Annotated in this window: 50 protein-coding genes and 1 tRNA gene (1 of these 51 running past the window's edge); 40 read left to right on the top strand and 11 right to left on the bottom strand. The window is 62.9% G+C overall.

From position 1 onward, the window contains the following. Both NCS67_RS12995 and NCS67_RS12990 read left to right on the top strand, forming a co-directional pair. On the top strand, window positions 1-710 hold the 3' portion of the coding sequence (locus NCS67_RS12995; RefSeq protein ID WP_250435357.1) for an NADH:flavin oxidoreductase/NADH oxidase. 403 nt of this gene lie to the left of the window's left edge; 710 of the gene's 1113 nt are visible here — the last part of the coding sequence; its start codon lies off the left edge, out of view; the stop codon is at window positions 708-710. A 128-nt stretch (window positions 711-838) separates the two neighbouring features. After that, window positions 839-1360 (top strand): SET domain-containing protein, encoded by a 522-nt coding sequence (locus NCS67_RS12990; RefSeq protein WP_075583516.1) that lies wholly within the window; start codon window positions 839-841, stop codon window positions 1358-1360. A 50-nt stretch (window positions 1361-1410) separates the two neighbouring features. Here the strand turns inward: NCS67_RS12990 and NCS67_RS12985 are convergent, their stop codons facing one another. Beyond that, complete coding sequence (locus NCS67_RS12985) at window positions 1411-2865, bottom strand: sensor histidine kinase (RefSeq protein WP_175979872.1); 1455 nt, start codon at window positions 2863-2865, stop codon at window positions 1411-1413. Between the two features lie 80 nt (window positions 2866-2945). Next, the gene (locus NCS67_RS12980; protein WP_008352418.1) at window positions 2946-3632 is read right to left on the bottom strand and encodes a response regulator transcription factor; all 687 of its coding nucleotides are present in this window, start codon (window positions 3630-3632) and stop codon (window positions 2946-2948) included. Between the two features lie 178 nt (window positions 3633-3810). Between NCS67_RS12980 and NCS67_RS12975 the strand changes: the two genes are divergently transcribed. Both NCS67_RS12975 and NCS67_RS12970 read left to right on the top strand, forming a co-directional pair. Beyond that, the gene (locus tag NCS67_RS12975; RefSeq protein WP_008352420.1) at window positions 3811-4041 is read left to right on the top strand and encodes a DUF3717 domain-containing protein; all 231 of its coding nucleotides are present in this window, start codon (window positions 3811-3813) and stop codon (window positions 4039-4041) included. A 249-nt stretch (window positions 4042-4290) separates the two neighbouring features. Continuing rightward, window positions 4291-4797, top strand: a complete 507-nt coding sequence (locus NCS67_RS12970) for an Lrp/AsnC family transcriptional regulator (RefSeq protein ID WP_008352422.1) — start codon at window positions 4291-4293, stop codon at window positions 4795-4797. On the opposite strand, the gene NCS67_RS12965 is transcribed toward NCS67_RS12970, so the two are convergent. Together NCS67_RS12965 and NCS67_RS12960 are read right to left on the bottom strand one after the other, a co-directional pair. Continuing rightward, a complete protein-coding gene (locus NCS67_RS12965) occupies window positions 4752-5285 on the bottom strand; it encodes a class IV adenylate cyclase (protein WP_008352423.1) in 534 nt (177 codons plus the stop codon). The two genes, NCS67_RS12970 and NCS67_RS12965, sit on opposite strands and share 46 nt — an antisense overlap. 106 nt (window positions 5286-5391) lie before the next feature. Further along, window positions 5392-6294 (bottom strand): LysR family transcriptional regulator, encoded by a 903-nt coding sequence (locus tag NCS67_RS12960; RefSeq protein ID WP_008352425.1) that lies wholly within the window; start codon window positions 6292-6294, stop codon window positions 5392-5394. Window positions 6295-6425: 131 nt separating this feature from the next. Between NCS67_RS12960 and NCS67_RS12955 the strand changes: the two genes are divergently transcribed. From NCS67_RS12955 to NCS67_RS12825, 27 genes are all read left to right on the top strand, one after another. After that, the gene (locus NCS67_RS12955) at window positions 6426-8102 is read left to right on the top strand and encodes a GMC family oxidoreductase (RefSeq protein WP_250435356.1); all 1677 of its coding nucleotides are present in this window, start codon (window positions 6426-6428) and stop codon (window positions 8100-8102) included. A gap of 348 nt (window positions 8103-8450) precedes the next feature. Next, window positions 8451-9230 (top strand): ABC transporter ATP-binding protein, encoded by a 780-nt coding sequence (locus NCS67_RS12950; RefSeq protein WP_008352429.1) that lies wholly within the window; start codon window positions 8451-8453, stop codon window positions 9228-9230. Then, window positions 9227-9988 (top strand): ABC transporter ATP-binding protein, encoded by a 762-nt coding sequence (locus NCS67_RS12945; protein WP_008352430.1) that lies wholly within the window; start codon window positions 9227-9229, stop codon window positions 9986-9988. Before NCS67_RS12950 ends, NCS67_RS12945 begins: the two co-directional genes overlap by 4 nt. A 78-nt stretch (window positions 9989-10066) precedes the next feature. Continuing rightward, window positions 10067-11287 (top strand): ABC transporter substrate-binding protein, encoded by a 1221-nt coding sequence (locus NCS67_RS12940; RefSeq protein ID WP_008352431.1) that lies wholly within the window; start codon window positions 10067-10069, stop codon window positions 11285-11287. Between the two features lie 96 nt (window positions 11288-11383). Continuing rightward, window positions 11384-12268, top strand: coding sequence for a branched-chain amino acid ABC transporter permease (locus NCS67_RS12935; protein ID WP_008352432.1), 885 nt, complete (start codon window positions 11384-11386; stop codon window positions 12266-12268). Then, window positions 12268-13239: a branched-chain amino acid ABC transporter permease gene (locus NCS67_RS12930; RefSeq protein WP_008352433.1), complete on the top strand. Its 972-nt coding sequence runs from the start codon at window positions 12268-12270 to the stop codon at window positions 13237-13239. The genes NCS67_RS12935 and NCS67_RS12930 overlap by 1 nt, the downstream gene beginning before the upstream one ends. 520 nt (window positions 13240-13759) lie before the next feature. Beyond that, on the top strand, window positions 13760-14926 hold the full coding sequence (locus NCS67_RS12925) for an ABC transporter substrate-binding protein (RefSeq protein ID WP_250435355.1): 1167 nt from the start codon (window positions 13760-13762) through the stop codon (window positions 14924-14926). Window positions 14927-15163: 237 nt separating this feature from the next. Next, entirely contained in the window at window positions 15164-16336 is a 1173-nt protein-coding gene (locus NCS67_RS12920) for an ABC transporter substrate-binding protein (RefSeq protein ID WP_008352435.1), read from the top strand. Window positions 16337-16463: 127 nt separating this feature from the next. Next, window positions 16464-17519, top strand: a complete 1056-nt coding sequence (locus tag NCS67_RS12915) for a branched-chain amino acid ABC transporter permease (protein ID WP_250435354.1) — start codon at window positions 16464-16466, stop codon at window positions 17517-17519. A 4-nt stretch (window positions 17520-17523) separates the two neighbouring features. Then, window positions 17524-19296 (top strand): branched-chain amino acid ABC transporter ATP-binding protein/permease, encoded by a 1773-nt coding sequence (locus NCS67_RS12910; RefSeq protein ID WP_502801855.1) that lies wholly within the window; start codon window positions 17524-17526, stop codon window positions 19294-19296. Further along, window positions 19296-20042: an ABC transporter ATP-binding protein gene (locus NCS67_RS12905; RefSeq protein WP_175979665.1), complete on the top strand. Its 747-nt coding sequence runs from the start codon at window positions 19296-19298 to the stop codon at window positions 20040-20042. The genes NCS67_RS12910 and NCS67_RS12905 overlap by 1 nt, the downstream gene beginning before the upstream one ends. A gap of 157 nt (window positions 20043-20199) precedes the next feature. Next, window positions 20200-22164, top strand: a complete 1965-nt coding sequence (mnmG, locus tag NCS67_RS12900; RefSeq protein ID WP_250435351.1) for a tRNA uridine-5-carboxymethylaminomethyl(34) synthesis enzyme MnmG — start codon at window positions 20200-20202, stop codon at window positions 22162-22164. Beyond that, on the top strand, window positions 22161-22826 hold the full coding sequence (rsmG, locus tag NCS67_RS12895) for a 16S rRNA (guanine(527)-N(7))-methyltransferase RsmG (RefSeq protein WP_250435349.1): 666 nt from the start codon (window positions 22161-22163) through the stop codon (window positions 22824-22826). The genes mnmG and rsmG overlap by 4 nt, the downstream gene beginning before the upstream one ends. Window positions 22827-22902: 76 nt before the next feature. Further along, window positions 22903-23682, top strand: a complete 780-nt coding sequence (locus NCS67_RS12890; protein WP_008352447.1) for a ParA family protein — start codon at window positions 22903-22905, stop codon at window positions 23680-23682. A gap of 44 nt (window positions 23683-23726) precedes the next feature. Further along, window positions 23727-24629 (top strand): ParB/RepB/Spo0J family partition protein, encoded by a 903-nt coding sequence (locus tag NCS67_RS12885; protein ID WP_008352449.1) that lies wholly within the window; start codon window positions 23727-23729, stop codon window positions 24627-24629. Between the two features lie 12 nt (window positions 24630-24641). Beyond that, window positions 24642-25778: an SLC13 family permease gene (locus tag NCS67_RS12880; protein ID WP_250435347.1), complete on the top strand. Its 1137-nt coding sequence runs from the start codon at window positions 24642-24644 to the stop codon at window positions 25776-25778. A gap of 232 nt (window positions 25779-26010) precedes the next feature. Continuing rightward, window positions 26011-26535: an ATP synthase subunit I gene (locus tag NCS67_RS12875; RefSeq protein WP_033536468.1), complete on the top strand. Its 525-nt coding sequence runs from the start codon at window positions 26011-26013 to the stop codon at window positions 26533-26535. Window positions 26536-26712: 177 nt separating this feature from the next. Continuing rightward, window positions 26713-27564 carry a F0F1 ATP synthase subunit A gene (gene atpB, locus NCS67_RS12870; protein WP_008352455.1) on the top strand — a complete coding sequence of 284 codons (852 nt, stop codon included), beginning with the start codon at window positions 26713-26715 and terminating at the stop codon, window positions 27562-27564. Between the two features lie 89 nt (window positions 27565-27653). Then, window positions 27654-27923, top strand: a complete 270-nt coding sequence (gene atpE / locus NCS67_RS12865; protein ID WP_007180033.1) for a F0F1 ATP synthase subunit C — start codon at window positions 27654-27656, stop codon at window positions 27921-27923. Window positions 27924-28056: 133 nt separating this feature from the next. Next, window positions 28057-28527: a F0F1 ATP synthase subunit B gene (locus tag NCS67_RS12860; protein WP_008352476.1), complete on the top strand. Its 471-nt coding sequence runs from the start codon at window positions 28057-28059 to the stop codon at window positions 28525-28527. Between the two features lie 2 nt (window positions 28528-28529). Beyond that, complete coding sequence (locus NCS67_RS12855) at window positions 28530-29072, top strand: F0F1 ATP synthase subunit delta (RefSeq protein WP_034472325.1); 543 nt, start codon at window positions 28530-28532, stop codon at window positions 29070-29072. 70 nt (window positions 29073-29142) lie between these two features. Further along, on the top strand, window positions 29143-30684 hold the full coding sequence (gene atpA, locus NCS67_RS12850; RefSeq protein WP_008352478.1) for a F0F1 ATP synthase subunit alpha: 1542 nt from the start codon (window positions 29143-29145) through the stop codon (window positions 30682-30684). A gap of 64 nt (window positions 30685-30748) precedes the next feature. After that, window positions 30749-31633, top strand: a complete 885-nt coding sequence (atpG, locus tag NCS67_RS12845) for a F0F1 ATP synthase subunit gamma (RefSeq protein WP_175979661.1) — start codon at window positions 30749-30751, stop codon at window positions 31631-31633. Window positions 31634-31671: 38 nt separating this feature from the next. Then, window positions 31672-33066, top strand: coding sequence for a F0F1 ATP synthase subunit beta (gene atpD, locus NCS67_RS12840; protein WP_033536458.1), 1395 nt, complete (start codon window positions 31672-31674; stop codon window positions 33064-33066). Window positions 33067-33143: 77 nt separating this feature from the next. Next, window positions 33144-33569 (top strand): F0F1 ATP synthase subunit epsilon, encoded by a 426-nt coding sequence (locus tag NCS67_RS12835; protein ID WP_008352481.1) that lies wholly within the window; start codon window positions 33144-33146, stop codon window positions 33567-33569. 279 nt (window positions 33570-33848) lie between these two features. Continuing rightward, on the top strand, window positions 33849-35579 hold the full coding sequence (locus NCS67_RS12830) for an AMP-binding protein (protein ID WP_250435345.1): 1731 nt from the start codon (window positions 33849-33851) through the stop codon (window positions 35577-35579). Between the two features lie 616 nt (window positions 35580-36195). Continuing rightward, window positions 36196-37143 (top strand): alpha/beta hydrolase, encoded by a 948-nt coding sequence (locus NCS67_RS12825; RefSeq protein WP_250435343.1) that lies wholly within the window; start codon window positions 36196-36198, stop codon window positions 37141-37143. Between the two features lie 3 nt (window positions 37144-37146). Here the strand turns inward: NCS67_RS12825 and NCS67_RS12820 are convergent, their stop codons facing one another. Next, window positions 37147-37992: a transporter substrate-binding domain-containing protein gene (locus NCS67_RS12820; protein WP_250435342.1), complete on the bottom strand. Its 846-nt coding sequence runs from the start codon at window positions 37990-37992 to the stop codon at window positions 37147-37149. Between the two features lie 182 nt (window positions 37993-38174). On the opposite strand from NCS67_RS12820, the gene hemE reads away from it, so the two are divergent. Together hemE and NCS67_RS12810 are read left to right on the top strand one after the other, a co-directional pair. Continuing rightward, window positions 38175-39272: a uroporphyrinogen decarboxylase gene (hemE, locus tag NCS67_RS12815; RefSeq protein ID WP_175979658.1), complete on the top strand. Its 1098-nt coding sequence runs from the start codon at window positions 38175-38177 to the stop codon at window positions 39270-39272. A 461-nt stretch (window positions 39273-39733) separates the two neighbouring features. After that, window positions 39734-41980 carry a primosomal protein N' gene (locus NCS67_RS12810; protein WP_250435341.1) on the top strand — a complete coding sequence of 749 codons (2247 nt, stop codon included), beginning with the start codon at window positions 39734-39736 and terminating at the stop codon, window positions 41978-41980. A 1-nt stretch (window position 41981) separates the two neighbouring features. On the opposite strand, the gene NCS67_RS12805 is transcribed toward NCS67_RS12810, so the two are convergent. Continuing rightward, window positions 41982-42137: a hypothetical protein gene (locus tag NCS67_RS12805; protein ID WP_160172900.1), complete on the bottom strand. Its 156-nt coding sequence runs from the start codon at window positions 42135-42137 to the stop codon at window positions 41982-41984. 314 nt (window positions 42138-42451) lie between these two features. Between NCS67_RS12805 and putA the strand changes: the two genes are divergently transcribed. Both putA and NCS67_RS12795 read left to right on the top strand, forming a co-directional pair. Continuing rightward, on the top strand, window positions 42452-46378 hold the full coding sequence (putA, locus tag NCS67_RS12800; RefSeq protein ID WP_008352493.1) for a trifunctional transcriptional regulator/proline dehydrogenase/L-glutamate gamma-semialdehyde dehydrogenase: 3927 nt from the start codon (window positions 42452-42454) through the stop codon (window positions 46376-46378). 112 nt (window positions 46379-46490) lie between these two features. Beyond that, window positions 46491-47636: a branched-chain amino acid ABC transporter substrate-binding protein gene (locus NCS67_RS12795; RefSeq protein WP_008352495.1), complete on the top strand. Its 1146-nt coding sequence runs from the start codon at window positions 46491-46493 to the stop codon at window positions 47634-47636. A 42-nt stretch (window positions 47637-47678) separates the two neighbouring features. On the opposite strand, the gene NCS67_RS12790 is transcribed toward NCS67_RS12795, so the two are convergent. From NCS67_RS12790 to NCS67_RS12780, 3 genes are all read right to left on the bottom strand, one after another. Then, a complete protein-coding gene (locus NCS67_RS12790; protein ID WP_008352497.1) occupies window positions 47679-48182 on the bottom strand; it encodes a cytochrome b/b6 domain-containing protein in 504 nt (167 codons plus the stop codon). Window positions 48183-48192: 10 nt separating this feature from the next. Beyond that, on the bottom strand, window positions 48193-48456 hold the full coding sequence (locus NCS67_RS12785) for a PepSY domain-containing protein (RefSeq protein ID WP_008352500.1): 264 nt from the start codon (window positions 48454-48456) through the stop codon (window positions 48193-48195). Between the two features lie 78 nt (window positions 48457-48534). Next, the gene (locus NCS67_RS12780) at window positions 48535-50226 is read right to left on the bottom strand and encodes a thiamine pyrophosphate-binding protein (protein ID WP_250435340.1); all 1692 of its coding nucleotides are present in this window, start codon (window positions 50224-50226) and stop codon (window positions 48535-48537) included. A gap of 296 nt (window positions 50227-50522) precedes the next feature. Here NCS67_RS12780 and flhF point away from each other — a divergent pair, with 296 nt between their 5' ends. From flhF to NCS67_RS12765, 3 genes are read left to right on the top strand one after another with little or no spacing between them, the layout of a single operon-like run. Continuing rightward, the gene (gene flhF / locus NCS67_RS12775; protein ID WP_250435339.1) at window positions 50523-52295 is read left to right on the top strand and encodes a flagellar biosynthesis GTPase FlhF; all 1773 of its coding nucleotides are present in this window, start codon (window positions 50523-50525) and stop codon (window positions 52293-52295) included. Beyond that, window positions 52288-53205, top strand: a complete 918-nt coding sequence (locus NCS67_RS12770; RefSeq protein WP_034472320.1) for a MinD/ParA family ATP-binding protein — start codon at window positions 52288-52290, stop codon at window positions 53203-53205. The genes flhF and NCS67_RS12770 overlap by 8 nt, the downstream gene beginning before the upstream one ends. A gap of 18 nt (window positions 53206-53223) precedes the next feature. Continuing rightward, window positions 53224-53955 carry an RNA polymerase sigma factor FliA gene (locus NCS67_RS12765; protein ID WP_008352509.1) on the top strand — a complete coding sequence of 244 codons (732 nt, stop codon included), beginning with the start codon at window positions 53224-53226 and terminating at the stop codon, window positions 53953-53955. A 6-nt stretch (window positions 53956-53961) separates the two neighbouring features. Here the strand turns inward: NCS67_RS12765 and NCS67_RS12760 are convergent, their stop codons facing one another. Beyond that, on the bottom strand, window positions 53962-55056 hold the full coding sequence (locus NCS67_RS12760; protein WP_008352510.1) for a GGDEF domain-containing protein: 1095 nt from the start codon (window positions 55054-55056) through the stop codon (window positions 53962-53964). A 212-nt stretch (window positions 55057-55268) separates the two neighbouring features. Here NCS67_RS12760 and NCS67_RS12755 point away from each other — a divergent pair, with 212 nt between their 5' ends. Continuing rightward, window positions 55269-56258: a Rieske 2Fe-2S domain-containing protein gene (locus tag NCS67_RS12755; RefSeq protein WP_250435338.1), complete on the top strand. Its 990-nt coding sequence runs from the start codon at window positions 55269-55271 to the stop codon at window positions 56256-56258. A 33-nt stretch (window positions 56259-56291) separates the two neighbouring features. On the opposite strand, the gene NCS67_RS12750 is transcribed toward NCS67_RS12755, so the two are convergent. Further along, window positions 56292-56367, bottom strand: a tRNA-Arg gene (locus NCS67_RS12750). Between the two features lie 311 nt (window positions 56368-56678). On the opposite strand from NCS67_RS12750, the gene NCS67_RS12745 reads away from it, so the two are divergent. Continuing rightward, window positions 56679-57566: a c-type cytochrome gene (locus NCS67_RS12745; RefSeq protein WP_008352512.1), complete on the top strand. Its 888-nt coding sequence runs from the start codon at window positions 56679-56681 to the stop codon at window positions 57564-57566. The last annotated feature ends 105 nt before the right edge of the window (window positions 57567-57671 follow it).

The following is a 57671-nucleotide window of genomic DNA, read 5'->3' as shown; positions in this document are numbered from 1 at the left end:
TTCCGCATAAGCCCGAAGAAACGCCGCCGCTCGCGCTCGACGCCGCCGGTCTCCTCCGCGTGAAGGAAGCGTTCGTCGCGTCGGCGAAGCGGGCTGCGCGCCTCGGCATCGACGGCATCGAAGTGCATTGCGCGCATGGTTATCTGTTGCATCAGTTTCTGTCGCCGATTGCCAATCAGCGCACCGACGAATACGGCGGCTCGCTCGAAAACCGCATGCGCTATCCGCTCGAAATCTTCGATGCCGTGCGCGCCGCGTTCCCGGCCGACAAACCCGTCGGCGTGCGCGTTTCGGCGACCGACTGGGTCGAAGGCGGTTGGAGCATCGAAGACACGATCGCGTTCGCAGCGGAGTTGAAGAAGCGCGGCGTCGACTGGGTCGATGTATCGTCGGGCGGCGTTTCGCCGTTGCAGAAGATTCCGTTGTCGTCGGGCTATCAGGTGCCGTTCGCGCAGGCCGTGAAGGAAGCGACGGGCGTGAACACTGTCGCCGTCGGACTGATTACGGAGGCGAAGGAAGCAGAAGAAATCGTGGCGAGCGGCAAGGCGGACTACGTCGCGATGGCGCGCGCGATGCTCTACGATCCACGCTGGCCGTGGCACGCCGCCGCCGAGCTCGGCGCGACCGTCACGGCGCCGCCGCAGTACTGGCGCTCGCAGCCGCGCGACCAGAAGAACCTCTTTGGCGAGATCACAATCGGCCAGCGCTGAAACGTTGCGCGCATCGCCCGGACGGTTGAGCAGACGCGCGCCGGGAGTGTAGGATACCGGTGTGTTGGACGCGAGCGTTCAACGAGCGAACGCGGCGGCATCGAAGCCACCGCGTTTTTTTTGTCCCGATGTTCATCCCCGATCGCGCGGGAGCGAAGCGTTATTTAAGGATTCGTTCGATGAGTTCACGCAGGGTCACCGTTCGCCGCTCCGGCGTGCACGGTAAAGGCGTGTTTGCCGTGAAGCCGATCGCCGCCGGCGAGAAGGTGATGGAGTACAAGGGCGAGCGCATTTCGTGGAAGGAAGCGCTGCGCCGCCATCCGCACAATCCCGACGAGCCGAATCACACGTTCTACTTCGCACTCGACGATGGCCGCGTGATCGACGGCAAGATCGAAGGCAACAGCGCGAAGTACATCAATCATTCGTGCGCGCCGAATTGCGAGGCCGAGGAAGTCGAAGGGCGCGTGTTCATCCACGCGCTGCGCGACATCGAGGCGGATGAAGAGCTGAATTACGACTACGGTCTCGTCATCGACGGCCGCATCACCAAGAAGCTCAAGAAAGAATACGAATGCCGATGCGGCGCGAAGAAATGCCGCGGCACGATGCTCGCGCTGAAAGAAGAGAAGGCGAAAAAGAAGAAGTAAGCCGCGCTTAAGACCGGACAGAGCCACGGACCGAAACCCGTGGCTCTTTTTTATTCCGCCGCCGGTTTGTCTTCCTTCAGCGGCATGCGCACGATGAAGCGCGCGCCGCCTTCGGGCGCATCTTCGTAATGCACGGTGCCGCCGTGCAGCACCATGATGTCGTGAACGATCGCGAGTCCGAGGCCCGCGCCGCCTTCGACGTTTTGCCCGTCGCCGCGGAAAAAGCGCTTGAAGAGATCGCCTTGCTGATCCGGCGGCACGCCTGGTCCGTTGTCTTCCACGACGACTTCGCCGAAGCGCCGGCCGTTCGCGTCGCTCCATTCCGTGACCGACATCGTGATGCGCGCGCCTTCGATGCGAAACGGCGGAATGTACTTGAGCGCGTTGTCGATCAGATTCGCGAGCACCTCACGCGCGAGCACGACATTGCCGCGCACGATCAGCGGATGTTCGTTCTCGGGATCGTCGAGGCGCTGAAAACCGAGATCGACGTGTGCGGCGAGGGCGCGCGGCACCCATTCCGCGCCGGTTTCGAACGCGAGCGCGGCCAGATCGAAATCGGAAAAGCGCGCCGCCTGTTCGCCCGGCTCGGCGCGCGCGAGCGAAAGCAATTGATTCGACAGCCGCACCGCGCGATCCGCCGATGCGCGCAACTCCTTCACCGCTTCGACGGCCTTCGCGGGATCGCGCGAACTGAGCGCCTGCTCGGCGTGCAGCTTGACCGCCGTCAGCGGCGTGCGCAGTTGATGCGCGGCGTCGGCGATGAACTTGCGTTGCGCATCGAGCGCGCTTTGCAGGCGCACGAGCAGGCCGTTCATCGCGCTCGTGAGCGGGCGGATTTCGCTCGGCACGTAAGTCTCGTCGACAGGTTCGAGCGAGATGTGCGTCTGCTGATTGAGCGCGTCGGCGAGATCGGTGAGCGGGTTCAACTGCTGATTCACGACGCGCCACACGATCACCCATCCGGCGAGCAGCAGCAACAGCAGTGGCATCATGATCGCGATGAGAAATTCGACCGCGATCCGATATCGCGAACCCACGCGTTGCGCCACTTCGACGACGATCGGATTGCCCGTCGGCTGCGGCACGCGCACTTGCGCCGCGCGCACGGAGACGCCCTCGAAGTGCGTCTCGAAGACGTACGCGTAGTGAATGCGCCGCACGTTGGTGCCGGTGAGCGGCAGATCGGGTTCCCCGGCGATTTCCTCATCGCCCGTGCTGATGCGGTAGATGAGTTGCTCGACGGGATCCGAGAACATCGCCTGCGCGAGCGGCGGCACGGTGACGGGCGCATCGACGCCGGCGAGCTGGATCTGCTTGGAGATGGCCGTCGCGAGATCCGCGAGCGAGCGGTCGACGACGTGCTGCGTGTATTGCCACGCGAGCCAGTAGGCCATGAGGCCGGACATCAGCGCGAGCAGGGACAGCGGCGCGGCGAGGCGGCGCAGGAGCGTGCGCCGCAGACTCGGCGGCGCCGGCGTCTCGGCGGCTTTCGACCGCGCCAGATCGAGCCAGTCTTCGCGGGCGAAACGCTGGTCGCCCGCGCGGCGAGTGGGAAATCGCAAGGCGTTTTACGGCAGAAGCGTTACGCCGCTTGCCGGATCTCCTGAAGCAGATAGCCGAAGCCGCGCACCGTCACGATTTCCACGCGCGTGTTCTCGAGTTTCTTGCGCACGCGATGCACATACACTTCGATGGCCGTATCGCCGAGATCGCCGCCGAAGTGCGTCAGATGATCCTGCAACTGCGCCTTGCTCACGACGCGGCCGTGACGCAGCAACAGCATTTCGAGCACGGCGAATTCGCGCGGCGAGAGTTCGAGCGGACGCTCGTCGTTGAAGATGCGGCGATCGACGCCCGATAGGCGCAAGCCGCCGAGCGACACTTCGGGGCGTGGCACGTCGCCGTGCGGGCCGCTGCGTCGCATCACCGCGCGGATACGCGCTTCGAGTTCCTGCGGCTCGAACGGCTTCAGCATGTAGTCGTCGGCGCCGCTGTTCAGGCCTTGCACGCGGTCGTGCAGTTCATCGCGCGCGGTGAGGATGATCACCGGCGTGTGACGATTGCCCTGGCGGAAACGCGAAAGCAGCGTCATGCCGTCGATGCCGGGCAGGCCGAGATCGAGAATGACGAGCTCGTGGCGGTTCTGCGCGAGCGCCTGTTCGGCGAAGATGCCGTCGTGCACCATGTCGACCGTGAAGCCGGATTGTTCGAGGCTGCTTTGAATGCCGCGCGCGATGGGGCGGTCGTCTTCGATCAGAAGGATTCGCATGGAGTCGCTCAAGTACAATGGGTTGAGCTCTAGCGGGCGGGGCGGTCGGCGGCATGGTCACATGCGCGGCGTGCGGCGCGGGCTCGAGCCGGTTCAAAACTCACATCTCATGCGGCGTGCGCGACCTGTTTTTCTGAAGCCGCGAGCGGCCGTACACCGAATGTATTTCTGCCCGGACATGGCTGTCATCCCGATCCACGAACTCGAAGCCGCGATCAACTACTGGCGCGGCCGCTCCCCGTCGAGCGGCGACGAACTCAGCCTCTGCAAGGAAGCGAGCGCGCTGTCCAGGCCCTATGCGCTGCTGATTGTACAGCGTCAATCCGGGCTGCCGCCCGAGCAACTGGACGACGAGGCTCGCGCCGCCTGGGAAGCTTACGAGCGCTTCAGGAATGGTAGTCGAGACTGAAAGGTAACTGACGATCGAGCTTTCTATTTGCTGTTTTAAGGCTTGCGTTTATCCCGAATTAGCGTCTTTCCGTATGAAATCCGGCCTTTCGCGGTGTCATGGTTGGTAACATGGGCGTTACCTTGTTTGCCGCTGCAAGGAATTCGTAAAACGCGCGCGAAACGGCCCCTTTGCGCAAAGGGTTTGTGAGGGCACCCGCTGGCATGCGATAAAGTCGCATTCATCACGGCTACCGCGCATATCCGCCTCATGCTCGAACTCGATCATTTCGACCTCGCCCTGCTCGACGTGCTTCAACGCTTCGGGCGCGCGACGCATCAGCAACTGGGCGAGCAGGTGCCGCTTTCGCCGTCGCAGATCGGGCGGCGCCTGCAGCGCCTCGAAGCGACGGGCGTGATCGAAGGATATCGGGTGGTGTTGCGGCCCGAAAAGCTCGGCCTGGGCGTGACGGCGTTCACGAGTTTGAAGCTGAAGCATCACGGCGATTCGATCATCGAGCAGTTTCAGCAGCAGATCGAAATGCTGCCCGAAGTGCTCGAATGTCACGCGACCGTCGGCGATGCGGATTACCTGCTGCGCATCGTCGCGCCCGATCTGAACGCGCTTTCAGGCTTCGTCATGAAGAAGCTGATGCGCGTGCCGGGCGTCGACAGCGTGCGCTCGAACATCGTGCTGACGACGTTCAAGCGCAACGGTCCGCTGCCGCTTTCTCATCTCGCCGACGACGACGCCTCGGGACTGAGCAAATCGACGTAAGCGAGCGGCACGAGATCGGTCTGCGCCACGCCGAGACGCGCGAACATCGCGTGAGCTTCTTCTTCGCCGCCGGCTTCGTCGTCGTCCTGGCCGAGCACCACTTCCAGCTCGATGAAATCGCCGAGACCGTCCACGCGGTCCAGATGAATGCGCGTGCGCCCGACGAGAAACACATGCCGTTCCTTCGAGACAATGCCGCGCGTCGTCAGCGCCTGCGCGAGCAGCGCGTGCATCGCCTCGGGATTCGTCACCGGGCTGCGCGTGTAATACGAGACTTTCGGGCCGTCGCGGTCGTCGCGCTGATAAAAGATCAGCTCGGATGGCGTGCCGTCGTCGAACTGGCGCAGCTTGAGGCGTCCGGTCGGCACGTCGTAGAAGAAGTCTTGCTGGCGGAAAACCAGCGGCGCATCGGGGGCGAGCGCGGCCGCGCGTTCGCGCAGTGCGTCGAACTGATGCGCGCGCGCCTTGATTTCGATGTTGCGTGCCATGAAGACTCCTCGAACACGGTTGGATGTAAAAAAGCGAGCGCCCAGCCTAGCAGACGATCGATGAAGCGCGCTTGAAAGTCCTTGCCCGCGAAGTCGGGATTTGCCCTCAGACGGACCATTGCGCGTCGATCAACCGCAGCGCCGCCGCGATCGCCGGTTCATCGCGACGTTCCGCGAGCGCGACGAAGGACAACTGCGTCGGCACCGTGACGCCTTCGACGATCGTCAGCGCGTGTGCGTGCGCCTGCGCCAGCGCGATCGAATCGCGCGCGAGCGACAGACCGACGCCCGATTTCACGAGATCGAGCATCGACGGCTCCTGATCCACTTCCGCGACGACGAGCGGCATCGCGCCCGCCTCGCGGAAGAGGCGCGACAACAGCCGGTTATGCGCGGATTCCTGCGGCGTCCAGATCCACGGCAGCTTGGCGAGCGCGGCCCAGTTGCGCTTGCCCTTGTTGACGCGGTTGTGCCAGCCCGCCGGCGCAAGCACGCGATACAGAAATGGCGTCAGCCTGACGACGTGAAAGCGCTCGCCGTCGCGCGTGCCGTCGACGGCCGGATCGCCGATGTAATAGCCGACGTCCAGATCACGCGCCCTCACGCGCTCCAGCACCCAGCCCGACATGCCGTGCCGCAATGACGTCTCGATGCGCGGATGCGTCTCCACGAGCTGGCGCAAAAATCCGCCGAGCCGCAGAAACTCGGGATCGAGAATCGTGCCGATGCGCAGCGTGCCGCTCACTTCGTGACGCAGCGCAGCAGCGGCGCGCTGCACGTCGGCGGCGGCTGCGAGCGCGCGTTCGGCGTGCGGCAGGAGCGCTTCGCCATCGCGCGTCAGCAAAAGTCCGTGCGACGTCCGCGAAAACAGGACGACGCCCAGCATCTCCTGCAGATTCTTGATCTGCAGGCTGACGGCCGGCTGCGTCAGATGCAGTTGCGCCGCCGCGCGCGTGAGGTTGCCTTCGCGTGCAACGGTGATGAAGGCGCGCAGAAGAATGTAGTCCATCGGCTGATATTAAAGCTTCTTATATCCCAGTTGAACATATCTGATTGGATTCGCAAGCGCATCCCGCAGTACGCTCGGTTGATCTGCAAGCCAAAGACGCCGCACAAGACGGCGCGCCACGGAGACAAGCGATGAAACAGAACGCGCGCAAGCTGGAAGGTGAATTCGACTACATCGTGGTCGGCGCGGGCACGGCGGGTTGCGTGCTCGCGAATCGCCTAACCGAAGATCCCGACGTGAACGTGCTGCTGCTCGAAGCGGGCGGCAAGGACGACTATCACTGGATTCATATTCCGGTCGGCTATCTGTATTGCATCGGCAATCCGCGCACGGACTGGCTTTACAAGACGCAGGCCGAACCGGGCCTGAACGGACGCGCGCTGTCGTATCCGCGCGGGCGCGTGCTCGGTGGATGCTCGTCGATCAACGGCATGATCTACATGCGCGGCCAGCGCGAGGACTACGACGACTGGGCGCATGTCAGCGGCGATCCGAACTGGTCGTGGGATTCCGTGCTGCCCATCTTCAAGCGCAGCGAGGATCATCACGGCGGCGGCAACCAATGGCACGGCGCGGGCGGCGAATGGCGCGTCGAGAAGCAGCGTCTGAAGTGGAAGATTCTCGAAACCTTCGCGCAGGCCGCGCAGCAGAGCGGCATTCCCGCGACCGATGACTTCAATCGCGGCGACAACACGGGCGTCGGTTATTTCGAAGTGAATCAGCGCGGCGGCATTCGCTGGAATGCGGCGAAGGCCTTTCTCCGTGAAGCGATGAAGCGTCCGAACCTCACGACGATCACCGGCGCGCACACGCAACGCCTCGTGTTCGAAGGCGCGCGCTGCGTCGGCGTGGAGTATCGCGGCGGCGATGTCGATTACATCGCGCGCGCGCGATGCGAAGTGATTCTCAGCGCGGGCGCGGTGAATTCGCCGCAGATTCTCGAACTCTCGGGCATCGGCAATGGCGCGCGTCTGCAGCGTCTCGGCATCGATGTCGTGAAGAGTCTGCGCGGCGTCGGCGAAAATCTGCAGGACCACTTGCAATTGCGCATGGCGTACAAGGTCAACGGCGTGCGCACGTTGAACACGTTGTCCGCGCATTGGTGGGGCAAGCTTTTCATCGGCATGCAATACGCGCTGTTGCGTAGCGGCCCGATGTCGATGGCGCCATCGCAGCTCGGCGCGTTCGCGAAGTCCAATCCCGACGATGCATCGATCAAGCGCCCCGACGTGCAGTATCACGTTCAGCCCTTGTCGCTCGAACGCTTCGGCGAACCGCTGCACGCGTTCAATGCGTTCACGGCATCCGTGTGCAATCTGCGGCCGACATCGCGCGGCAGCGTGCATATCGAATCGCCCGATGCCCATGCGGCGCCGCTGATCGCGCCGAATTATCTGTCGACGGACCGCGACCGCGAAGTCGCCGCGAATGCGTTGCGCCTCACGCGGCGCATCGCCGGCGCGCCCGCGCTCGCGCGTTATGCGCCGGAAGAGATCTTGCCCGGCATTCAGTTTCAGACGCAGGAAGAACTCGTCGAAGCGGCGGGCAAGGTCGGCACGACGATCTTTCATCCGGTCGGCACATGCCGCATGGGCACGGACAACGATCCGGGGGCGGTCGTCGACAGCCGCCTGCGCGTGATCGGCGTGCGCGGCCTGCGCGTCGTCGATGCATCGGTGATGCCGACGATCACATCGGGCAATACGAATTCGCCGACGCTGATGATCGCCGAGCGCGCGAGCGACATGATCCGCGAAGACCGGCGCAGCATCGAAGCGCAGGAAGTGATCGCGACGGCGCTCGCGTGACGTGATGAATGACGTATGCATGACGCGCGCATGACGCTCGATCAGTCATCGCTTATTTGCGCCCTGCATAAGCATTCCCCATGCCCCCATAACGTGCATGCGGCGGGACTCCAAGCAAATCGTTAGTAAGTGCAAATCCCAATGATTGCGCTGCATCATTGGCGCGACAATGGCCCCGGAATTAGTGATGCTCGGCATGCCACGTGCACACTTTGTGCGGCCGCAACAGCGACGCGCGAAGCGAAGCAGTACCGGAATGGAGACAACGTTCGGGTGCGCGCGGAAAGAAAAAATAAGGCGCAGGCGAACAGAGTTTGCCCCAGCGTCTCACTTCGCATGGAAGGGGACATGATTCTCGGCGACACCATTCTTGAAACGCGAGGACTCACGAAGGAATTCAAAGGCTTCACGGCCGTGAATGGCGTGAACCTGCGCGTTCGCCGCGGTTCGATCCATGCGCTGATCGGACCGAACGGCGCAGGCAAGACAACCTGCTTCAACCTGCTCACCAAGTTCCTCGAACCCACTGCGGGCCAGATCGTTTTCAACGGCACGGACATCACGCGCGAGCGGCCGGCGCATATCGCGCGGCGCGGCATCATCCGCTCGTTTCAGATTTCCGCCGTGTTTCCGCATCTGACCGTGCTGCAGAACGTGCGTATCGGCTTGCAGCGGCAACTGGGTACGTCGTTTCATTTCTGGCGCAGCGAGCGTTCTCTCGACGCGCTCAACGACCGCGCGATGGATCTGCTCACGCAAGTCGGCCTCACCGATTTCGCCGATACCAAAACTGTCGAGCTTTCGTACGGCCGCAAGCGCGCGCTGGAGATCGCGACCACGCTGTCGATGGAGCCCGAACTCATGCTCCTCGACGAACCGACGCAAGGCATGGGCCACGAAGACGTCGACCGCGTGACGGCGCTCATCAAGAAAGTATCGGCGGGCCGCACCATCCTGATGGTCGAGCACAACATGAACGTCATCGCGGGCATCTCCGACACCATCACCGTGCTTCAGCGCGGCGAAGTGCTGGCCGAAGGCAGCTACGCGGAAGTGTCGAAGAATCCGCTCGTGATGGAAGCCTACATGGGCAGCGCCGATGCGGCGCTCACCGGAGCGCATGCATGAGTACGATCGTGGAGGAGCGCCGCTCGCGCGAGGCGAACGGCGCGGCGGGCAATGTGCCCGCGCTGGAAATCTCGGGATTGCAGGCGTGGTACGGGGAATCGCACATTCTGCATGGCGTGGACCTCAAGGTGAACCGCGGCGAAGTGGTCACGCTGCTCGGCCGCAACGGCGCGGGCCGCACGACGACGCTGCGCGCCATCATGGGCCTGACCGGGCGCAGGACGGGCTCGATTCGCGTCGCGGGACACGAAACCATCGGGCTCGCCACACACAAGATCGCGCATTACGGGGTCGGCTATTGTCCGGAGGAGCGCGGCATTTTTTCGAGCTTGTCGTGCGAGGAAAACCTGCTGTTGCCGCCGCTCATCGGCAAGCAGAAGGACGCGATGTCGCTCGACGAGATCTATTCGATGTTCCCGAACCTGAAAGAGCGCCGCGCGAGCCAGGGCACGCGTCTTTCGGGCGGCGAGCAGCAGATGCTGGCCGTCGCGCGCATTCTGCGCACGGGCGCGAATCTGCTTCTGCTCGATGAAATCTCGGAAGGTCTCGCGCCGGTCATCGTGCAGACACTCGCGCGCATGATCCTCATGCTGAAGTCGCGCGGCTACACGATCGTCATGGTCGAACAGAATTTTCGTTTCGCGGCGCCGCTCGCGGACCGCTTTTACGTGATGGAGCACGGAAACATCGTCGAGCATTTCGGCGCGGGGGAACTCGAAGCGAAGATGCCGGTGCTGCACGAATTGCTCGGGGTGTAATCGATCCCGAACGCGGCACGCCGGAAAGAAGGGCAACACCAGTAACACCGCAACAAATCAAAACTCATGGAGACTGGAATGAAAAAGAAGACCCTCGCGCGCCTCTCTACTCTGTGCTTTGCGGCTGCGGCGGCGAGTGTGGCGGTGATGAGCACGAGCGCCAACGCCGCCGACGGCAACACCGTGAAGATCGGTTTCGTCACCGACATGTCGGGCCTCTACGCGGACATCGACGGCCAGGGCGGCCTCGAAGCCATTCGCATGGCGATCGCGGACTTCGGCGGCAAGGTGAACGGCAAGCCGATCGAACTCGTCTATGCGGATCACCAGAACAAGGCGGATATCGCGGCATCGCGCGCGCGTGAATGGATCGACCGCGACGGCGTGAACGCGATCATCGGCGGCACGAATTCGGCGACGGCGCTCTCGACCGCGCAAGTCGCGGCGGAGAAGAAGACGCCGTACATCAACATCGGCGCGGGCGCGGACAACCTGACCAACGAGCAATGCTCGCCGTACACGGTGCACTACGCGTACGACACGATGGCGCTCGCGAAAGGCACCGGTTCCGCGGTGACGAAGCAGGGCGGCAAGACGTGGTACTTCCTCACCGCCGACTATGCGTTCGGCAAGGCGCTCGAAAAGAATACGGCCGACGTCGTGAAGGCGAACGGCGGCCAGGTGCTCGGCGAAGTGCGTCATCCGCTGTCGGCGTCGGACTTCTCGTCGTTCCTGCTGCAGGCGCAGGGATCGAAGGCGCAGGTGCTCGGCCTCGCGAACGCGGGCGGCGACACGATCAACTCGATCAAGGCCGCGAAGGAATTCGGCATCACCAAGTCGATGAAGATCGCCGCGCTGCTCATCTTCATCAACGATATCCACAGCCTCGGGCTCGAAACGACGCAGGGTCTCGTCCTGACGGACAGCTGGTACTGGAACAAGGATGAGAACACGCGCAAATGGGCGCAGCGCTACTTCGGCAAGATGAAGAAGATGCCGTCGAGCCTGCAGGCAGCGGACTATTCCGCCGTGATGGCCTACCTGAACGCGGTGAAGGCGGCGGGCACGACCGACGGCGACAAGATCATGGCGCAGCTCAAGAAGACGAAGATCGACGACTTCTACGCGAAGGGCTACATCCGCGAAGACGGTTCGATGATCCACGACATGTATCTGATGGAAGTGAAGAAGCCGTCGGAATCGAAGGAGCCGTGGGACTACTACAAGATCACCGCGACGATTCCGGGCGATCAGGCGTTCGGCACGAAGGCGGAGTCGCGCTGCAAGCTCTGGAAGTAAGCGTTCGGCGGTGATTCAGCGCGTTCGCGAGGCGGGCGGCCAAGAGGGCCGCTCGGCCGCCGCAACCGCGTCAACACGTTTCTGACGGCAGGTTCAATGGAAATTTTCGGCATTCCACTCGCCGCGATGATGAGCCAGCTGCTGCTCGGGCTGGTGAACGGCTCGTTCTACGCGATCCTGAGCCTCGGGCTCGCGGTGATCTTCGGCTTGCTCAACGTCATCAACTTCGCGCACGGCGCGCTCTTCATGCTGGGCGCGATGCTCGCATGGATGGGCGCTTCCTACTTCAACGTCCCGTACTGGGCGATGCTCGTGCTCGCGCCCGTCATCGTCGGGCTGTTCGGCGTTTTCGTCGAGCGATCGATGCTGCGCTGGCTCTACAAGCTCGATCATCTCTACGGGCTGCTGCTCACGTTCGGCCTCACGCTCGTGATCGAAGGCGTGTTTCGCTCGATCTACGGTTCGTCGGGGCAGCCTTACGACGTGCCGTCGCTGCTGCAAGGCGCGACCAATCTCGGCTTCATGTTCCTGCCGAACTATCGCGCGTGGGTGGTCGTGGCGTCGCTCGTCGTGTGTTTCGCGACGTGGTTCGTGATCGAGAAGACGCGCGTCGGCGCTTATTTGCGCGCGGGCACGGAGAATCCGAAGCTCGTCGAGGCGTTCGGCGTCAACGTGCCGATGATGATCACGCTCACCTACGGCTTCGGCGTCGCGCTCGCGGCGTTCGCGGGCGTGCTTGCGGCGCCGGTGATTCAGGTGTCGCCGCTGATGGGCCAGTCGATGATCATCACGGTGTTCGCGGTGGTCGTGATCGGCGGCATGGGTTCGATCATGGGCTCGATCCTCACGGGTCTCTTGCTCGGCGTGATCGAAGGCTTGACGCGCGTGTTCTATCCGGAAGCGTCCGCGACGGTCGTCTTCGTCATCATGGCGATCGTGTTGATGATTCGCCCGGCAGGATTCTTCGGCAAGGAAAAATGATGCAGAGAAAAGCGCTCTACGGCCTGTTGCTGATCGGCCTGATCGTGGCGCCGTTCGTCGGCGTGTATCCGCTGTTCATGATGAAAGTGCTGTGCTTCGCGCTCTTCGCGGCCGCGTTCAATTTGCTGATCGGCTATACGGGGCTGCTGTCGTTCGGACACGCGATGTTCCTCTCTTCCGCGGGCTACGTGGCCGGCTACGCGATCCAGACGCTCAACTTCACGCCGGAGCTCGGCGTGCTCGCGGGCACGGCGGCGGCGACGCTGCTCGGTCTCGTCGCCGGCCTGATCGCGATTCGGCGCCAGGGCATCTACTTCGCGATGGTCACGCTCGCGCTCGCGCAGATGGTGTACTTCGTCTTCCTCCAGGCGCCGTTCACGCATGGCGAAGACGGTCTGCAAGGCGTGCCGCGCGGCAAGCTGTTCAACGCGATCGATCTCGGCAACGACATCACGCTGTATTACGTCGTGCTCGTGGTGATGCTGCTCGCGTTCGCGCTGATCGTGCGCATCGTGCATTCGCCGTTCGGGCAAGTGCTGATCGCGATCAAGGAGAACGAGCCGCGCGCTATTTCGCTCGGCTACGACACGTCGCGCTACAAGCTGCTCGCGTTCGTGCTGTCGGCGGGGCTCGCGGGTTTCGCGGGCGCGACGAAGACGCTCGTGCTCGGCTTCGAAACCCTGGGCGACGCGCACTGGACGATGTCCGGCCTCGTCGTGCTGATGACCCTCGTCGGCGGCATGAGCACGATGTTCGGCCCGCTGCTCGGCGCGGCGATCATCGTCGCGCTGGAAGACCGGCTCGGCGATATCGGCAGCGGCATCGCGCGGCTCACGGGCGTAACGTGGTTCAACTCGCTGGGCGAATCGGTGACGATCGTGACGGGCGTCATCTTCATCGCGTGCGTGCTGGCGTTCCGTCGCGGAATTGTCGGGGAGATCGTTGCGCGGGTTCGGCCGCTGCAAGGCTGAAGCGATTTACTTTGAATTGCGAATTAATTGGGGCTTCGCGAGAAGCGCGCTGTATTGCAAGAAATACGCCCCGTTGAGGTGCTTTTGTGCACCACTAGGGTAAATGCTAGGTTGCCGGGCACTGTTGCGTTCTTTAACATGCGTCCTAGTTCTGTTGCACCCAGATTTTTGAGGTGGAGAACGAGGAGACATGAGGCACGAAGTGCCCGACCGAAAAGCGCTGTTGGATGAGTCCAACAGCGCTTTTTTATTTGCCCGTCGATAATACGAATTAATCCCTCGACGGATTTAAGGCGGGGTTTTCCCGAGGGTTTAGGGATGCGTGCGGCGTCGTCGGAAAAGCGCTGAAAAAACAACGTTCGAAGCCCGGGAAGACCCTTCAAAACGCTTGCTGCCCGGCGCTTTCGTCCGCTAAACTGCATTTCCCGACCCGTCGGTCGGCGATTCGAAGCGGCGCGAATCACGGACATATCCGCAGGCGATTCTTTACGCATAAGCACGATTTACGGGGCGCAAATCAATGAAGTTGGCATTACGCGGAAAGGCGGTCGCAATGGCCGTCGCGGCATTATCGGCGGTAATCAGCAATCAGGTTTTGGCGGACGTGAAAATCGGCGTGACGGTTTCGGCAACGGGCCCGGCGGCGTCGCTTGGCATTCCCGAGAAGAACACCGTTTCGTTGCTTCCGAAGGAGGTCGCCGGGCAGAAGGTGGAATACATCGTTCTCGACGACGCCACCGATTCCACGCAGGCTGTGAAAAACGCGCGCAAGCTGACGAGCGAAGATCATGTCGATGCGCTCGTCGGCTCGACCGTCGTTCCGAACTCGCTCGCGATGACCGACATCGCCGCTGAAACGCACACGCCGATGATCTCGATGGCCGCAGCCGCGAGCATCGTCGAACCGATGGACGCGAAAAAGGCGTGGGTCTTCAAGACGCCGCAGAACGACATTCTGATGGCCACCGCGATCGCCCAGCACATGTCGAATCATGGCGTGAAGACGGTCGCGTTCATCGGCTTCTCCGATGCCTACGGCGAGAGCTGGTTCAAGGAATTCTCGAAAGCGGCCGATCTCGCGAAGCTGAAGATCGTCGCGAACGAGCGCTTCGCGCGCAACGACGCATCGGTGACGGGCCAGGTGCTCAAGACGATGTCGCAGAACGCGGACGCGGTGCTGATCGCGGGCGCGGGCACGCCGGCCGCGCTGCCGCAGAAGACGCTCAAGGAGCGCGGCTACAAGGGCAAGATCTATCAGACGCACGGCGTCGCCAATAACGACTTCCTGCGCGTGTGCGGCAAGGATTGCGAAGGCACGTTCCTGCCCGCCGGACCGCTGCTCGTCGCGGAGCAGTTGCCCGACAGCAATCCCGTGAAGCAGGCCGCGCTCACGTACAAGAAAGCGTATGAAGGCGCCTACGGCGCGGGTTCGGTGTCGACCTTCGGCGGTCACGCGTGGGACGCGGGCCTCATTCTGCAGCGCGCGATTCCCATTGCGCTGAAGAAGGGCCAGCCCGGCACGCCGGCGTTCCGCGAAGCGCTGCGCGCGGCCATCGAAGAGACGAAGAATCTGCCTGCATCGCACGGCATCTTCAACATGAGCCGCAACGATCACTCCGGACTGGACCAGCGCGCCCGCGTGATGGTGGAGATCGTAGGCGGCAAGTGGAAGCTCTCGGGCAACTGACGCAATCGCATGTGAACTGATTCGAGAAAAAAAGGCGCGTCGTTTCGAACGCGCCTTTTTTCTGCGTTGTGCAACGAAAGCCCCGACGAAGAAGAGGGCGCAACGGTCAGGGAAAACGAGCCTTGGCACGCAGTATCGCGGTAAATAGATTGGGGCGGCTCTTTGATTGGCCTCGAAAGTCGCATCGATAACAACTCGCAGCAACGCACCGCCAGTGTGCGCGTTTGGAGACAAGCAATGAAAACGAAGAAGGCATGGATCAAGACCGGCATCGCGCTCGCCATCGCGGGCAGCGTGTTCGCGGGCGCGGGCGCGGCGCTCGCGCAAGTGAAGATCGGCGTGACGCTCTCGGCGACCGGACCGGCGGCATCGCTCGGGATTCCCGAGAAAAATACCGTCGCGCTGTTGCCCAAGGAAATCGGCGGGAAGTCGGTCGAATGGATCGTGCTCGACGACGGTTCCGACACGAGCCGAGCCGTGCAGAACACGCGCAAGCTGATCGACGAAGATCACGTCGATGCGATCGTCGGCTCGACCGTGACGCCAAACTCGCTCGCGATGATCGACCCGGCCGCCGCGGGCAAGACGCCGATGATCTCGATGGCCGCCTCGGCCGCGATCATCTCGCCGATGGACGCGAAGAAAGCGTGGGTCTTCAAGACGCCGCAGAACGACGCGCTCATGGCCGATGCAATCGCGAGCTACATGGAGAAGCACGGCGTGAAGACCGTGGGCTTCATCGGCTTCGCCGATGCCTACGGCGACGGCTGGTACAACGTGTTCAACACGGCGGCCACGGCGCACAAGCTGAAGATCGTCACGAACGAGCGCTTCAACCGCACGGACACGTCCGTGACCGGCCAGGTGCTGAAGACGATGGGCGCGAATCCCGACGCGGTGCTGATCGCGGGTGCGGGCACGCCGTCCGCGCTGCCGGCGAAGGCGCTGAAGGAGCGCGGCTACAAGGGCAAGGTCTATCAGACGCACGGCGTCGCCAACAACGACTTCCTGCGCGTGTGCGGCAAGGATTGCGAGGGCGAGATCCTGCCCGCCGGTCCGGTGCTCGTCACCGAGCAATTGCCGGAGAGCAATCCGGTGAAGAAGTCGTCGGCGGCGTACAAGGACGCGTACGAGAAGGCTTACGGCGCGGGTTCGCTGTCGACGTTCGGCGGCCACGCTTGGGACGCCGGGCAGATGCTTCAGCGCGCGATTCCCGAAGCGCTGAAGAAGGGCCAGCCGGGCACGCCGGAGTTCCGCGAAGCGCTGCGCGCGGCGCTCGAAAACCTCAAGGATCTGCCGGTGTCGCACGGCATCATGAACATGACGCCGACCGATCACAACGGCTTCGACAATCGCGCGCGCGTGATGGTGCAGATCGTCGACGGCAAGTGGAAGCTGCTGAACGACTGATGTCGTGGAACGCGCCTTACCCGCGCGTTCCTGTTTCTTAAATTCGAGATGATCTCGTAGAACAAGCGGCGCACCGGCAACGGCGCGCCGCTTGACCATGTTTCACAAGAAGCTCCAAAGAGGAAGTATGGACTTATCGATTGCGGCGATCCTCGCGCAGGACGGGATCACCACGGGCGCGATCTACGCGTTGCTCGCGCTCGCGCTGGTGCTCGTGTTCTCCGTGACACGCGTCATTTTCATTCCGCAGGGCGAGTTCGTCGCGTATGGCGCGCTCACGCTGGCCGCGCTGCAGACGCAGAAGCTGCCCGCCACCTGCTATTTGCTCATCGCGATGGGCGTCGGCTGCTTTATCGCCGAACTCGCTGGCATCGTTCGGCATCCTTCGCGATATCACCAGATCGGACGCTTGCTCACCGTCCTGGCCGGCAAGTATCTGCTGTTTCCCGTTGCGGTTTGGGGCATTACGCAAGCCGCTTTTGCGCAGCCTTTGCCGATGTTGGCCCAGATCGCGCTGACGCTTCTCATCGTCGTGCCGATGGGGCCGTTCGTCTATCGCCTCGCCTATGAGCCGATCGCGGAGGCGAGCACGCTGTTGCTGCTGATCGTCGCGGTCGCCGTGCACTTCGCGATGGTCGGCCTCGGGCTCGTGATGTTCGGCGCCGAAGGATCGCGCACGACGGCATTCTCCGACGCCAACTTCAATCTCGGCAGCGTATCGATCTCCGGGCAAAGCCTGTGGGTCGTGGGGACGGCTGTCGTGTTGATCGTCGCGCTGTACTTCTACTTCGATCGCTCGATTTCCGGCAAGGCGTTGCGCGCGACGTCGGTGAATCGTCTGGGCGCGCGGCTCGTGGGCATCGGCACGACACAGGCGGGGCGCCTCGCGTTCACGCTCGCGACCGGGCTCGGCGCGCTCTGCGGCGTGCTCGTCGCGCCCATCACGACGATCTACTACGACTCGGGCTTTCTGATCGGCCTGAAGGGTTTCGTGGGCGCGATCGTCGGCGGTCTGGTGAGCTATCCGCTCGCGGCGGCGGGGTCGCTGCTCGTGGGTCTGCTCGAATCGTATTCGTCGTTCTGGGCGAGCGCGTACAAGGAGGTGATCGTCTTTACGCTGATTATTCCGGTGCTGCTGTGGCGAAGCCTGGCGAGCCCGCATTCGGATGAGGACGAGGAGTGAGCCGATGAAATTCCGTTCTTTCTGGATCTTTCTGCTGATCGTTTTCGCGTTGCCGATTCTGCCCGGGCCGGTCGCCGTGCCCGAGTACTGGATCACGCTGCTGAACTACATCGGCCTCTATTCGATCGTCGCGATCGGCCTCGTTCTGCTGACGGGCATCGGCGGGATGACGAGCTTCGGCCAGGCTGCGTTTGTCGGCGTGGGCGCATACGCGACGGCCTTCCTGACGACGCGCTATGGCGTCTCGCCGTGGCTCGCGCTCATCGCAGGCGTCGTGCTGACGGCATTTATCGCGCTGCTGCTCGGTCTTATCACCATGCGTCTGTCCGGGCACTTTCTGCCGCTCGGGACGATCGCGTGGGGCCTCTCGCTGTTCTATCTGTTCGGCAACATGGAACTGCTCGGCAAGTACGACGGCATCAATGGGATTCCGGTGCTCAACGTGTTCGGCTGGCAGCTCGAATCGGGGCGCAGCATCTACTACCTGATCTGGGTCGTCGTGCTGCTCGCGGTGATATCTGTTCAGAATCTGCTTAATAGTCGGCCAGGCCGCGCGATTCGCGCATTGCGCGGAGGCGGCACGATGGCCGAGGCGATGGGCGTCAATACGGCGTGGATGCGCGTGGTCATTTTCATCTATGCAGCAGTTCTGGCGGCCGTTTCCGGCTTCCTGTACGCGCACTTGCAGCGCGCGGTGAATCCGACGCCGTTCGGGCTGAATCACGGCATCGAGTTCCTGTTCATGGCGGTGGTCGGCGGCGTGTCGCACGTCTGGGGTGCGATTCTCGGTGCGACGATCCTCACCGTTCTGCAGGATTATCTGCAGACGCTTCTGCCCAAGCTGATCGGCGCCAACGGCAATTTTGAGATCATCGTTTTCGGCGTCGTGATGGTTCTGCTGTTGCAATACGCGAGACAGGGCGTATGGCCGTTCGTCGCGCGCGTCTTTCCTCGTGGTCCTCGCGCTCACGTTCCAGATCACGGCGACGCCCTGCCGCAGCGCAGCAAACCGACGGCGGGCGAGCGCTTGCTGGTTGTCGACAAGGCGCGCAAGCAGTTCGGTGGGCTCGTCGCGGTGAATGATGTCAGTTTCGAGGTGAAGGCCGGCGAGATCATCGGTCTGATCGGACCAAACGGCGCAGGCAAATCCACGACGTTCAATCTCGTCACAGGCGTGCTTCAAGCGACGAGCGGCGCGATCAGTTTTCACGGCGAACGCATCGAGAAGCTGACTTCGCGCGAGATCGTCAAACGTGGCATCGGGCGTACGTTTCAACACGTCAAGATGCTGCCGGGGATGACGGTTCTGGAGAACGTCGCGATCGGAGCGCATCTGCGTGGCAATACGGGCGTCTGGCGCAGCGTCGTCCGTCTGAATGCGGCGGAGGAAGCGCGGCTGATGGCGGAGGCCGCGAAGCAGATCAAGCGCGTCGGGCTGGAGAAGCATATTTATAGCGAAGCGGGGAGTCTCGCGCTGGGTCAGCAGCGGATTCTGGAAATCGCCCGCGCGCTGTGCTGCGATCCGACTCTGTTGCTCTTGGACGAACCTGCCGCTGGCTTGCGGTATCAGGAAAAGCTACAACTGGCTGACTTGCTGCGAAAACTTCGCGCCGAAGGGATGAGCATTCTTCTGGTCGAACACGACATGGACTTCGTGATGAATCTGACGGATCGGCTTGTGGTGATGGAGTTCGGCACCAAGATCGCCGAAGGATTGCCGACAGAAGTCCAGAAGGATCCTGCGGTGCTCGAAGCATATTTGGGTGGGGTGGAGTGATGGCAGATCCGATTCTTCAAGTGGACGGCTTGTCGGTACGCTACGGCAAGGTCGAGGCGTTGCACGACGGCAAGCTCACCGTCGGCGCGGGGCAGATCGTTTCCGTCATCGGGCCGAACGGCGCGGGAAAGTCGACGCTGCTTAACGCGATCATGGGCGCGCTGCCGCAGACGGGGCATTCGAAGGGTGTTGTGCGATATCTTGGAGAAGATATCTCTGCGTTACCGATTGAGCGTCGTGTCGCTCGTGGAATGTGCCTGGTGCCGGAAAAACGCGAGCTATTCGCGACGATGGCGGTAGAGGACAACCTCGTGCTCGGCGCTTATCGGCGTAAAAAGGCAGGCGAACGGAATTACCTTGATCAGCTCGATCATGTATTTCAGCTTTTCCCGCGACTGAAGGAACGGCGGAAGCAAGCGGCCGGAACCTTGTCGGGTGGAGAGAGACAGATGCTGGCGGTGGGCCGCGCGCTGATGGGTAAGCCGCAACTTCTCATGCTCGACGAGCCGAGCCTCGGGCTGGCGCCGCTGATCGTCAAGGAGATTTTCCATATCATCAGCGCTCTGCGTCAGACGGGCGTTGCCACGCTGCTGATTGAACAAAATGCACGCGCCGCGCTGCAAATCTCCGACTACGGCTATGTTCTCGAGACGGGTGAGTTTGCCCTCGAAGGGAACGCCGATGCGCTTCAACACAATCCCCAAGTTATCGAGACTTATCTCGGCCTGACGAAAAAAGTGGCTTAGACGCCACAATGGCGGTGCCCACCGATGGCGTGTTTCACGTGAAACACGCCATTTTTTTCATCGCTGGCCGTTTGAGCGAATTCGAGGGCGGGAAGAAACCGTTATAATTCAAAGCTATTCTCTCTTCAGGTTCGTGTCGTTCGCACACGATATCCCAATGCTTTATCCCACAGAATTTGATGTGATCGTCGTCGGAGGCGGTCACGCGGGCACTGAGGCGGCGCTCGCCTCCGCGCGCATGGGCTGCAAAACGCTGCTTTTGACCCATAACATCGAGACGCTCGGTCAGATGAGCTGTAATCCGTCCATCGGCGGGATTGGCAAAGGCCATCTCGTCAAGGAGGTCGACGCGCTCGGTGGCGCCATGGCTGCGGCGACGGACGAGTCCGGCATTCAGTTCCGCATTCTCAATTCGTCGAAGGGGCCGGCGGTGCGGGCGACGCGCGCCCAAGCTGATCGCCTTCTGTACAAGCAGGCGATCCGCCATCGGCTGGAAAATCAACCGAATCTCTGGCTGTTCCAGCAAGCGGTCGATGATTTGATGGTCGAGGGCGATCGCGTCGTCGGTGCTGTGACGCAGGTGGGTCTGCGTTTCCGCGCGCGCGCCGTCGTGCTGACCGCAGGGACGTTCCTCGATGGGAAGATCCACGTTGGTTTGAATAACTATGTCGGCGGTCGCGCGGGCGATCCCGCTGCGGTGTCGCTTTCCGCGCGTCTGAAGGAATTGAAGCTGCCTCAGGGCCGTCTCAAAACGGGCACGCCGCCGCGCATCGATGGCCGCACGATAGATTTTTCGCAACTCGAAGAGCAACCGGGCGACCTCGATCCGATCCCGGTATTTTCGTTTCTGGGTCGAGTAGAGCAGCATCCGCGTCAAATGCCGTGCTGGGTCACGCACACGAATGCGCGGACGCATGACATCATCCGCTCCGGACTCGATCGATCGCCGATGTATACGGGCGTTATTGAAGGCGTCGGACCGCGCTATTGCCCGTCGATCGAGGACAAGATCCACCGCTTCGCTTCGAAAGACGCGCACCAGATCTTCTTGGAGCCGGAAGGACTGACCACGAACGAGTTCTATCCCAACGGCATCTCCACGAGTCTGCCGTTCGACGTGCAACTCGAGCTCGTGCGCTCGATGCGGGGCCTGGAGCACGCGCACATCCTTCGTCCTGGCTATGCGATCGAATACGACTACTTCGATCCGCGGGCGCTGAAGGCGTCGTTGGAAACGAAGGCGATCAACGGCTTGTTCTTCGCCGGACAGATCAACGGTACGACCGGCTACGAAGAGGCAGCTGCGCAAGGCTTGCTTGCGGGAGTCAACGCCGGACTCCAAGTCCAAGGTAAAGAGGCGTGGTCGCCGCGTCGAGATCAGGCGTATCTGGGCGTGCTCGTAGACGATCTCGTGACGCGGGGCGTATCTGAGCCGTACCGCATGTTCACGAGCCGCGCGGAGTACCGTCTGTCGCTCCGCGAGGACAACGCGGATATGCGTCTCACGGAAATTGGCCGCGAGTTTGGTGTCATCGACGATATTCGCTGGGACGCGTTCAGCCGCAAGCGCGACGCTGTTTCACGTGAAACACAGCGTCTTCGCTCGACATGGGTCAACCCGAAGACGCTGCCGGCCGAAGAGGCGACCGCGTTGCTCGGCAAGCCGATCGACCATGAGTACAGCTTGGCGGATCTGCTGCGCCGGCCGGGTGTTTCGTACGACGGCATCTGCGCGCTGCGCGACGGGGCGTGTGGCCCGGACGCGCCGTTAGCGGAGGATTCGGTTCTTCTCAGCCAGATCAAGGAGCAAATCGAAATCGGCGTGAAGTATCAAGGTTACATCGACAGGCAAGCGGACGAGATCGTGCGAAACGGCGCGCAGGAAAATACGCGCCTGCCCGAAGGTCTCGACTACAACGAAGTCCGCGGCCTGTCGTTTGAAGCTCGCCAGAAACTGATTCAGCACCGGCCTGAGACCATCGGTCAGGCATCGCGAATCTCGGGCATTACGCCGGCCGCGATCTCGCTGCTGATGGTGCATCTGAAGCGCGGCGCGGGACGTCGCGGCCGCAACTCGCCTAGCGACGATTCGGCAAGCGGTAATACGACGGCGGTTCAATGACGGAGCGCAACCAAACTCTGCCGACGACGCTCGAAAAGGGCGTCGCCGCGCTCGGCCTCGCGCTGTCGTCTTCGCAAAGCCAGAAACTACTCGATTATGTCGCGCTGCTCGCCAAGTGGAACTCCGTCTATAACTTGACGGCAATCCGCGACCCGCAGCAGATGCTGATCCAGCACATTCTGGATTCGCTCGCGATCGTCCCGGCTGTATCCGCGCGAAATCCGTCGACTCTGCTGGACGTCGGTTCGGGCGGCGGTTTGCCCGGCGTCGTGCTGGCGATCGCGCAGCCAGATGTGCGTGTGACGTTGAACGACATCGTCCACAAGAAAACAGCTTTTCAGTCGCAGGCGAAGGCCCAGTTAGGTCTGAACAATCTGTCTGTCGTAACCGGGCGCGTCGAAAGTTTACGTCCAGGCATCGAAGTACCGGAAAAATTCGATGTAATCGTGTCGCGCGCATTCGCAGAGCTCTCCGATTTCGTTACACTTTCGCGTCATCTGGTTGCGGACAACGGGCGGATTCTGGCGATGAAAGGGGTGAAGCCAGATGCCGAAGCCGCGCGAGTGCCGGCGGGCGCCACGGTGCTCGGCATCGAGCGCTTGAATGTGCCGATGCTCGACGCCGAACGGCATCTCGTCGAGATTGCCGTCGAGCCGGTATGACGGTTCGTTGAAGGTTTTCATCCGCCATTCCAGGCACGCTGATCTTCTGACAGCGAAGAAACGAGGACACTAAACGATGGCAAAAATCTTCTGCGTCGCAAATCAGAAGGGCGGCGTTGGAAAGACCACGACAGCGGTCAATCTCGCGGCGAGCCTCGCGGGGCTGGGTCAGCGCGTGTTGCTGATCGACCTGGACCCGCAGGGCAACGCGACCATGGGTAGCGGCATCGACAAGGCCGCGTGCGAGAACACGGTTTACGAAGTGCTCGTCGATGGCGTCACGCTGCGCGAAGCGCGTACCCGTCCGGAGGCCGTTGGTTACGACGTGCTGCCGGCCAATCGCGAACTCGCTGGCGCGGAAGTCGAACTCGTGGACATGGAAAACCGCGAGCGCATTCTTCGCGTCGCGATCGAAGAAGTAGTCGATGACTATGACTTCGTGCTGATCGATTGCCCCCCGGCGCTTTCGCTGCTGACGCTCAACGCGTTGTGCGCGGCGCACGGCGTCGTGATTCCGATGCAGTGCGAATACTTCGCGCTGGAAGGGCTGTCCGACCTCGTGAACACGATCAAGCAGGTTCACGCCAATCTGAACCGCGACCTGAAGGTCATCGGCTTGCTGCGCGTGATGTTCGATCCCCGGATCACGCTGCAACAACAAGTGTCGGATCAATTGAAAGAGCATTTCGGCAGCAAGCTGTTCGACGTCGTGATCCCGCGCAATGTCCGTCTTGCCGAGGCGCCGAGCTACGGGCTGCCGGGTGTCGTGTTCGACAAATCGTCGCGCGGCGCGCAGGCGTATATCCAGTTCGGCACGGAAATGATCGAGCGCGTGCGTGCGCTCGACCTCAACTAAGCAAACCCATTCGATGCGGCAGTCACGCCGATGGAGGAACCGAAATGAGCGCTGTGATGAAAAAGAAGGGTTTGGGCCGAGGCCTGGATGCATTGCTCGGCGGCAGCGTCGACATTACGGAAGCCGTGCGCGGTGAAGGCACGCCGTCGGTGTTGCCGCTCGACAAGCTGCAGGCCGGGAAGTATCAGCCGCGCACGCGCATGGACGAGGGCGCGCTTCAGGAGCTCGCGGCGAGTATCCGCGCGCAAGGGCTGATGCAACCGATCCTCGTGCGCTCCGTCGGCGACGATCACTATGAAATCATCGCGGGCGAGCGGCGTTTTCGCGCCGCGCGCCTGGCGGGGCTCGATGAAGTCCCCGTTCTCGTAAAAAACGTGCCAGATCAGGCTGCCGCAGCGATGGCGCTGATCGAAAACATCCAGCGCGAGGATTTGAATCCGCTGGAAGAGGCGCAGGGCATCCAGCGCCTGCTCGATGAGTTCAGCTTCACGCACGAACAGGCTGCCGAGTCGGTCGGCCGCTCGCGCAGCGCCGTCTCTAATCTGTTGCGTCTTTTGAACCTGGCGACGCCCGTTCAGACGATGCTCCTCGCCGGCGACCTCGACATGGGTCACGCGCGCGCGCTGCTCGCCGTCGACGCAGCGACGCAGATTCAACTTGCCAATCACGTCGTCAATCGCCGCTTGTCGGTGCGTGAAACGGAGCGCCTCGTCGCGGCGACGACCAAGGAAGCGCCTGCGACAAAAGCACGCGCCGCAAACGACGGCGGACGTGATACGCGTCGGCTCGAAGAAGAGTTGTCGGATCTGCTATCGGCCAACGTGAAGATCAAGCTGGGCGGAAGAGGGCGCGGAAAAGTCACGATCGATTTCGGCACGCTCGACTCGCTCGAAGGCATTCTGACGAAGCTGCGCGGCAGCATCGAAGCGACGACTCCCACAGCCTGACCCGCGCACATCTTGTCCGAATTCGACGTCAACCGTACACGTTCCGACTTTCTTGCGCGCATCTGGCGGGCCGTCTCGAAAGAGCCGGTTCTCGCCATTTTGGTATTCGCGCTCGTCGTGTTGCAGCTCGCCCACCCACGTCCGTGGATGTCCCTGCCGGGTCTCGTCGACTGGCAGACGGTGCTTACACTCGCGGGCCTGCTGGTGCTGACCAAAGCCATCGAATTATCAGGATTCCTGATGTGGGCCGCGCATCGCCTCGTGCATCACATTCATGGCGAGCGTACATTGGCGCTGCTGCTCGTGGCGCTCGCCGCGGGCCTGTCCACGGTGCTGACCAACGACGTTGCGCTCTTCGCCGTCGTGCCGCTCGCCTTGTCGTTGCACAAGCTCGCGCCGCTGCCGATCAAACGGCTCGTCATCGTCATTGCGCTGTCGGTCAACGCAGGCTCGATTCTCACGCCGCTCGGCAATCCCCAGAACCTTTTCCTGTGGCAGACGAGCGGCGTCGGCTTCCCGGCGTTCGTCTGGGCGATGCTGCCGCTGTGCGCCGCGTTGATGGCGCTGCTCGGCATCGTCACGTTCGCGATGTTCCGCGCGGAGCCGCTGGATCTTTCCGGCGATGTCGAGGAACATCGCGTCGATCGCGTGCTGTGCGGTGTCAGCGTGCTCGCGTTTGCGGCGTTCGTCGCGCTCGCCGATGCGCATCACGCCGGCCCGGCGCTGGCCGTTCTGGCGGCCGTCTTCCTGTTGTGGCGACGTGAAGTCGTGTTGAAGATCGACTGGCTGCTGCTCCTCATCTTCGTGATGATGTTCATCGTGCTGCGCAGCGCGGCCGCCTTGCCGTCGATTCACGCAGGCATCGGCCATATAGGCATCGATACGCCGATGCGAGCGTATGCGGCGGGCGCGGTGCTGTCGCAGGCCATCAGCAACGTGCCGGCGGCCATCGTGCTCGCGGAGTTCTCGAAGGACTGGCGCGCGCTCGCATTTGGCGTGAGCGTCGGTGGATTCGGTATCGCAATCGGTTCGCTCGCGAATCTCATCGCCGTGCGCTTGTCGGGTGAAAAAGGCATGTGGATGCCATTTCACATGGTGTCGATCCCGTTCTGGATCGTGGCAATCGTCATCGGCTGGGCGCTCGTTTGATGCTCGGCGCAGGCTCCTCCATCGAATGAAAATCTCCTTGCAATTGCAAGGAAAGTCTCGCTTTTGAGACCGTTTTTTAAGGTTCGTCTGCTTGGTTTTTGACGCGCCTAAACTATTGAATCCGTGACAACAATCGCTTACAATCGCCCGGATTTATCAGCTAGGCCACCTCGAAAGCGCAGCGAAAGCGCAGGGTGATTTTCCCGGACTTTTGGTTGAAGGTTGGAAGACGGTGCGAGAGGAAAATCGAGCGCCGGACGCTCACGCAACCGGCGATGAAAACGCCTCCGGAAATCAGCCGCGCAGTTCGTCGAGCGACTCGTGGGATGCCGAAGCGCAAGAAAATAATATCGTTCCGCTCACGCGGGATCAGGCACAGAAGCTGTTTGGGCCCGAGGTGAGTCGTCCATCGCGTGTCACGCCGTTTAAGGTCGTGGCAGCGCAAATGGTTTTGTCCCTGGGTGCGACGCTGTTGTGGTGGCTGTTCTACAAGCCGCCGGGCGATGCTGCGCTGTCCGCATTTCTGGGGGGAGCGATCTGCTGGGTGCCGAGCGCTCTGTTCGCCGCGCGCCTGCGGGCGAAGAGCGGCGCGGAGACGATCATGAGCTGGATGATCGGCGAAGCGCTCAAGATGGGAGCGACGATCGCCATGTTCGTGGCGGTCGCGTACTGGTACAAGAGCGCGTTGTGGTTGCCGCTGCTCGTTACGTACATCGTCGCTCTGAAGACTTACTGGGTTGCAATGGCGCTTCGGTGACGATTCTTGACGTCCCAGGTAAGTGCCCGCAGCACGGATTGTAAGTAGCATCACGTATGAACAAGTGCGGACGTTGTGCCGCACTCGGGCCTCTCGACCCGGAGCCGCGACGCGAAGCGGCGGCTCGGAAGCGACAGGCGGCGAAAGATTTTTGACAATTTGGGTGGCTTTAACGATATGGCAGCTAGCGAAGGAACGCACGCTCTGGATCCGTCCGAGTACATTGCGCACCACTTGCAGAATCTTTCCACGCACGCACAGACGTCGATCTTCGACATCCACGTCTGGAATCTCGACACGCTGTTCTGGTCGATCGTGTGCGGTGTCATCACCATCGTCATTCTCGGTCTTGCTGCACGCAAGGCGACGTCCGGTGTTCCCGGCCGTTTCCAGTGCGCCATCGAGATGCTGGTCGAAATGGTCGAAGACCAGTCGAAGTCGATGATCCACGGCAGCCGCCGCTTCATCGCTCCGCTCGCGCTGACCGTGTTCGTCTGGGTCGCCCTGATGAACTCGCTCGACTTCATCCCCGTGGATCTGCCGCCGCGCATCATCGGCTGGCTCGGTCTCGAAAACGTCCTTCCGCATCATCGCATCGTTCCGACGGCTGACCTCAACGGCACCATCGGTATCGCGCTCGGCGTGTTCGTGCTGATGATCTACTACAACTTTAAGATCAAGGGCGCTGGCGGCTTCGTGCACGAACTGCTGTCGGCTCCGTTCGGCGCGCATCCGCTGCTGTGGATTCCGAACCTCGCGCTGAACATCATCGAGTTCGTCGCCAAGACGGTGTCGCTCGGCATGCGGCTGTTCGGCAACATGTACGCCGGCGAACTGCTGTTCCTGCTGATCGCCCTTCTGGGCAGCATGTGGACGTTCGGTGCGGACGCTTCCGTGCTCGGCTTCATCGGCCACGTGGTCGCGGGCACGGTTTGGGCGATCTTCCACATTCTGATCGTGCTGTTGCAGGCGTTCATTTTCATGATGCTGACGCTGGTGTACATCGGCCAGGCGCATGACTCACACTGACGCGTTGCGGCACGTTCCGGAATCGTTCAGGTTTTAGGTTTTCGTTTTTTATAAATCCAGTTCCAAAGTCTTTAATCAAAGGAGTGATCATGCAAGCTTTCATCGCCAACATCCAAGGTCTGACCGCCATCGGTATCGGCATCATCATCGGCCTGGGTGCAATCGGCGCCTGTATCGGTATCGGTCTGATGGGCGGCAAGTACATCGAAGCATGCGCCCGCCAACCGGAACTGATGAACCCGCTGCAGACCAAGATGTTCCTGCTGGCTGGTCTGATCGACGCGGCGTTCCTGATCGGCGTTGGTGTGGCAATGCTGTTTGCGTTCGCGAACCCGCTGCTCTCGAAGCTCGCAGGCTGAGGTTCCTCGGAAGTGTGCGTCTGACTTTTTAAAGACGCTTAACGGAACGGGTGAGGCGCTGATCGAGCTCAACAAGCCGATGAGCGCCTTTTAACCGTTTCACCTCCGATCAAGCAACGTTTAAGGAAACACCGTGAATCTCAACGCAACCCTGTTTGCGCAAATGGTCGTGTTTCTGATCCTCGCGTGGTTCACGATGAAGTTCGTGTGGCCGCCGTTGATCAACGCCCTCGACGAGCGCTCGAAGAAGATTGCCGACGGCCTCGCCGCCGCCGACAAGGGCAAAGCGGAACTCGAAGCTGCGCACAAGCGCGTCGACCAGGAACTCGCGCAAGCGCGCAACGACGGCCAGCAACGCATCGCCGACGCTGAAAAGCGCGCTGCCGCAGTCGCAGAAGAAATCAAGGCCAACGCTCAAGCCGAAGCCGCGCGTATCGTTGCGCAAGCCAAGGCCGACGCCGACCAGCAAATCGTGAAGGCTCGCGAAGCGCTGCGTGGCGAAGTCGCTGCGCTGGCTGTGAAAGGCGCTGAGCAGATTCTGAAGCGCGAAGTCGATCAGAAGGCACACGCCGATCTGCTGAATCAACTCAAAACCGAGCTCTGATCATGGCCGAACTTGCAACCATCGCTCGTCCTTACGCAGAAGCGCTGTTCCGCGTGGCCGAAACCGGCGATCTCGCGGGCTGGTCCACCTTCGTTGAGGAGCTGGCACAGGTTGCGCGTCTGCCCGAAGTGGAGACGGTCGCTTCGAGCCCGAAGGTGAGCCGCCAGCAAATCGTCGATCTCCTGCTCGCCGCAGTGAAGTCGCCGTTGGCCCAAAGCCAGCCTCAAGCGAAGAACTTCGTCGGCATGCTGGTCGAGAACCATCGCCTGCCGCTGCTGCCGGAAATCGCCGTCCAGTTCGACGAGCTGAAGAACGCCCGTGAAGGTGCTGCCGATGCTCACATCGTGAGCGCGTTCCCCCTCGAAGGCGAACAGTTGAACGACCTCGTTGCAAGCCTCGAACGCAAGTTCCAGCGCAAGCTGAAACCGACCGTCGAAATCGATCAGTCGCTGATCGGCGGCGTTCGCGTGACGGTTGGCGACGAAGTGCTCGATACCTCGGTCCGCGCGCGCCTCGCCAGCATGCAGACGGCTCTGACCGCTTAATTTGCGAATTAATGCGATCAACCGAGTCTGATGACTGGCACGCAACAGAATTGACTATCAGGAGCGAATAATGCAACTCAATCCCTCTGAGATCAGCGAGCTGATCAAGAGCCGGATCCAGGGCCTTGAAGCGAGCGCGGACGTTCGCAACCAGGGCACCGTGATCTCCGTGACCGACGGTATCGTGCGTATCCACGGCCTGTCGGACGTGATGCAGGGCGAAATGCTCGAATTCCCGGGCAACACCTTCGGCCTCGCGCTGAACCTCGAACGTGACTCGGTCGGCGCCGTTATTCTCGGCGAGTACGAGCACATCTCGGAAGGCGACATCGTCAAGACGACGGGCCGCATTCTCGAAGTGCCGGTCGGTCCGGAACTCGTCGGCCGTGTGGTCGACGCGCTCGGCAACCCGATCGACGGTAAAGGCCCGATCAACGCGAAGGCAACGGACGCAATCGAAAAGATCGCCCCGGGCGTGATTTGGCGTAAGTCGGTGTCGCAGCCGGTGCAGACGGGTCTGAAATCGATCGACTCGATGGTGCCGATCGGCCGTGGCCAGCGCGAGCTGATCATCGGCGACCGTCAGTGCGGCAAGACCGCGGTGGCCGTCGACGCGATCATCAACCAGAAGGGCAAGGATCTCATCTGTATCTACGTCGCGATCGGCCAGAAGGCTTCGTCGATCATGAACGTGGTGCGCAAGCTCGAGGAAACCGGCGCGATGGCTTACACCATCGTCGTGGCGGCTTCGGCTTCGGAATCGGCCGCGATGCAGTACCTCGCGCCGTACGCCGGCTGCACGATGGGCGAATACTTCCGCGATCGCGGCCAAGATGCGCTGATCGTCTATGACGACTTGACCAAGCAGGCGTGGGCGTATCGCCAGATCTCGCTGCTGCTGCGCCGTCCGCCGGGCCGCGAAGCGTATCCGGGCGATGTGTTCTATCTGCACTCGCGTCTGCTCGAGCGTGCGGCTCGCGTGTCGGAAGAGTACGTCGAGAAGTTCACGAACGGCGAAGTGAAAGGCAAGAGCGGTTCGCTGACGGCACTGCCGGTCATCGAAACGCAAGCCGGCGACGTGACCGCATTCGTTCCGACGAACGTGATCTCGATTACCGACGGCCAGATCTTCCTGGAAACCGACCTGTTCAACGCCGGTATCCGCCCTGCTATCAACGCGGGCGTGTCGGTGTCGCGCGTCGGCGGTGCGGCTCAGACGAAGGTCATCAAGAAGCTGTCGGGCGGTATCCGTACCGACCTCGCGCAGTATCGTGAGCTCGCCGCGTTCGCGCAGTTCGCATCGGACCTCGACGAAGCCACCCGCAAGCAGCTCGAGCGCGGCCGCCGCGTGACGGAACTGCTGAAGCAGCCGCAGTATCAGCCGCTGCAAGTGTGGGAACTGGCCGTCGCGCTGTTCGCAGCCAACAACGGCTATCTGGACGATCTCGAAGTTTCGCAAGTGCTCGCATTCGAAAAGGGCATGCGCGAATTCCTGAAGACCAGCCACGGCGATCTGATTAAGCGCATCGAAGACAATAAAGACTTGTCGAAGGACGACGAAGGCGCACTGCATGCCGCGCTGAAGGACTTCAAGAAGTCGGGCGCTTATTGATCGGGATAGAGGAGCAACGCGCGATGTCACCGGACGTCGCGCGGCTTCGATCAAGGAGTAAGCAATGGCTGGAATGAAGGAAATTCGCGGCAAGATCAAGAGCGTGCAGAACACGCGCAAGATCACGAAAGCGATGGAAATGGTCGCCGCATCGAAGATGCGCCGCGCCCAGGAGCGCATGCGTTCCGCCCGTCCGTATGCCGACAAGGTCCGTTCGATCGCATCGCACATGAGCCGTGCGAACCCCGAGTATCGCCATCCGTTCATGGTCGAGAACAAGGGCGCAAAGACGGCCGGCCTGATCCTCGTCACGACCGACAAGGGTCTGTGCGGCGGCATGAACACGAACATCCTGCGTGCGTCGCTGAACAAGATCAAGGAACTCGATCAAAGCGGTGTCCAGATCGAAGCTTCGGCGATCGGCGGCAAGGGACTCGGCTTCCTGAATCGCCTGAAGGCGAAGGTCGTGTCGCAAGTCACGCAACTGGGCGACACGCCGCATCTGGAAAAGCTGATCGGCGCGATCAAGGTGCAGCTCGACCTGTATTCGGAAGGCAAGATCAACGCGGTGTACCTCGCGTACACGCGCTTCATCAACACGATGAAGCAGGAAGCGGTGATCGAGCAACTGCTGCCGTTGTCGGTGGACGACCTGGACGCGAAGGACGAAGACGGCGTCACGCCGAAGACCTCGTGGGACTACATCTACGAGCCGGACGCGCAAACCGTGGTGGACGAGCTTCTCGTGCGCTACGTCGAAGCGCTCGTCTATCAGGCGGTCGCGGAAAACATGGCGTCGGAGCAATCCGCGCGCATGGTCGCGATGAAGGCCGCGTCGGACAACGCGAAGACCGTGATCAACGAACTGCAGCTCGTCTACAACAAGAGCCGCCAGGCCGCGATTACGAAAGAATTGTCGGAAATCGTCGGCGGCGCCGCAGCGGTCTGACGGCCGCGTGAAAGAACACAGTATCTAAAGGAAATGCGATGAGTACTACTGCTTTGGTAGAAGGCAAGATCGTACAGTGCATCGGCGCCGTTATCGACGTGGAATTTCCGCGTGCGCAAATGCCGAAGATTTACGACGCGCTCATTCTGGAAGGCACCGAACTGACGCTCGAAGTCCAGCAGCAGCTGGGCGACGGCGTGGTTCGCACCATCTGTCTGGGTGCATCCGACGGCCTGCGCCGCGGCACGATGGTCAAGAACACGGGCAAGCCCATCAGCGTGCCGGTCGGCAAGCCGACGCTCGGCCGCATCATGGACGTGCTCGGCCGTCCGATCGACGAAGCGGGTCCGATCGAATCGGAAACGACGCGTTCGATCCACCAGAACGCACCTTCGTTCGACGAGCTGTCGCCGTCGACGGAACTGCTCGAAACCGGCATCAAGGTTATCGACCTGATCTGCCCGTTCGCGAAGGGCGGCAAGGTCGGTCTGTTCGGCGGTGCAGGCGTGGGCAAGACCGTGAACATGATGGAACTCATCAACAACATCGCGAAGGAGCACGGCGGTTACTCCGTGTTCGCGGGCGTTGGCGAGCGTACCCGTGAAGGGAACGACTTCTATCACGAAATGAAGGACTCGAACGTTCTCGACAAGGTCGCGCTGGTCTATGGCCAGATGAACGAGCCGCCGGGCAACCGTCTGCGCGTCGCGCTGACCGGTCTGACGATGGCCGAGCACTTCCGTGACGAAGGCCTCGACGTGCTGTTCTTCGTCGACAACATCTATCGTTTCACGCTGGCGGGTACGGAAGTGTCCGCACTGCTCGGCCGTATGCCTTCGGCAGTGGGCTATCAGCCGACGCTGGCTGAAGAAATGGGCAAGCTGCAAGAGCGCATCACGTCGACGAAGACCGGCTCGATCACGTCCGTTCAGGCCGTGTATGTCCCTGCGGATGACTTGACCGACCCGTCGCCGGCTACGACCTTCGGCCACCTGGATGCAACCGTCGTGTTGTCGCGTGACATCGCTTCGCTGGGTATCTATCCGGCAGTGGACCCGCTCGATTCGACCTCGCGTCAGATCGACCCGAACGTGATTGGCGAAGAGCACTACACGATCACGCGCGGCGTGCAGCAGACGCTGCAGCGCTACAAGGAACTGCGCGACATCATCGCGATTCTGGGCATGGACGAACTATCGCCGGAAGACAAGCTGTCGGTTGCGCGCGCTCGTAAGATCCAGCGTTTCCTGTCGCAGCCGTTCCACGTTGCTGAAGTGTTCACGGGCTCGCCGGGCAAGTACGTGCCGCTGAAGGAAACCATCCGCGGCTTCAAGATGATCGTCGAAGGTGAGTGCGATCATCTGCCGGAGCAGGCGTTCTACATGGTCGGCACGATCGACGAAGCCTTCGAAAAGGCCAAGAAGATCCAGTAAGAGTCGGGTGTTTTTCTGGCGGACGTCCGCGCAGCGCGGGCGTCCACTCATGACACCGACGACAGGAGTCGACATACATGGCAACCATCAAGGTAGACGTCGTCAGCGCGGAAGAGCAGATCTTCTCGGGCCAGGCGAAGTTCGTCGCGCTGCCGGGCGAAGCGGGTGAACTCGGCATTCTGCCGGGTCATACGCCGCTCATCACGCGCATTCGTCCCGGTGCGGTGCGTATCGAGGCGGAAGACGGTACGGAAGAGTTCGTGTTCGTTGCCGGCGGGATTCTCGAAATCCAGCCGGGCATCGTGACCGTGCTCGCCGATACGGCCATCCGCGGCGCGGATCTCGACGAAGCGAAGGCAGAGCAGGCGAAGAAGCGCGCCGAGGAAGCGATTCAAAACAACACCTCGGAGCTCGAGTACGCGACCGCGCAAGCGGAACTCGCTTATGCGACGGCTCAACTCGCGGCGATCCAACGTCTGCGCAAGGCGCACGCAAAGCACTAAGCGCACGACGCATCGAGCAGCAGCGATCAGCAGGTCAAGAAAGCAGCCTTCGGGCTGCTTTTTTTATGCTCCTAATCGGCAAATCGCGCGCGCAAATCTGCATAACGGTTATGTGGCGCTCACTCCGATTCACGTAAGCGATTGATTCAGCGCATCTTTCGCCGATCGCACGAAAGCGGCATTGCGGGAAACACTCAATGCCCGCGCTCGTCCTCGCGATGCACAATGGCCTCCGATTAGCCTTCACCGGGCGGCGATTCACATTGGCGGAGACCATCGATGACAACTGAACCGACCCACGCCGGCGCGCAGATCGAACCGCGCGACGGCATTTCCTATGTTCGCGGCGCGACCGACATCCCATTGAGCGACGCGACCGTTGCGCGCTTCCTTCTCGAAACCGCTGGGAGATTCCCCGATCGCCCGGCCGTCGTGTTCCGCGAGCAGAACATCCGCTGGACGTGGCGCGAGTTCGCAAATCAGATCGACGTGCTCGCGAGCGGACTGCTCGCGCTCGGCATCGAGGCGGGTGATCGCGTCGGCATCTGGTCCCCCAACCGCATCGAATGGCTGCTCACGCAGTTCGCCACCGCGCGCATGGGCGCCACGCTCGTCAACATCAATCCGGCGTACCGGCTGGCCGAGTTGGAATATGCGCTGAACAAGGTCGGCTGCAAGGCGATCATCGCGGCCGAGCAGTTCAAGTCATCGAAATATCTGGAGATGCTGCAGACGCTCGCGCCCGAACTCGCGCATGCCGAGCCGAACGCGCTTCACGCCGGGAAGCTGCCGGAATTGCGCGCCGTGATCCGCATGGGCGAGAGCAAGACGCCCGGCATGCTCAATTTCGAGGACGTGATGCGTACCGGTCGCGAACGGCTCGACGCGACGCCGCTCGACGCAGTCGAGGCGAAGCTGAAGCCGGACGATCCAATCAACATCCAGTTCACGAGCGGCACCACGGGCAATCCGAAGGGCGCGACGCTCACACATCGGAACATCGTCAACAACGCGCGCTATATCGCAATGGCGATGCGCCTGACCGAGCAGGATTCGCTGTGCATTCCGGTGCCGCTGTATCACTGCTTCGGCATGGTCCTGGCCGTGCTCGCGTGCGTATCGACGGGCTGCACGATGGTGTTTCCCGGCGAAGCCTTCGACCCCGCCGCGACGCTCGCTGCCGTGCACGAGGAAAAATGCACGGCGCTGCATGGCGTGCCGACGATGTTCATCGCCGAACTGGATCACCCGGACTTCGGGAAGTACGATCTGAGCCGGCTGCGCACGGGCATCATGGCGGGTTCGCCGTGTCCGATCGAGACGATGAAGCGCGTCGTGTCGAAGATGCATCTCAGCGAGATCACGATCGCGTACGGCATGACTGAGACAAGCCCCGTGTCCTTCCAGAGCTCGACGACCGATCCGCTCGACAAGCGCACGACGACCGTCGGACGCATTCAGCCGCATCTGGAAGTGAAGATCGTCGATCCGCTGGGCAATATCGTGCCGGTCGGCGAAACCGGCGAGCTGTGCACGCGCGGCTATTCGGTGATGAAAGGCTACTGGGGCGACGACGCCAAGACGCGCGAGGCGATCGTCGACGGATGGATGCACACCGGCGACCTCGCGACCATCGACGCGGAAGGTTACTGCAACATCGTCGGCCGCCTGAAGGACATGCTGATTCGGGGCGGCGAGAACGTCTATCCGCGCGAAATCGAGGAATTCCTGTTCCGTCATCCGAAGGTGCAGTCGGTGCAGGTCTTCGGCGTGCCCGATCAGAAATACGGTGAGGAAGTATGCGCGTGGATCGTCGTGCGTCCCGGCGAGCAGGCGAGCGAGGAGGAAATTCGCGAGTTTTGCCAAGGACAGATCGCGCACTATAAGATTCCGCGCTACATCCGCTTCGTCGACGAACTGCCGATGACCGTCACCGGCAAGGCGCAGAAATTCGTGATGCGCGCCCGCATGATCGACGAACTGAAGATCGCCGAGGCCAAAACGGCCTGAACTTCGGCGCTGCTTCGCGGTGAAAAGACAAAGGGAGCGCTGCGGCGCTCCCTTCTGTCATTGGACGAAACGTTCAGGTGTTGAAATCCCAAAACGCAAACGTTTGTCCGGGCGAAAAAAAAGCGGGCCTGGAGCCCGCTAAAAACCACACGCTACGGGGTTAGCGCGAGGAGACCAAACGTGGGATGTGTCGAATGCCTTGCATTCGAATAACGATCCCAACACCGATGCCCCAAATGTGAGTGCTTCGGCCACAGCCTGCCATCGGATCACGTTGTTTTCGCACGACGCGACCCAATACATCCGTGTTGAAACCGTTTCAACAGATTGTGGGCGAATTGAATCCGAGTCGCCGTAACAAAGTGTTTCAGGTTGTAACCCGCGCCCGATAAGGCTCGGAGGAAATTTTCGAGCGCGATTGTCCAGATTTCGACCGATATATTGTCTGTTATTCGGACGATTAATCCGTTGGGGATGACTTGACGCGCGATTGCAGATTTTCAAACTCGTGCGATTATTCTATTTTTTTCGCGGAAATCGAACGCCCGGACGCATGAAATCGATGCGCAAAGTGGGCCGCGCGCGCATAACGACACAAAAACCTATGGAGATACGCATGAGCATTGATGCAGCCCTGCTTCGCTATTACCGCGCCGTCGAGGACGCTTTTCCGGCTTTGCCGCCGGACGCGGATGCGCTGGCGTTCCGGGAGCGCTTCAGCAAGGTCGCTCGAGCCTACGCCGGAGAGCGCGACGATGCCGTAACGGCGGAAAATATTCAGCTCGATCTCGAAGGCCGCACGCTCGCCGCCCGCATCTACAAGCCGAAAGAGGCGCGCGGCCCGCTGCCGCTGATCGTGTACTTTCACGGCGGCGGCTGGGTCGTCGGCGATATCGACACGCACGATGGCCTCGTCGCACGGCTCTCGCGCGACTCGCAATGCGCGGTGGCGAGCGTCGACTACCGGCTCGCGCCCGAGCATCCGTTTCCCGCGCCTTGCGAAGACGCGCTCGACGCGCTGCTCTGGCTCGCGGAGCACCGGTCGCGGCTCGGCTTCGCGACCGACCGGCTGGCTGTCGGCGGCGACAGCGCGGGCGCGCATCTGGCGGTTGTTGCGGCACGCGGCGCGAACGAGCGCGTCGCGGGCATCGTCGGCTTGCAACTGCTGCTTTACCCGGTCATGCGTCGTCAGTTCGAGAGCCCGAGTTGCATCGCCAATGCGAACGGTCCCGGTCTCACGAACGATGAGATGAAGTGGTACTGGACCCAGTTCCTTTCGGGTGAAACACCGCAGGCGCACGATGTGCGCGCCTTTCCGCTCTCCGAGCCGTTCGAGCGCACGCCGGCGCCCGCGATCGTCGTCGCGGCGGCGTACGATCCGCTCTATGACGACGCCGTCGAACTCGAACGCTTCCTACAAGCGAACGGCGGCCGTGTGGAGCTGATCGACGCGCGCGACATGACGCACGGGTTCGGCCGCATGCATTCACAGTCCGACGCGGCGCTCGGCTGGCTGCGCAAGATCGGCGAGCGCACCGGCGAACTCTTGCGCGCCGCGCGCTGACCGCTACTTCAGCCACTTGTCATAGACAGCCTGGAACTCGCCCGACGAACGGGCGAGATGCAGCCACTGATCGACATACTGCTGGAACGGCACGTCGCCGCGCGGCAGCAGATACGCCTTTTCGCCAAACTGGAACGGCTTGTCCGGATGCACCGAGCACAGCCCCGGATTGAGCTTCTGCTGTAGCAGCGTTTCGGATGCGTCCGTGACCATGACGTCGGCCTTGCCGTCGAGAATCTGCTTGAAGATGGTCACGTTGTCCGGATACTCGATCAGTTGCGAGTGCGCAAAGAACTGCTTCGCGAAGCGTTCGTTCGTACCGCCCGGATTCACGATCGTCCGCACGTTCGGCTGATCGATCTGCGCGACGGTCTGATACTTCTCGACATCGTCGCAACGCACGATCGGCGTCTTGCCGTCTTCCATGTACGGCGCGGTGAAAAACGCGCGCTTCTGCCGTTCGAGCGTCGTCGAGACGCCGCCCACGGCGATATCGCATTTCGCGATGAAGTCGTTCATCAGATTCGACCACGACGTCTTCACATACTCGGCCTTCGCGCCGAGCGACTTCGCGAGACTTTCCGCGAGATCGATGTCGATGCCCTCGAACTGCCCGTCCGGACGCAGGAACGAGTACGGTTTGTAATCGCCGGTCGTGCAGACGCGCAGCGTGTGGCGTGCGAGGATGTCGTCGAGGCGAGAGGGCGCGGCAACCGACGAAGGCGCGGGCGCGGCGGACTTTGCTCCGGCGACGGTGCCGGCCTGAACCGTCTGCGCGTGCGCGGCGTTCAAAAGCGAGAGCGACACCGCGAAGGCAGCGGCTGCGAGACTGACGGACGTGCGTTGCATCGATTCTCCTGGTTCTAGTTGTGTAAGCACACCGATCATAACGAGGGCTTCGCTTGCCCGAAATCCGGCCAAACGACATAGGCCGCGCGGCATGAGCCGTTCCGAATTGCCGGGCGCAGCCGGCGTAAACGTTCGACCGCTCCGGTAGAATGGACGATTCTCTGCCTTGAGCATCGAGCGACGTGGCACACACTCTTCTGAACGACACCTTCCTGCGCGCGCTCTTGCGCCAGCCGACCGACTACACGCCGATCTGGCTGATGCGCCAGGCAGGGCGCTATCTGCCGGAATACAACGCGACGCGTGCTCGCGCGGGCAGTTTTCTCGGTCTCGCGAAGAATCCGGATTACGCGACCGAAGTCACGCTTCAGCCGCTCGAACGCTTTCCGCTCGACGCCGCGATTCTCTTCTCGGACATCCTGACCGTCCCCGACGCAATGGGGCTCGGTCTGAACTTCGTGCAGGGCGAGGGGCCGCGTTTCGAGCGCACGGTGCGTACCGAAGACGATGTGAAGCGCCTTGCCGTGCCGGACATCGGCGCGACGCTTTCCTACGTCACCGACGCCGTAAGCCAGATTCGCCGCGCGCTCACCGACGCGCAAGGCCGCCAGAAGGTCCCGCTGATCGGCTTCTCCGGTAGTCCGTGGACGCTCGCGTGCTACATGGTCGAAGGCGGTGGCTCGGACGACCATCGCACGGTCAAGTCGATGGCGTATTCGCGGCCGGACCTGATGCATCGCATTCTCGAGGTCAACGCGCAAGCCGTCACCGCTTACCTGAACGCGCAGATCGAAGCGGGCGCGCAGGCCGTGATGATCTTCGATACATGGGGCGGCGCACTCGCGGATGGCGCGTATCAGCGCTTCTCGCTCGAATACATCGCGAAGGTGGTTGCCGGCCTGAAGCGCGAGCACGATGGCGCGCGCGTCCCGGTCATCACGTTCACGAAGGGCGGCGGACTCTGGATCGAGGAAATCGCGGCGACGGGCGTCGATGCGGTCGGTCTCGACTGGACCATGAATCTCGGCCGGGCGCGCGAAAAGGTCGGCTCGCGTGTGGCGCTGCAGGGGAACATCGATCCGAGCGTGTTGTTCGCGCCGCCCGCGTCGATCCGCACCGAAGCGCGCGCCGTGCTCGAAAGCTTCGGCAATTTTCCGGGCCACGTCTTCAACCTGGGCCACGGCATCTCGCAGTTCACGCCGCCGGAAAATGTCGCGGAGCTGGTCGACGAGGTTCATCGACATAGCCGCGCCATGCGCGCCGGCCAAGCCGCCCGGTAAAAGGCGTACGAAAGCCTGCGTTGCGGACGCGTGCCGCAGTGCAATATCGGTGATTCGGGGCAAGTGATCAGGAGCTGGAGGGTTCTGTCCGGATCGCCCGCCTCAGGCGGCGCTCCCCGATGTCAAGACTGAACTTATGCACAATTTGTTCGCTGCGGCGCGCCATCAGACGTATGGCTTACAGCAACCAATAAGATGTCGCTATATGTGCTTCAAGCCAATGATTCTTAACGCATTTCGACGGCTTCGCCCGAAATGTGGGTTAGCGCACATAAGGGATTCGTGACATTGTTTGCGGCGATCACGGACGCACTTCTCAACAAAGTTATCCACAGGGCTGTGGAAAGCATCGGAAATCCAAAAATAATCGGCGGTTTACAGACGATTCTGATGTTTCACTTTAACTTCTCCCGCCTCGGGCGCTTGGTTCTGTCGAACCGTCTTGCGCGGGGTCCCGCGCGGTGACTGATCTATTCGTCCGCGTCGCCGTCGATCAGCCCATGCCCGTGCTGTTCGACTACCGCTATGCGCTGCCGGCCGCGCCTGCCGTCGGCATGCTGGTGCAGGTGCCGTTCGGGCGACGCGAAGTCGTCGGGTTGATCTGCGAAATCGCCCATTCAAGCGACGTGCCCGCTGCCAAACTGCGCGACATCACTTCGATTTGCGAAGGCTGCGCGCCGCTGTCGGAAAAGTGGATCGCGCTTGTCAGCTTCGCCGCCGATTACTATCAGCGCGGGCTGGGCGAAGTCGCGCTGCCGGCGCTTCCGCAGGCGTTGCGCGACGCCTCGCGCTGGGATCGCCTTTTTGCCGTCGAGCCGCGCTTTCGGATTCTCCCCGAAGGGCGCGCGCAACTCCCCGATGCTTTGCCCGCCCGCGCCAGCGCCCTCCGGCGTCTCGCCGATGCGCTCGCGGAACAGCCGTCGCTGACGTTGTCCGACGCGCGTGCGTTGCATCCGAAAGCGGGCGCGACCTTCGACGACTGGATCGCGCGCGGATGGATCGAAGCGGTGACAGCGCAGATCGCCGAACCCGACGCGAGCGCGCCCATGCTGCCGACCGGCGCGGTGCCGCTGCCCTTGCTGACCGATGAACAACGCGAAGCCGTCGATGCAATTTCCGGCGCGCAAGGGTTCGCCCCGTTCCTGCTGCACGGCGTGACGGGCAGTGGCAAGACCGAGGTGTATCTGCACGCGCTCGCCGCGTTGCTCGCCGACCGGCCTGACGCGCAGGCGCTCGTCCTCGTTCCCGAAATCAATCTGACGCCGCAGTTCGAAGCGGCGTTTCGCGCGCGTTTCGCGGCGCTCGCGGACGGCTCGATCGTCACGATGCACAGCGGACTCGCCGAAGGCGAACGCGCGCGCAACTGGCTCGCGGCGCATACGGGCAGCGCGCGCATCGTGCTCGGCACGCGCCTCGCGATTCTCGCGTCGATGCCGAAGCTCGCGATCATCGTCGTCGATGAGGAACACGATCCCGCGTACAAGCAACAGGAAGGCTTGCGCTACTCCGCGCGCGATCTCGCCATCTATCGCGCGAAGCAACTGGATATTCCCGTCGTGCTCGGATCGGCGACGCCATCGCTCGAAACCTGGTGGCAGGCCGAGCAGGGCCGCTACACGCGACTCACGCTCACGCGCCGCGCCGTCGCCGAAGCGGTGCTGCCGAGCGTCCGGCTCATCGATCTCGAAGAGGAAAGACGGCGAGGCCGCGCCTCGGTCGAGGGGCTCGCGGGGCCGCTGATCGCGGCGCTGAAGACACGCGTCGAGCGCGGCGAGCAAAGCCTCGTATTCCTGAACCGGCGCGGCTATGCGCCGATCCTGTCCTGCGATGCCTGCGGCTGGGTCGCCGGTTGTCCGCGTTGCAGCGCGTATGCCGTGCTGCATAAGCCTGAGCGCGCGCTGCGTTGTCATCACTGCGGCTGGGAATCGCGCATTCCGAAGTCGTGTCCGGAATGCGGCAACATCGATATCGCGCCGATGGGCCGCGGCACGCAGCGCGTCGAGGAAACGCTCGCGAGCGTGGTGCCGGGTGCTCGCGTGCTGCGCATCGACGCCGACAGCACGCGCCGCAAAGGCAGCGCGCAGGCGCTTTTCTCCGATGTCCACGCGGGCGAAGTCGACATTCTCGTTGGCACGCAGATGATCGCGAAGGGCCATGATTTCCGGCGCGTGACGCTCGTCGGCGTGCTGAACGCGGACACCGCGCTCTTCTCCCACGACTTTCGCGCGAGCGAGCGGCTCTTCGCGCAACTGACGCAGGTGAGCGGGCGCGCCGGACGCGCGGGCTTGCCCGGCGAAGTGATGATTCAGACGCGCTATCCGCGTCACGCGCTGTATCAGGCGCTATCGCGACAGGACTACGTGGGTTTCGCCAATTCGACGCTCGCCGAACGCCGCGACGCGCGTCTGCCGCCGTTCGTCTATCAGGCGATGCTGCGCGCCGAAGGCCGCACGCTCGATGCGGCGCTGAAATTCCTCGAAGAAGCGGCGGCGGCGTTCGCACCTCTGCCCGGCGCTGAGCGCGTGACGGTCTACGACGCGGTTCCGCTCACCATCGTGAAAGTGTTCAATGTCCACCGTGCGCAACTGCTGCTCGAAAGCGCGTCGCGGGCCGCGCTGCAGGCGTCGCTGCGCGCGTGGCAGCCGGTGCTGCGCTCCCTCAAGGGCGTGCTGCGCTGGAACGTGGAAGTCGATCCGCTGGACGTCTGATTCAGATTTCGGCGCGTGGAACGTCGCTGACCGCGCGGTCGCCTTGGCCGGAAGCGTCATCGGACCGATGAACGTGCGGCGACGCGCCCCGCACGAACAACACGACGCAGACCGCGAACATCGCCCAAACGCCGGCCACCACCATCCAAGTGCTCATGCTCGTTGCTCTCCCCGAAATCGCGGAATATCGACCGCTGAAGGCGTCGCCATCGACGGCGCATGGCGTTTATAACGGCGGTGTCCGAGGATTTACTTAGGGGCCGTCTCAAAAATTCCGGATTAGGGAAACTACTAGGCACCGAGCGCCGCGCGCCATCCGGCGGCGCACCGCTCAAAGCCTTGTGCCACAAGGGTTTCATTGTGGTGCAACCCTAGCGAAAATCTCGGTTGCACCTTTTAAATCAGCGGGGTACGATTCGCCAACTTTTCAGGTCTCTGGCCGGCTGAGCACGACCGGCAAACGAAGGAAATATGGCGAGCACAACCCTAGGCGTCAAAGTCGACGATCTGCTGCGTTCCCGGCTCAAAGATGCCGCGACGCGCCTCGAACGCACTCCCCACTGGCTTATCAAGCAGGCGATCTTCGCTTATCTGGAGCGCATCGAGCATGGCCAGCTTCCGCCCGAACTGACGGGTGCGAACGGCTCGTCGGAAATGGCGGATGCACCTTCCGTCGATGGCGACGAAGACGGCGCGCCGCATCCGTTCCTCGATTTCGCGCAGAACGTGCAGCCGCAATCGGTGCTGCGCGCGGCGATCACGGCGGCGTATCGCCGGCCGGAGCCGGAGTGCGTGCCGTTCCTGATCGGTCAGGCGCGACTGCCTTCGAACGTCGCGGCCGAAACCGAAAAGCTCGCGACGAAGCTCGTCGAAGCGCTGCGCGCGAAAAGCTCGGGCGGCGGCGTCGAAGGTTTGATCCACGAATTCTCGCTGTCGAGCCAGGAAGGCGTCGCGCTGATGTGCCTCGCCGAAGCGCTCCTGCGCATTCCCGACCGCGCCACGCGCGACGCGCTGATTCGCGACAAGATCAGCAAGGGCGACTGGAAATCGCACATGGGCCAGGCGCCGTCGCTGTTCGTGAACGCGGCGACGTGGGGTTTGATGATCACCGGCAAGCTCGTCACGACGAACAGCGAAGCGGGCTTGTCGTCGGCGCTGACGCGTCTGATCGGCAAGGGCGGCGAGCCGCTGATCCGCAAGGGCGTCGACATGGCGATGCGCCTGATGGGCGAGCAGTTCGTCACCGGCGAGACGATTTCCGAAGCGCTCGCGAACAGCCGCAAGTACGAAGCGCGCGGGTTCCGCTACTCGTACGACATGCTCGGCGAGGCCGCGACGACGGAAGAAGACGCGCAGCGCTACTACGCGTCCTACGAGCAGGCGATCCACGCGATCGGCAAGGCGGCGGGCGGGCGCGGCATCTACGAAGGCCCGGGCATTTCGATCAAGCTCTCCGCGCTGCATCCGCGTTATTCGCGCTCGCAGCAGGAACGCACGATGAACGAGCTGCTGCCGCGCGTGCGCTCGCTCGCGCAACTGGCGCGCCGTTATGACATCGGCCTGAACATCGACGCCGAGGAAGCCGATCGTCTCGAAATCTCGCTCGATCTGCTCGAAGCGCTCTGTTTCGATCCGGAGCTCGCGGGCTGGAACGGCATCGGTTTCGTGGTGCAGGGTTATCAGAAGCGCTGCCCGTTCGTGATCGACTATCTGATCGATCTCGCGCGCCGCAGCCGTCATCGCCTGATGATTCGCCTCGTGAAGGGCGCGTACTGGGACACGGAAATCAAGCGCGCGCAAGTCGATGGACTCGAGGGCTATCCGGTCTATACGCGCAAGATCTACACGGACATCTCGTATCTCGCGTGCGCGAAGAAGCTGCTCGGCGCGCCGGATGCCGTCTATCCGCAATTCGCGACGCACAACGCGTTCACGCTCTCCGCGATCTATCACCTCGCCGGACAGAACTACTATCCCGGCCAGTACGAGTTCCAGTGCCTGCACGGCATGGGCGAGCCGCTCTACGAAGAAGTCACGGGCCGCGACAAGCTGAACCGTCCGTGCCGCGTGTATGCGCCGGTCGGCACGCACGAAACGCTGCTCGCGTATCTCGTGCGCCGTCTGCTGGAAAACGGCGCGAACACGTCGTTCGTGAACCGCATCGCCGATGAATCGATTCCGGTGAAGGAACTCGTGCGCGATCCGATCGACGAAGCGCAGGCGATCACGCCGCTCGGCGCGCCGCACGCGAAGATTCCGCTGCCGCGTCAGCTTTACGGCAACGAGCGCTCCAATTCGATGGGCCTCGATCTGTCGAACGAGCATCGGCTGGCTTCGCTGTCGTCGGCGTTGCTGGCGAGCGCGCATCATCCGTGGCGCGCGGAACCGATGCTCGAAGGCGGTGACATCGGCAACGGCGTCGCGCGCGATGTGCGCAATCCGTCGGATTTGCGCGATCTCGTCGGCACGGTCGTGGAAGCGTCGCCGGAACAGGTGAGCGCCGCGATCGCCAACGCGGTCGCCGCCGCGCCGATCTGGCAGGCGACGCCCGTCGAAGACCGCGCCGATTGCCTCGCGCGCGCCGCCGATCTGCTCGAAGCGCAAATGCACACGCTGATGGGCCTCGTCGTGCGCGAAGCGGGCAAGTCGCTGCCGAACGCGATCGCGGAGATTCGCGAAGCCATCGATTTCCTGCGCTACTACGCGTCGCAGATTCGCGCCGAGTTTTCGAACGATACGCATCGCCCGCTCGGTCCGGTCGTGTGTATCAGCCCGTGGAACTTCCCGCTCGCGATCTTCATGGGCCAGGTCGCCGCTGCGTTGGCCGCGGGCAACCCGGTGCTCGCGAAGCCCGCTGAACAGACGCCGCTGATCGCCGCGCAAGCCGTTCGCCTCCTGCGCGAAGCGGGCGTGCCGGCGGGCGCGGTGCAACTGCTGCCGGGCAATGGCGAGACGGTCGGCGCGGCGCTCGTCGCCGATCCGCGCACGCGCGCCGTCATGTTCACCGGTTCGACGGAAGTCGCGCGCCTCATCAACAAGACGCTGTCCGAGCGCCTCGATCCGGATGGCCGCCCAATTCCGCTGATCGCCGAAACCGGCGGCCAGAACGCGATGATCGTCGATTCGTCGGCGCTCGCGGAGCAGGTCGTCGCGGACGTGCTGCAGTCGTCGTTCGATTCGGCTGGCCAGCGCTGCTCGGCGCTGCGCGTGCTGTGCCTGCAGGACGACGTCGCGGATCGCACGCTCGAGATGCTGACCGGCGCGATGAACCAGCTCGCGGTCGGCAATCCGGATCGTCTGTCGACGGATGTCGGTCCCGTCATCGACGCCGACGCGAAACGCGGCATCGACGCGCATATCGCCGGGATGCGCGACAAGGGCCGCAACGTCACGCAACTGCCGCTGCCCGACACCTGCGCGCAAGGCACGTTCGTGCCGCCGACGCTGATCGAGCTCGATAGCATCGACGAACTCAAGCGCGAAGTATTCGGCCCGGTGCTGCATGTGGTGCGTTATCGCCGTTCGAACCTTGATAAACTCCTCGACCAAATTCGCTCGACGGGTTATGGCCTCACGCTCGGCATCCATACGCGTATCGACGAAACCATCGCGCACGTGATCTCGCGGGCGCATGTCGGCAACATCTATGTGAACCGCAATGTGATCGGCGCCGTGGTCGGCGTGCAGCCGTTCGGCGGCGAAGGGCTGTCGGGCACGGGTCCGAAGGCGGGCGGCGCGCTGTATCTGCAGCGTCTGCTCGCGAAGCGCCCGACCGGTCTGCCGAAATCGCTGGCGAGCACGCTCGTCGTCGATCAGGTGGCGTCGAAGGACACGCCGACGGCCGCGCTCACCGCATTGCGCGACTGGGCGATCGGCGAACGCGATCCGCAGACGGCCGCGCGTTGCGACGGTTATCTGCAGCATGTGATGGCGGGCGCGACGGCCGTGTTGAGCGGACCGACCGGCGAACGCAACACGTACACGCTCGGCGCGCGCGGCACGGTGCTGTGCGTGGCGGCGACGGCGAGCGGCGCGCGCGCGCAACTGGCCGCCGTGCTGGCGACGGGCAACAAGGCGTTGTTCTCCGGCTCGGCGGGCGAGCAACTGGCGGCGTCGTTGCCTTCTGCGCTCAAGCCGTTCGCGATGGTCAGGAAAGCGGCGGAAGACTTCGACGCCGTCTTGTTCGAAGGCGACAGCGATGAACTGCTGTCGCTCGTGAAGGAAGTCGCGAAGCGTCCGGGACCGATCGTATCGGTGCAGGGCGTGGCTGCGGGAGCGTTCGCCGACGCTGGCCACGACGGTGAAGACTACGCGCTCGAACGTCTGCTGACGGAACGCTCGGTGAGCGTGAACACGGCGGCGGCGGGTGGCAATGCGAATTTGATGACGATCGGTTGAGACACCCCTCGAACGCTCGGTTCAAACGAATTCAAACAATCGGCAGCAGGCACGGCGTAACGGAGACACGCGCGGCACAGGCTGCCATCCACACTGGAACACAGGAGAAGCTATGAAGCACACGATGACCAAGCTGGCGGCAGCCATGACGCTCGCCGGCCTGTTCGCGGGGACCGCGGCTGCACAGCAGGCAGAAGACGTGAAGGTTGGCTACGCCGGCCCGCTGACCGGTGCGCAGGCGCACTACGGCAAGGACATGCAGAACGGCATCACGCTCGCCGTCGAAGACTTCAACGCCACGAAGCCGGTGATCGGCGGCAAGCCGGTTCGCATCGTGCTGAACTCGGCGGACGACCAGGCCGACCCGCGCACGGGCACGACCGTGGCGCAACGCCTCGTCGACGATGGCATCAAGGGCATGCTCGGCCACTTCAATTCGGGCACGACGATCCCGGCATCGCGCATCTACGCGAACGCGGGCATTCCCGAAATCGCGATGGCGACGGCGCCCGAGTACACGACGCAAGGCTTCAAGACCGCCTTCCGCATGATGACCTCCGACACGCAGCAAGGCTCGGTCGCGGGCGAGTTCGCGGTGAAGACGCTGAAGGTCAAGAAGATCGCGATCGTCGATGACCGCACGGCGTACGGCCAGGGTCTTGCCGACCAGTTCGAGAAGGCGGCGAAGGCGGCGGGCGGCACGATCGTCGACCGTGAATTCACGAACGACAAGGCTGTCGACTTCAAGGCGATTCTGACGAAGATCAAGTCGACGAATCCGGACCTCGTGTACTACGGCGGCGCGGATTCGCAAGCCGGCCCGATGGTCAAGCAGATGAAGACGCTCGGCTTCCGCGCGCCGCTGATGGCGGGCGAAATGGTGAAGACCGACACGTTCCTGAAGATCGCGGGCGACGCGGCTGACGGCACGGTGGCATCGCTCGCCGGCCTGCCGATGGACGAAATGCCGGGCGGCGCGGACTACTCGGCGAAGTACAAGAAGCGCTTCAACGAAGACGTGCAGACGTACTCGCCGTACGCCTACGACGGCGCGATGGCCATGTTCACCGCGATGAAGGCTGCGAACTCGACGGATCCGGCAAAGTACCTGCCGTTCCTCGCGAAGACCGACATGCAGGGCGTGACGGCGAAGCACCTGTCGTACGACTCGAAGGGCGATTTGAAGAACGGCGGGATTACGCTCTATAAGGTCGTCGGCGGGAAGTGGACGACGTTGCAGAGCGTGGGCGGGAAGTAAGCGTTCCTCGCATTGAGTCGAGAGAAAGCCTCGTGATTCGCGTCACGGGGCTTTTTTGTTGCCCGTCACCATCGCCCGAACCAAATTCTCCCGCGTCCACACGCTCATCAGCACGGCCGCGGCGACGTGCACGCAGACACAGACCTCGACCGCGATGGCGAGCCACGCATGAATCTCCTGCGGCCAGTCCTCGCCCCAGAACGCATCGAGCCGCATGATCCACCCGGACAGCGCGAGCGCGAGAATCAGGAACCAGAGAAGGAGCGCCATCAACCCGCCAAGCGGATTGTGCGAAACGTGATGGATCGGCCTGGCCCTGGCAAGCGACCTCAGATAGTCGACGAGATGCGAGCGCGTCGGCCACCACGCCGAAAACCGCGCATGACGCGAGCCGACGAAACCCCAAACGATACGCGCAACGACAAGCCCGGCCGCGACATACCCGAGCACGCGATGCGTGGAATCCGTCGGTCCGAACAGATTCCACAAGACGATGCCCGCGACGGCCCAATGCGTCAGCCGGACGAAGCCGTCCCAGACTTTCACGGCGCGAGCGTCATTCGACTTCCGACTTCACGACCGCCAGCGTCTTCGTGTCGTAATAGATCTCTACCTTCTTGCCGTTCTTGTCGTGACCGTAGATTTCGTAGCAGTTGCCATCGACCTTGAACTTGCGGATCTTGTAGCCTTGCGCTTCAAGCTGCGCCTTGGCATCCGATTCCTTCATCCATTCGCTCTTCGGATGCGCCGTGCAATCCGCCTTCGCGAATGCCGCACCCGAAAAGCCCAACGCCAACGACAAAGCCAGAACCTTAAGCATCGCTAACTCCCGGTGTTTTCGAACTGGCTACTCTACTGCCACCGGAAGCGCGCTGCAAGCAGCTTGAAAGTTTGTCCGCTAGCGCTTGCCTTGCTGGCGAATTTGTTCGAGTGTCGCGCCCGGCGTGCTCTGGTCCCGCGGAATGCGAATCTCGATCACCGCGGGCAAGCCGGATTCCCGCGCGCGCTCGAACGCGGGCATGAACTGCTCCGTCGATTCGACCAGCTCGCCATGCGCGCCGAACGCGCGCGCATATGCGGCGAAATCCGGATTCGTGAGCTCCGTCCCGTGCACGCGATTCGGATAATGCCGCTCCTGATGCATGCGGATCGTGCCGTACTGCGCGTTGTTCACGACGATGAAAATCACCGGCAGCCGATACTGCATCGCCGTCGCGAGTTCGTTGCTCGACATCATGAAGCAGCCGTCGCCCGCAAACGCGATCACCGTGCGGTCCGGATACAGCGACTTCGCGGCGATCGCGGCGGGCACGCCGTAGCCCATCGCACCGCTCGTCGGCGCGCACTGCGACCGGAAATGCCGATACGAATAATGCCGATGCAGCCACGTCGCGTAATTGCCCGCGCCGTTCGTCAGGATCGAATCGGCGGGAATCGTCTCGGCGAGCTGACGCATGATTTCGCCGAGCTGCACATCGCCCAACATCGGGCGCGGCTTGCGCCACTCGAGATACGCGGCGTGCGCGGCTTCGGCGCTGCCATCCCATGCAACGCTGGCGGGCGCTTCCAGCGAAGCCAGAAGAGACGCGATCTCCGGCATGCCCGACACGATGGGCAATTCCGCGCTATACACGCGCCCGAGTTCCTCCGCGCCCTGATGCACGTGGATGAGCGTCTGCTTCGTCTTCGGGATATCGAGCAGCGTGTAGCCGCCCGTCGTCGATTCGCCCATGCGCGGGCCGAGCACGAAGAGCACGTCCGCATCGCGCACGCGCGCGGCGAGCGCCGGATTGATCCCGAGGCCGACATCGCCCGCGTAGTTCGGATGGTCGTTGGAGAGCGTGTCCTGAAAGCGGAACGCGCAGCCGACCGGCAGTTTCCACGCTTCCACGAAGCGCGCGAAGTCCTGCGTCGCCTCGGCGGTCCAGCCGCTTCCGCCCGCGATCACGAACGGCTTCTTCGCGTTCGCGAGCAGTTCGCGCAGGCGCTCCATCTGCGCCTTCGACGGCGACGCCGCCACGCGCTGATATCGCGGCGCGGGCGGCACGGCATCGACAGTTTCGGTCAGCATGTCTTCCGGCAGCGCGAGCACGACCGGACCCGGACGGCCGGACATCGCCGTGTGAAACGCGTGGCTCATGTATTCAGGCACGCGGCGCGGATCGTCGATCTGCGCGACCCACTTCGCCATCTGCCCGAACATGCGCCGATAGTCGATTTCCTGAAACGCCTCGCGATCCATGTGATCGCGAGCGCATTGGCCGATGAGCAGGATCATCGGCGTCGAGTCCTGAAACGCGGTGTGCACGCCGATCGACGCGTGCGTCGCGCCCGGCCCGCGCGTCACGATCGCGACGCCCGGCTTGCCGGTGAGCTTGCCGACCGCCTCGGCCATGTTCGCCGCGCCCGCCTCGTGGCGGCAGACGATCGTCTGAATCTGCTCGGTCTCGTCATGCAGGGAATCGAGCACGGCGAGGAAGCTCTCGCCGGGCACGCAGAACACGCGCTCGACGCGGTGATGGACGAGCGCATCGACGAGCAATCGCGCGCCGGTGGTTTGATCCTGTGAGGAAGGGACAGCGGACGTCATGCGAAGAAGTCTCCTTTGATTGTCCGGCGCGGCTTCGATGCGCGCGGAGCCTAAAGCTTACGCCGCCGCGCCCACGCGCGGAAACGGGCGAAGCGGAATCTTTTTCCGGGCAAACGCCCGCCCTTGCGATGCACGGCGCGCTTCCATCAGCCGAAATACCCCTTTTTCTCACCCCTTATCCAGCGATGGACAAAGACTCAAGTTCGCAATAATGGCTTCACTGAAAAGCGGACACGGCAACGAGCCAAGTGGGTCCGCTTGCTAAAGATCGCAGTTTCACCTCATCGGGGGCAAGTTTGAACATTCGTAAATTCATCGGCGCGAACAGCCGCGACGCACTGCGCCAGGTTCGTGAAGCGCTCGGCCCCGATGCCGTCGTGTTGTCCAATCGCACGCTCGATGACGGCTCGGTCGAGATCGTCGGCGTCGCGGACAGCGACATCGCGTCGATCTCGCCCGCCGCGAAGGAACAGGCAGCACGTTCGGCGGGCACGTCGCGCGCCGCGCTGGCCGCCGCTGCAGCCGCGATGCCGGCGAAGCAGTCGGCCGCGAATCCGTACGCGAGCGGCGATGTGTTCTCGTCCGTCTTCGGCGCGAACACCGATGCGGACGATGAATTTCACGCCGAGCCGGAAGCTCGCGCAGAAGACGACACGCCGCCGACGATGGCCGATTCCAATCCGTGGCTGATCGAGCATGCGAAGCGCATCGCGCAGCAGGCGTCGATGCCGTCGAACCGTCCGCTGACCGCGTCGGCTGCGATCGCACGCGGCATGGGCGTGCCGGTCCCGGTGACTGCGCAAGAGACGCGCGTCGAAAAGACGGCGGACTCGGCCCGCTACGCCATGCGTCAGCAAACGAAGCGCGCGGAAGCCGCCGTCGAGCCGAAGGTCCAAACGCCCGACTGGGCACGCGAAGCCGCGCAAATCGCCGCGCGCCGCGCCGCGCAGAAGATCAACGCGAGCGCGCCGCACGCCGAAGCAGCCGAGGCGAACGCCGCGCCGGCATCGAAGGAACACGCATTCGATGGCTTGCCCGCGAACGCGGCGGCCGTCGTCACCGAAGCGATCCGCACGCGCATGGAGCAGGTCGTCAACGAAACGGTGATGAACGAGCTTTCGTCGATGCGCTCGATGATGGAAGAGCACTTCTCCGGTCTCATGTGGGGCGAGCGCCAGCGCCGCAACCCGACGGGCGGCGCGCTCACGAAGCGTTTGTTCGCCGCCGGTTTCTCGGCGCAGCTCGTCCGCATGATGGTGGACAACATGCCGGAACTCGAGAGCGTCGAAGGCGCGCTCGAGTGGGTGCAGCAGGTGCTCGAATCGAACATTCCGGTGATGGACAGCGAAGACGCGCTGATGGAACGCGGCGGCGTGTTCGCACTGATGGGCCCGACTGGCGTCGGCAAGACGACCACGACGGCCAAGCTTGCCGCGCGCTGCGTGATGCGCTTCGGCGCAAGCAAGGTCGCGCTGCTCACGACCGACAGCTACCGTATCGGCGCGCACGAGCAACTGCGCATTTTCGGCAAGATTCTCGGTGTGTCGGTTCACGCGGTGAAAGACGGCGCGGACCTGCAACTCGCGCTTTCGGAACTCCGCAACAAACATATCGTGCTGATCGACACGATCGGCATGAGCCAGCGCGATCGCATGGTCTCGGATCAGATCGCGATGCTGTGCGGCGCGGGTCATCCGGTGCAGCGCATCCTGCTGCTCAACGCGACGAGCCACGGCGACACGCTCAACGAAGTCGTGCAGGCCTACAAGAGCGCCGCGGACCAGCCGCCGCTCGCGGGCTGCATCCTGACCAAGCTCGACGAAGCGACGAATCTCGGCGGCGTGCTCGATACGGTCATCCGCTACAAGCTGCCGGTGCATTACGTGTCGACCGGTCAGAAAGTGCCGGAGAACCTGTACGTCGCGACCAAGCGGTTTCTCATCAAGAGCGCGTTCTGCATCCCGCGCGACAACTCGCCCTTCGTGCCGCAAGACGAAGAAACGCCTGCGCTGCTGTCCGCGTTGTCCGCGCGCGCCACGACCGAACTGCATGAGGTGCACTTTGGATAAGTTCGTGCTCGACCAGGCGGAAGGCCTGCGACGGCTCCTTACGCGCGCCGGTTCGCGCGTGGTGGCGATCGCGGGCGGACCGGCGGGCATCGGATGCACGTCGGCGGTGGTGAATCTCGGCGCGGCGCTTTCCATCCACGGCAAGGACGTGCTCGTGATCGACGAGCACCGCAACGCGGGATCGGTGAGCCGTCTCGTGGGCACCGAAGACGCGGGCGCGCTCGCCTCGGTGATGTCGGGCCGGCGCATGCTCGGCGATGCCGTCGAGCGCACGCCGTTCGGCTTCTCGCTGATGGCCGCGCCGCGCGACGAACGCATCGTTCACGATGCCGCGCAATGCCGCGCGTTGCTCGACGGTCCGGCGGACATCGTGCTGATCGATGCGCAACTCGATCGCCACGGCGCGCTGTCGACGCTCGCGGCGCAGGCGCATGACTTTCTTATTGTGACGCGGGTAGCCGCGTCGGCGATCACCGAGGCGTATGCGTGCATGAAACGACTGCACTACGCCCATGCGATCGGCCAGTTCCGCGTGCTCGTCAATCACGTGCAGAACCCGGCCGACGCGGCGGTCGCGTTCGACAACCTGTCGGGCGTCGCGAGCCGGTATCTGGCCGTGTCGCTCGTGCAGGCGGGATATGTGTCCGAGGATGCGCGCGTCGCTCGGGCGATGGAACTCTCACGCTGTGCAGTCGAAGCGTTCCCGGCCACGGCCGCGGCGCGCGACTACCGCGCAATCGCGGCGGAGCTCCTGCACTGGCCGATGCGCCCCGCGCCTTATATGCGCGATGCGGGCGGCCAGGCCGACGCGCGAAATCCGGTTAGCGACTCTGTACAGGGCGCGCGGGAGGCGTCGCATCGTGCGGCTGCGCTTCACGACTTTGCATTGAGCAGCACGGCGTCGATGTGATCAAGATAGGTGACCAAGATGTATAACGCCCAAGGCAAACTCTCACAGTCGGAAGTGCTGACGAAATACGCACCGCTCGTTCGACGGCTGGGGCTTCAACTCGTCGCCAAGATGCCGGCGAGCGTCGATCTCGACGATCTCATTCAGGCCGGCATGATCGGCCTGCTGGACGCGGCGAGCCGCTACAAGGAAGATCAGGGCGCGCAGTTCGAAACATATGCGAGCCAGCGCATCCGCGGCGCGATGCTGGATGAGCTCCGCGCGAACGACTGGCTGCCGCGCAGCATGCGCAAGACGTCGCGCGAAGTGGAATCGGCGGTGCACAAGGTCGAGCAGAACCTCGGCCGCGCGGCGAGCGAGCAGGAAATCGCCGAGCACATGAAGATGCCGCTCGACGAATATCAGTCGATGCTTCAGGACTTGCACGGCAGCCAGCTGATCTATTACGAAGACTTCGATCGCTCCGCCGACGACGAGCCGTTCCTCGACCGCTATTGCGTCGATCGTTCGGATCCGCTGTCCGCGCTGCTCGACGACAGCCTTCGCGGCGCGCTGATCGAAGCCATCGACAAGCTGCCCGAGCGCGAGAAGCTCCTGATGAGCCTCTATTACGAACGCGGCCTGAACCTGCGCGAAATCGGCGCGGTGATGGAAGTGAGCGAGTCGCGCGTGTGTCAGTTGCACAGCCAGGCGGTCGCGCGTCTGCGCACGAAGCTGCGCGAGCAGGCGTGGACGAGCGTCGAGGCCTGACGTTCTCTAGCTGATCTCGAAGTCCCGCGTCTCGGCGAAGACCGTTTTCCCTTCGCCGAGACTTTTCGCGCGGTACATCGCGCGGTCGGCGGCGCGCAGCACGGCGGTCATGCCGGTTTGATGCGCGGACGCCGCGCTCGAAAGCAGGCATGCGCCGATGCTCGCCGATACCGACACCGGCCGCTCCTGCACCGACGTAATTTCGCCGAGCGCCGAATGGATGTTGTCGGCCACCGACAACACGGCGTCGCGGTCGCGCATCTGATGCGCGAGCACGACGAACTCGTCGCCGCCCAGACGCGCGATGGTGTCCGACTTGCGCATGCGCTTCGCGAGCGAGTCCGCGAAGGCTTGCAGCAGCAGATCGCCGACGGCGTGACCGTAGGTATCGTTCACTTCCTTGAAGCCGTCGAGATCGATCAGAAGGAGCGCGGTGGCGTGATCGCCATTGGCTTCGGGCGCGTTCATCGCGCGATCGACGACTCTTTCCAGCGCGTACCGGTTCGACAGACCCGTGAGCGGATCGGTCGATGCCTGACGCGCTAGATCGCGATTCGCGTTGCCGAGCCGATCGACGAGCACGCTCAGATACACCGATGCGCCGAGTACGCTCAGCGCGAGCCCGATCGCGGCGGGAAGATTCTCGTGCCACCACGGCTGCCAGACGGCCATCGCCGTGACGATGATGAGCGCCGTCGCGCACGATACGGCGAGCGTGCGCTTGCCGTATCGGCATCCCGAACCGATCAGAAACCAGAACATCACCCAGAGAAGCGGCAGCGCCGTTGCGCCGCCCGCGGCGAGCGCGAGCCCGAGGATCGTCTGATCGGCGATGGTCGTGACGGTCAGGCGCGCAACAGAAGGCGCGCTCATGCGGCTGACGATCAGAAGCGTGATCGCCCCATAAGACACATAGAGCGCGACGAGGCGCGTGGTCAGGAAGGCATCGTGTGAAGGGCGGAGCCACGCGAAAACGCCGTAAGCCAGAAGAACCACCGCTCCCATCCAGACCCGCAGCGTGGCCTGCTCGCGTTCCGGATTCCGGTGTTCGGACCATGCGAAGGCATAAGTCCGGCGTGCCGGTTGATGCGCCTGCTCCATACTGAACCCCTGGATGGTGATTTCTTTCTTTTATCTTGCTGCCAAGTACTGCGGCCCCGTCGCATGGCATCGGCTGAATGGAGTGGTATCGAGTTGCACCGAGCGAGCGATCCGCTATTTTGCAACGTTTTGCGAAGACGCTGTGTTTCGTGTAAGAACAGCTTAAGAACGTCCATTTCTCATTCACGGCGATGCGCGACGAATCCATTTCTTTGGCTGCCGAATGGCTGCCCGTTTGCAATAGCGAAGACGTGCCGGAAGGCGGCGCGCGCGGATTCATCGTGGCCGATGAGCGGATCGTCGTGTGGCGGGACAGCATCGGCGCGGCGCATGCGTGGCGCGATTACTGTCCGCATCGGGGCGCGCAGTTGTCGCTCGGGCATGTGATGCGCGATCAGATCGTGTGTCCGTATCACGGCTGGAGTTACGACATCGAAGGACAGTGTTTGCGGATTCCGTCGAATCCTTCATTGCGTCCGTCGAAGCGCGCGTGCGCGACGACTTTCGTTTGCGAAGAGAAGTACGGCGTTATCTGGATGTGTTTCGGCGAGCCTGCGTATGCGCTCGATTTCTTTCCCGAAGCCGTGATTCCCGGTGGCCGGCGCATCAATCTCGCGCCGCAGACGGTGAGGTCGTCGGCGCCGCGCGTCGTCGAGAATTTTCTGGACATGGCGCATTTCTCGTTCGTGCATGCGGGGATTCTGGGCGAGGACACGCATACGGAAGTGCCCGATTACGAAGTCGTCGCGAGCGATGAAGGTCTGGAAGCGCGGCAATGCCGATACTGGCAACCGGCGGGAATGCCGGGGCAGGGCGGCGGCGCGATGATCGATTATGTGTATCGCGTGAAGCGGCCTTTGATCGCGAAGCTGACGAAGATGGCGTCGGGCGGGCAGGGCGCGCTGCATATCATGCTGGCGGCGTCGCCGGTGACGCAGACAGAGACGCGCGCGTGGCTCGTCTCGATTCACGAGGATGATTCGACGCATTCCGATCGCGAGCTATACGACTTCAATATGGAGATTTTGATGCAGGACACCCCGGTGGTGGAGTCGCAATGGCCGCAGCGCTTGCCGCTCGATCTCGATGCGGAGTTGCATCAGAAGTGCGATCGGATGGCGGTGGCTTATAGGAGGTGGTTGGCGGGGATGGGGTTTGGTTGGGGGACGACGACGGCGAATCGCGACGGCGGACTCGAGTAGTTTCGACTGCGACGGCTGTCGAGTGGAAACGCTTGGCGCGCCCGGCTGGGATCGAACCAGCAACCCCTGCCTTCGGAGGGCAGTACTCTATCCATTGAGCTACGGGCGCATCGGAGAAGGGCTTGCGGAAGAACTACACACGCCGTAAGACGGCTGCAAGGCCCATGCGAATCCGAGAGGATACCTGTTTTCCGTGACGCCGTCCATCGTGCGGGACCGGACGCCCTGCGCGGAACGAGTCACAAAGCATCACACGATTCGGGTAAACGCCCGCTTCACCGCCCCGGCCACCCCGCGCCGACAGTTAAGCGTTCCGTCTATAATCGACCGTGCCTTCCCCAAGGCGCGCCTAGCGCACTGCCGTAGCTGTCACGCTGTCACTGAACCGACTCACACCAAAAAACGGGAGACGAGACAAGCATGAGCGAAGCACCCCACGGAGCCCCGATCAAGACACCCGGCCAACTCATCGCCGCGGTCATCGCGGGATTCGGCATCCCGGTCGCCATCATCATCCTGCTCGCGGTGTACGTGAACAATTCCACGCGCACCGGCGCCGGCACGGACATCGAGCAGTCGGTCAACGCGCGCATCGCGCCCGCCGCACAAGTCGATGTCCGCGACGCCAACGCGCCGCGCGTCTACAAGTCCGGCGAGGAAGTCTTCAAGGCCGTGTGCTCGGCCTGTCACGCGACAGGCACCGCCGGCGCGCCCAAGTTCGGCGATGCCGGCGCATGGGCCCCGCGCATCGGCGAAGGTTACGACACGCTGCTGCACAACGCGCTCAACGGCAAGGGCGGCATGCCCGCGCGCGGCGGCACCAGCCCCGACGATTACTCCGACTTCGAAATCGCGCGCGCGGTCGTCTATATGGCGAACGGCAGCGGCGGCAAGCTCGCGGAACCGGCGCAACCGGCATCGGGCGCCGCGGCCGCATCGAGCGCGGCAGCGCCCGCCGCAGCCAGTTCGAACGAAAATGCTCAGGCCGCCGCAGCGGTCGCGGCGCTCGCATCGGTGCCGGCGGTTGCATCGGCGGCGCCGGCCGCGGGCGCGCAAAGCGCCGACGCCGCTCAGGCGGGCAAGGCGCTCTACGAGCAGGTCTGTCAGGCGTGTCACGCGGCGGGCGTGCTCGGCGCGCCGAAGTTCGGCGACAAGGCCGCGTGGGCGCCGCGCCTGAAAGAGCCGATGGACACCGTCTACAACTACGCGCTGCACGGCAAGGGCGCGATGCCGCCAAAGGGCGGATCGAACGCATCGGATGCAGATGTGAAAGCCGCCGTCGATTACATGGCGAACGCGGCGAAGTAAGCGAAAAAAAACCCCGCGCGTGAACTGACCCCGCAAAGTTGGACAGTTTTGGGCTAGGCCGCTAAGGGCTGAGTTCTGTACATCACAGGACTCAGCCCTTTCAGC

The sequence above is a fragment of the Caballeronia sp. ATUFL_F2_KS9A genome, from assembly GCF_023630765.1.
GTDB lineage: Bacteria > Pseudomonadota > Gammaproteobacteria > Burkholderiales > Burkholderiaceae > Caballeronia > Caballeronia zhejiangensis.
The sequence above is the reverse complement of the archived record's forward strand: the minus strand, read 5'-3'. Positions and strand labels throughout refer to the sequence as shown.

What these genes read in the sequence shown, in the direction of transcription:
- NCS67_RS12990 (WP_075583516.1), top strand. Translation starts at nt 839, where the DNA reads ATGTTCATCCCCGATCGCGCGGGAGCGAAGCGTTATTTAAGGATTCGT.
- NCS67_RS12980 (WP_008352418.1), bottom strand. Translation starts at nt 3,632, where the DNA reads ATGCGAATCCTTCTGATCGAAGACGACCGCCCCATCGCGCGCGGCATT.
- NCS67_RS12975 (WP_008352420.1), top strand. Translation starts at nt 3,811, where the DNA reads ATGGCTGTCATCCCGATCCACGAACTCGAAGCCGCGATCAACTACTGG.
- NCS67_RS12970 (WP_008352422.1), top strand. Translation starts at nt 4,291, where the DNA reads ATGCTCGAACTCGATCATTTCGACCTCGCCCTGCTCGACGTGCTTCAA.
- NCS67_RS12965 (WP_008352423.1), bottom strand. Translation starts at nt 5,285, where the DNA reads ATGGCACGCAACATCGAAATCAAGGCGCGCGCGCATCAGTTCGACGCA.
- NCS67_RS12960 (WP_008352425.1), bottom strand. Translation starts at nt 6,294, where the DNA reads ATGGACTACATTCTTCTGCGCGCCTTCATCACCGTTGCACGCGAAGGC.
- NCS67_RS12955 (WP_250435356.1), top strand. Translation starts at nt 6,426, where the DNA reads ATGAAACAGAACGCGCGCAAGCTGGAAGGTGAATTCGACTACATCGTG.
- NCS67_RS12950 (WP_008352429.1), top strand. Translation starts at nt 8,451, where the DNA reads ATGATTCTCGGCGACACCATTCTTGAAACGCGAGGACTCACGAAGGAA.
- NCS67_RS12945 (WP_008352430.1), top strand. Translation starts at nt 9,227, where the DNA reads ATGAGTACGATCGTGGAGGAGCGCCGCTCGCGCGAGGCGAACGGCGCG.
- NCS67_RS12940 (WP_008352431.1), top strand. Translation starts at nt 10,067, where the DNA reads ATGAAAAAGAAGACCCTCGCGCGCCTCTCTACTCTGTGCTTTGCGGCT.
- NCS67_RS12935 (WP_008352432.1), top strand. Translation starts at nt 11,384, where the DNA reads ATGGAAATTTTCGGCATTCCACTCGCCGCGATGATGAGCCAGCTGCTG.
- NCS67_RS12930 (WP_008352433.1), top strand. Translation starts at nt 12,268, where the DNA reads ATGCAGAGAAAAGCGCTCTACGGCCTGTTGCTGATCGGCCTGATCGTG.
- NCS67_RS12925 (WP_250435355.1), top strand. Translation starts at nt 13,760, where the DNA reads ATGAAGTTGGCATTACGCGGAAAGGCGGTCGCAATGGCCGTCGCGGCA.
- NCS67_RS12920 (WP_008352435.1), top strand. Translation starts at nt 15,164, where the DNA reads ATGAAAACGAAGAAGGCATGGATCAAGACCGGCATCGCGCTCGCCATC.
- NCS67_RS12915 (WP_250435354.1), top strand. Translation starts at nt 16,464, where the DNA reads ATGGACTTATCGATTGCGGCGATCCTCGCGCAGGACGGGATCACCACG.
- NCS67_RS12910 (WP_502801855.1), top strand. Translation starts at nt 17,524, where the DNA reads ATGAAATTCCGTTCTTTCTGGATCTTTCTGCTGATCGTTTTCGCGTTG.
- NCS67_RS12905 (WP_175979665.1), top strand. Translation starts at nt 19,296, where the DNA reads ATGGCAGATCCGATTCTTCAAGTGGACGGCTTGTCGGTACGCTACGGC.
- mnmG (WP_250435351.1), top strand. Translation starts at nt 20,200, where the DNA reads ATGCTTTATCCCACAGAATTTGATGTGATCGTCGTCGGAGGCGGTCAC.
- rsmG (WP_250435349.1), top strand. Translation starts at nt 22,161, where the DNA reads ATGACGGAGCGCAACCAAACTCTGCCGACGACGCTCGAAAAGGGCGTC.
- NCS67_RS12890 (WP_008352447.1), top strand. Translation starts at nt 22,903, where the DNA reads ATGGCAAAAATCTTCTGCGTCGCAAATCAGAAGGGCGGCGTTGGAAAG.
- NCS67_RS12885 (WP_008352449.1), top strand. Translation starts at nt 23,727, where the DNA reads ATGAGCGCTGTGATGAAAAAGAAGGGTTTGGGCCGAGGCCTGGATGCA.
- atpB (WP_008352455.1), top strand. Translation starts at nt 26,713, where the DNA reads ATGGCAGCTAGCGAAGGAACGCACGCTCTGGATCCGTCCGAGTACATT.
- atpE (WP_007180033.1), top strand. Translation starts at nt 27,654, where the DNA reads ATGCAAGCTTTCATCGCCAACATCCAAGGTCTGACCGCCATCGGTATC.
- NCS67_RS12855 (WP_034472325.1), top strand. Translation starts at nt 28,530, where the DNA reads ATGGCCGAACTTGCAACCATCGCTCGTCCTTACGCAGAAGCGCTGTTC.
- atpA (WP_008352478.1), top strand. Translation starts at nt 29,143, where the DNA reads ATGCAACTCAATCCCTCTGAGATCAGCGAGCTGATCAAGAGCCGGATC.
- atpG (WP_175979661.1), top strand. Translation starts at nt 30,749, where the DNA reads ATGGCTGGAATGAAGGAAATTCGCGGCAAGATCAAGAGCGTGCAGAAC.
- atpD (WP_033536458.1), top strand. Translation starts at nt 31,672, where the DNA reads ATGAGTACTACTGCTTTGGTAGAAGGCAAGATCGTACAGTGCATCGGC.
- NCS67_RS12835 (WP_008352481.1), top strand. Translation starts at nt 33,144, where the DNA reads ATGGCAACCATCAAGGTAGACGTCGTCAGCGCGGAAGAGCAGATCTTC.
- NCS67_RS12830 (WP_250435345.1), top strand. Translation starts at nt 33,849, where the DNA reads ATGACAACTGAACCGACCCACGCCGGCGCGCAGATCGAACCGCGCGAC.
- NCS67_RS12825 (WP_250435343.1), top strand. Translation starts at nt 36,196, where the DNA reads ATGAGCATTGATGCAGCCCTGCTTCGCTATTACCGCGCCGTCGAGGAC.
- NCS67_RS12820 (WP_250435342.1), bottom strand. Translation starts at nt 37,992, where the DNA reads ATGCAACGCACGTCCGTCAGTCTCGCAGCCGCTGCCTTCGCGGTGTCG.
- NCS67_RS12805 (WP_160172900.1), bottom strand. Translation starts at nt 42,137, where the DNA reads ATGAGCACTTGGATGGTGGTGGCCGGCGTTTGGGCGATGTTCGCGGTC.
- putA (WP_008352493.1), top strand. Translation starts at nt 42,452, where the DNA reads ATGGCGAGCACAACCCTAGGCGTCAAAGTCGACGATCTGCTGCGTTCC.
- NCS67_RS12795 (WP_008352495.1), top strand. Translation starts at nt 46,491, where the DNA reads ATGAAGCACACGATGACCAAGCTGGCGGCAGCCATGACGCTCGCCGGC.
- NCS67_RS12785 (WP_008352500.1), bottom strand. Translation starts at nt 48,456, where the DNA reads ATGCTTAAGGTTCTGGCTTTGTCGTTGGCGTTGGGCTTTTCGGGTGCG.
- NCS67_RS12780 (WP_250435340.1), bottom strand. Translation starts at nt 50,226, where the DNA reads ATGACGTCCGCTGTCCCTTCCTCACAGGATCAAACCACCGGCGCGCGA.
- NCS67_RS12765 (WP_008352509.1), top strand. Translation starts at nt 53,224, where the DNA reads ATGTATAACGCCCAAGGCAAACTCTCACAGTCGGAAGTGCTGACGAAA.
- NCS67_RS12760 (WP_008352510.1), bottom strand. Translation starts at nt 55,056, where the DNA reads ATGGAGCAGGCGCATCAACCGGCACGCCGGACTTATGCCTTCGCATGG.
- NCS67_RS12745 (WP_008352512.1), top strand. Translation starts at nt 56,679, where the DNA reads ATGAGCGAAGCACCCCACGGAGCCCCGATCAAGACACCCGGCCAACTC.